57 protein-coding genes (1 of these 57 running past the window's edge) are annotated in these 57,671 nt (G+C 39.7%); 28 read left to right on the top strand and 29 right to left on the bottom strand.

What is annotated here, in order from left to right:
* The 4 genes in view from H5126_RS11380 to H5126_RS11365 are tightly spaced (at most 4 nt apart) and all read left to right on the top strand, a layout consistent with a single transcriptional unit that may run on beyond the window.
* Positions 1-170: the 3' end of a PTS glucose transporter subunit IIA gene (locus H5126_RS11380; RefSeq protein ID WP_002959694.1), read on the top strand. The gene continues 328 nt to the left of window position 1, outside the view; only the last 170 of its 498 coding nucleotides appear in the window; the start codon falls outside the window, past its left edge; the stop codon is at positions 168-170.
* 4 nt (positions 171-174) lie between these two features.
* Positions 175-522: an ArsC family reductase gene (locus H5126_RS11375; RefSeq protein WP_165742933.1), complete on the top strand. Its 348-nt coding sequence runs from the start codon at positions 175-177 to the stop codon at positions 520-522.
* Positions 519-1,649 (top strand): succinyl-diaminopimelate desuccinylase, encoded by a 1,131-nt coding sequence (dapE, locus tag H5126_RS11370; RefSeq protein WP_154903259.1) that lies wholly within the window; start codon positions 519-521, stop codon positions 1,647-1,649. The genes H5126_RS11375 and dapE overlap by 4 nt, the downstream gene beginning before the upstream one ends.
* Positions 1,649-2,347 (top strand): M15 family metallopeptidase, encoded by a 699-nt coding sequence (locus H5126_RS11365; RefSeq protein ID WP_024595106.1) that lies wholly within the window; start codon positions 1,649-1,651, stop codon positions 2,345-2,347. The genes dapE and H5126_RS11365 overlap by 1 nt, the downstream gene beginning before the upstream one ends.
* A gap of 6 nt (positions 2,348-2,353) precedes the next feature.
* Here H5126_RS11365 and H5126_RS11360 read toward each other — a convergent pair whose 3' ends face one another.
* The 4 genes from H5126_RS11360 to H5126_RS11345 all read right to left on the bottom strand — a co-directional run bounded on the left by H5126_RS11360 (position 2,354) and on the right by H5126_RS11345 (position 5,394).
* On the bottom strand, positions 2,354-3,223 hold the full coding sequence (locus H5126_RS11360; RefSeq protein WP_024595107.1) for a DMT family transporter: 870 nt from the start codon (positions 3,221-3,223) through the stop codon (positions 2,354-2,356).
* A 41-nt stretch (positions 3,224-3,264) separates the two neighbouring features.
* Entirely contained in the window at positions 3,265-4,038 is a 774-nt protein-coding gene (locus H5126_RS11355) for a DNA-binding domain-containing protein (RefSeq protein WP_024595108.1), read from the bottom strand.
* Positions 4,035-4,865 carry a DUF692 domain-containing protein gene (locus H5126_RS11350; protein ID WP_182720376.1) on the bottom strand — a complete coding sequence of 277 codons (831 nt, stop codon included), beginning with the start codon at positions 4,863-4,865 and terminating at the stop codon, positions 4,035-4,037. Before H5126_RS11350 ends, H5126_RS11355 begins: the two co-directional genes overlap by 4 nt.
* Before the next feature lie 70 nt (positions 4,866-4,935).
* Positions 4,936-5,394 (bottom strand): hypothetical protein, encoded by a 459-nt coding sequence (locus H5126_RS11345; RefSeq protein WP_024595110.1) that lies wholly within the window; start codon positions 5,392-5,394, stop codon positions 4,936-4,938.
* A gap of 224 nt (positions 5,395-5,618) precedes the next feature.
* Here H5126_RS11345 and H5126_RS11340 point away from each other — a divergent pair, with 224 nt between their 5' ends.
* Genes H5126_RS11340 through H5126_RS11325 form a run of 4 tightly spaced genes read left to right on the top strand, consistent with a single transcriptional unit; the run spans position 5,619 to position 8,572 of the window.
* Positions 5,619-6,983, top strand: coding sequence for a COG3014 family protein (locus tag H5126_RS11340; RefSeq protein ID WP_024595111.1), 1,365 nt, complete (start codon positions 5,619-5,621; stop codon positions 6,981-6,983).
* A gap of 8 nt (positions 6,984-6,991) precedes the next feature.
* On the top strand, positions 6,992-7,417 hold the full coding sequence (locus H5126_RS11335) for a YcfL family protein (RefSeq protein WP_002959678.1): 426 nt from the start codon (positions 6,992-6,994) through the stop codon (positions 7,415-7,417).
* 11 nt (positions 7,418-7,428) lie between these two features.
* Positions 7,429-8,049, top strand: coding sequence for a penicillin-binding protein activator LpoB (gene lpoB / locus H5126_RS11330; protein ID WP_002959677.1), 621 nt, complete (start codon positions 7,429-7,431; stop codon positions 8,047-8,049).
* 55 nt (positions 8,050-8,104) lie between these two features.
* Positions 8,105-8,572: a glycine zipper 2TM domain-containing protein gene (locus H5126_RS11325; protein WP_002959676.1), complete on the top strand. Its 468-nt coding sequence runs from the start codon at positions 8,105-8,107 to the stop codon at positions 8,570-8,572.
* A 66-nt stretch (positions 8,573-8,638) separates the two neighbouring features.
* Here the strand turns inward: H5126_RS11325 and H5126_RS11320 are convergent, their stop codons facing one another.
* Positions 8,639-9,856 carry a pyridoxal phosphate-dependent aminotransferase gene (locus H5126_RS11320; RefSeq protein ID WP_024597609.1) on the bottom strand — a complete coding sequence of 406 codons (1,218 nt, stop codon included), beginning with the start codon at positions 9,854-9,856 and terminating at the stop codon, positions 8,639-8,641.
* A gap of 367 nt (positions 9,857-10,223) precedes the next feature.
* Positions 10,224-10,568, bottom strand: a complete 345-nt coding sequence (locus tag H5126_RS11315) for an Hpt domain-containing protein (RefSeq protein WP_002959674.1) — start codon at positions 10,566-10,568, stop codon at positions 10,224-10,226.
* A gap of 137 nt (positions 10,569-10,705) precedes the next feature.
* On the opposite strand from H5126_RS11315, the gene H5126_RS11310 reads away from it, so the two are divergent.
* Positions 10,706-11,302 (top strand): tRNA-uridine aminocarboxypropyltransferase, encoded by a 597-nt coding sequence (locus tag H5126_RS11310; RefSeq protein WP_024597610.1) that lies wholly within the window; start codon positions 10,706-10,708, stop codon positions 11,300-11,302.
* 24 nt (positions 11,303-11,326) lie between these two features.
* A complete protein-coding gene (locus tag H5126_RS11305; protein ID WP_182720399.1) occupies positions 11,327-12,112 on the top strand; it encodes a CLCA_X family protein in 786 nt (261 codons plus the stop codon).
* A gap of 16 nt (positions 12,113-12,128) precedes the next feature.
* On the opposite strand, the gene dcd is transcribed toward H5126_RS11305, so the two are convergent.
* Both dcd and apbC read right to left on the bottom strand, forming a co-directional pair.
* Positions 12,129-12,713, bottom strand: coding sequence for a dCTP deaminase (gene dcd, locus H5126_RS11300; RefSeq protein WP_182720377.1), 585 nt, complete (start codon positions 12,711-12,713; stop codon positions 12,129-12,131).
* A 6-nt stretch (positions 12,714-12,719) separates the two neighbouring features.
* A complete protein-coding gene (gene apbC / locus H5126_RS11295; RefSeq protein ID WP_182720378.1) occupies positions 12,720-13,796 on the bottom strand; it encodes an iron-sulfur cluster carrier protein ApbC in 1,077 nt (358 codons plus the stop codon).
* 187 nt (positions 13,797-13,983) lie between these two features.
* On the opposite strand from apbC, the gene metG reads away from it, so the two are divergent.
* Complete coding sequence (gene metG / locus H5126_RS11290) at positions 13,984-16,005, top strand: methionine--tRNA ligase (protein WP_182720379.1); 2,022 nt, start codon at positions 13,984-13,986, stop codon at positions 16,003-16,005.
* Between the two features lie 181 nt (positions 16,006-16,186).
* Here the strand turns inward: metG and lepB are convergent, their stop codons facing one another.
* Positions 16,187-16,837: a signal peptidase I gene (gene lepB / locus H5126_RS11285; protein WP_024597614.1), complete on the bottom strand. Its 651-nt coding sequence runs from the start codon at positions 16,835-16,837 to the stop codon at positions 16,187-16,189.
* A gap of 184 nt (positions 16,838-17,021) precedes the next feature.
* Here lepB and H5126_RS11280 point away from each other — a divergent pair, with 184 nt between their 5' ends.
* Positions 17,022-17,522 carry a fasciclin domain-containing protein gene (locus H5126_RS11280; protein ID WP_007582534.1) on the top strand — a complete coding sequence of 167 codons (501 nt, stop codon included), beginning with the start codon at positions 17,022-17,024 and terminating at the stop codon, positions 17,520-17,522.
* A gap of 81 nt (positions 17,523-17,603) precedes the next feature.
* Here H5126_RS11280 and H5126_RS11275 read toward each other — a convergent pair whose 3' ends face one another.
* From H5126_RS11275 to aceK, 3 genes are all read right to left on the bottom strand, one after another.
* Positions 17,604-17,855, bottom strand: coding sequence for a DUF2999 family protein (locus tag H5126_RS11275; protein WP_182720380.1), 252 nt, complete (start codon positions 17,853-17,855; stop codon positions 17,604-17,606).
* Positions 17,856-17,917: 62 nt separating this feature from the next.
* The gene (locus tag H5126_RS11270) at positions 17,918-18,880 is read right to left on the bottom strand and encodes a zinc-binding dehydrogenase (protein WP_024595341.1); all 963 of its coding nucleotides are present in this window, start codon (positions 18,878-18,880) and stop codon (positions 17,918-17,920) included.
* 64 nt (positions 18,881-18,944) lie between these two features.
* Positions 18,945-20,717, bottom strand: coding sequence for a bifunctional isocitrate dehydrogenase kinase/phosphatase (gene aceK / locus H5126_RS11265; RefSeq protein WP_182695153.1), 1,773 nt, complete (start codon positions 20,715-20,717; stop codon positions 18,945-18,947).
* Between the two features lie 380 nt (positions 20,718-21,097).
* On the opposite strand from aceK, the gene H5126_RS11260 reads away from it, so the two are divergent.
* The 4 genes from H5126_RS11260 (at position 21,098) to H5126_RS11245 (ending at position 23,670) form a co-directional block, all read left to right on the top strand.
* Entirely contained in the window at positions 21,098-22,045 is a 948-nt protein-coding gene (locus H5126_RS11260) for a LysR family transcriptional regulator (RefSeq protein ID WP_010554227.1), read from the top strand.
* Between the two features lie 82 nt (positions 22,046-22,127).
* Positions 22,128-22,577 (top strand): N-acetyltransferase, encoded by a 450-nt coding sequence (locus H5126_RS11255; RefSeq protein WP_182720381.1) that lies wholly within the window; start codon positions 22,128-22,130, stop codon positions 22,575-22,577.
* A gap of 29 nt (positions 22,578-22,606) precedes the next feature.
* Positions 22,607-22,813 carry a hypothetical protein gene (locus tag H5126_RS11250; protein ID WP_007375422.1) on the top strand — a complete coding sequence of 69 codons (207 nt, stop codon included), beginning with the start codon at positions 22,607-22,609 and terminating at the stop codon, positions 22,811-22,813.
* 425 nt (positions 22,814-23,238) lie between these two features.
* Positions 23,239-23,670 (top strand): hypothetical protein, encoded by a 432-nt coding sequence (locus tag H5126_RS11245; RefSeq protein ID WP_002961558.1) that lies wholly within the window; start codon positions 23,239-23,241, stop codon positions 23,668-23,670.
* Positions 23,671-23,682: 12 nt separating this feature from the next.
* On the opposite strand, the gene icd is transcribed toward H5126_RS11245, so the two are convergent.
* Positions 23,683-24,951 carry an NADP-dependent isocitrate dehydrogenase gene (gene icd, locus H5126_RS11240; RefSeq protein WP_182720382.1) on the bottom strand — a complete coding sequence of 423 codons (1,269 nt, stop codon included), beginning with the start codon at positions 24,949-24,951 and terminating at the stop codon, positions 23,683-23,685.
* 188 nt (positions 24,952-25,139) lie between these two features.
* On the opposite strand from icd, the gene H5126_RS11235 reads away from it, so the two are divergent.
* Positions 25,140-25,943 carry a hypothetical protein gene (locus tag H5126_RS11235; RefSeq protein WP_039490175.1) on the top strand — a complete coding sequence of 268 codons (804 nt, stop codon included), beginning with the start codon at positions 25,140-25,142 and terminating at the stop codon, positions 25,941-25,943.
* Here H5126_RS11235 and H5126_RS11230 read toward each other — a convergent pair.
* Positions 25,940-26,491, bottom strand: a complete 552-nt coding sequence (locus H5126_RS11230) for a hypothetical protein (protein ID WP_182720383.1) — start codon at positions 26,489-26,491, stop codon at positions 25,940-25,942. The genes H5126_RS11235 and H5126_RS11230 overlap by 4 nt on opposite strands.
* Before the next feature lie 371 nt (positions 26,492-26,862).
* Between H5126_RS11230 and H5126_RS11225 the strand changes: the two genes are divergently transcribed.
* Together H5126_RS11225 and H5126_RS11220 are read left to right on the top strand one after the other, a co-directional pair.
* Positions 26,863-27,030, top strand: a complete 168-nt coding sequence (locus H5126_RS11225) for a hypothetical protein (RefSeq protein ID WP_002961566.1) — start codon at positions 26,863-26,865, stop codon at positions 27,028-27,030.
* A gap of 139 nt (positions 27,031-27,169) precedes the next feature.
* The gene (locus H5126_RS11220) at positions 27,170-28,012 is read left to right on the top strand and encodes a transporter substrate-binding domain-containing protein (protein ID WP_154903278.1); all 843 of its coding nucleotides are present in this window, start codon (positions 27,170-27,172) and stop codon (positions 28,010-28,012) included.
* A gap of 84 nt (positions 28,013-28,096) precedes the next feature.
* Here H5126_RS11220 and H5126_RS11215 read toward each other — a convergent pair whose 3' ends face one another.
* The 5 genes from H5126_RS11215 to H5126_RS11195 form a co-directional block, all read right to left on the bottom strand.
* Positions 28,097-28,678 (bottom strand): YceI family protein, encoded by a 582-nt coding sequence (locus H5126_RS11215; RefSeq protein ID WP_039489966.1) that lies wholly within the window; start codon positions 28,676-28,678, stop codon positions 28,097-28,099.
* A 1-nt stretch (position 28,679) separates the two neighbouring features.
* Positions 28,680-29,231, bottom strand: a complete 552-nt coding sequence (locus H5126_RS11210) for a cytochrome b (protein ID WP_182720384.1) — start codon at positions 29,229-29,231, stop codon at positions 28,680-28,682.
* A gap of 145 nt (positions 29,232-29,376) precedes the next feature.
* The gene (locus H5126_RS11205; RefSeq protein WP_039489969.1) at positions 29,377-30,213 is read right to left on the bottom strand and encodes a ScpA family protein; all 837 of its coding nucleotides are present in this window, start codon (positions 30,211-30,213) and stop codon (positions 29,377-29,379) included.
* Between the two features lie 6 nt (positions 30,214-30,219).
* Positions 30,220-30,840 (bottom strand): L-threonylcarbamoyladenylate synthase, encoded by a 621-nt coding sequence (locus H5126_RS11200; protein ID WP_002961576.1) that lies wholly within the window; start codon positions 30,838-30,840, stop codon positions 30,220-30,222.
* Entirely contained in the window at positions 30,837-31,691 is an 855-nt protein-coding gene (locus H5126_RS11195; protein ID WP_002961577.1) for an RNase RNM, read from the bottom strand. The genes H5126_RS11200 and H5126_RS11195 overlap by 4 nt, the downstream gene beginning before the upstream one ends.
* A gap of 464 nt (positions 31,692-32,155) precedes the next feature.
* On the opposite strand from H5126_RS11195, the gene H5126_RS11190 reads away from it, so the two are divergent.
* Genes H5126_RS11190 through trpA form a run of 6 tightly spaced genes read left to right on the top strand, consistent with a single transcriptional unit; the run spans position 32,156 to position 38,744 of the window.
* Positions 32,156-33,724 carry an anthranilate synthase component 1 gene (locus H5126_RS11190; protein WP_165724016.1) on the top strand — a complete coding sequence of 523 codons (1,569 nt, stop codon included), beginning with the start codon at positions 32,156-32,158 and terminating at the stop codon, positions 33,722-33,724.
* Between the two features lies 1 nt (position 33,725).
* Positions 33,726-34,328, top strand: coding sequence for an aminodeoxychorismate/anthranilate synthase component II (locus tag H5126_RS11185; RefSeq protein ID WP_149592564.1), 603 nt, complete (start codon positions 33,726-33,728; stop codon positions 34,326-34,328).
* 11 nt (positions 34,329-34,339) lie between these two features.
* Positions 34,340-35,377, top strand: coding sequence for an anthranilate phosphoribosyltransferase (trpD, locus tag H5126_RS11180; protein WP_182711350.1), 1,038 nt, complete (start codon positions 34,340-34,342; stop codon positions 35,375-35,377).
* On the top strand, positions 35,370-36,734 hold the full coding sequence (trpCF, locus tag H5126_RS11175) for a bifunctional indole-3-glycerol-phosphate synthase TrpC/phosphoribosylanthranilate isomerase TrpF (RefSeq protein WP_002961581.1): 1,365 nt from the start codon (positions 35,370-35,372) through the stop codon (positions 36,732-36,734). Before trpD ends, trpCF begins: the two co-directional genes overlap by 8 nt.
* Before the next feature lie 7 nt (positions 36,735-36,741).
* A complete protein-coding gene (gene trpB / locus H5126_RS11170) occupies positions 36,742-37,926 on the top strand; it encodes a tryptophan synthase subunit beta (protein WP_182720385.1) in 1,185 nt (394 codons plus the stop codon).
* Positions 37,923-38,744 carry a tryptophan synthase subunit alpha gene (gene trpA, locus H5126_RS11165; protein ID WP_024595006.1) on the top strand — a complete coding sequence of 274 codons (822 nt, stop codon included), beginning with the start codon at positions 37,923-37,925 and terminating at the stop codon, positions 38,742-38,744. The genes trpB and trpA overlap by 4 nt, the downstream gene beginning before the upstream one ends.
* A 64-nt stretch (positions 38,745-38,808) precedes the next feature.
* Here trpA and H5126_RS11160 read toward each other — a convergent pair whose 3' ends face one another.
* On the bottom strand, positions 38,809-39,387 hold the full coding sequence (locus H5126_RS11160; protein WP_024595007.1) for a type 1 glutamine amidotransferase domain-containing protein: 579 nt from the start codon (positions 39,385-39,387) through the stop codon (positions 38,809-38,811).
* Between the two features lie 364 nt (positions 39,388-39,751).
* Complete coding sequence (locus H5126_RS11155) at positions 39,752-40,021, bottom strand: HU family DNA-binding protein (RefSeq protein WP_007375441.1); 270 nt, start codon at positions 40,019-40,021, stop codon at positions 39,752-39,754.
* Positions 40,022-40,212: 191 nt separating this feature from the next.
* Here H5126_RS11155 and H5126_RS11150 point away from each other — a divergent pair, with 191 nt between their 5' ends.
* Both H5126_RS11150 and H5126_RS11145 read left to right on the top strand, forming a co-directional pair.
* Complete coding sequence (locus H5126_RS11150; protein ID WP_033028426.1) at positions 40,213-40,788, top strand: inner membrane-spanning protein YciB; 576 nt, start codon at positions 40,213-40,215, stop codon at positions 40,786-40,788.
* Between the two features lie 66 nt (positions 40,789-40,854).
* Positions 40,855-41,496: a CPBP family intramembrane glutamic endopeptidase gene (locus H5126_RS11145; protein WP_002961594.1), complete on the top strand. Its 642-nt coding sequence runs from the start codon at positions 40,855-40,857 to the stop codon at positions 41,494-41,496.
* A 133-nt stretch (positions 41,497-41,629) separates the two neighbouring features.
* On the opposite strand, the gene H5126_RS11140 is transcribed toward H5126_RS11145, so the two are convergent.
* The 8 genes from H5126_RS11140 to H5126_RS11105 all read right to left on the bottom strand — a co-directional run bounded on the left by H5126_RS11140 (position 41,630) and on the right by H5126_RS11105 (position 55,144).
* Entirely contained in the window at positions 41,630-43,510 is a 1,881-nt protein-coding gene (locus H5126_RS11140) for a hypothetical protein (RefSeq protein ID WP_182720386.1), read from the bottom strand.
* A 9-nt stretch (positions 43,511-43,519) separates the two neighbouring features.
* Positions 43,520-44,611: a hypothetical protein gene (locus H5126_RS11135; RefSeq protein ID WP_182720387.1), complete on the bottom strand. Its 1,092-nt coding sequence runs from the start codon at positions 44,609-44,611 to the stop codon at positions 43,520-43,522.
* Positions 44,612-44,673: 62 nt separating this feature from the next.
* A complete protein-coding gene (locus H5126_RS11130; protein ID WP_182720388.1) occupies positions 44,674-47,712 on the bottom strand; it encodes a hypothetical protein in 3,039 nt (1,012 codons plus the stop codon).
* A 501-nt stretch (positions 47,713-48,213) separates the two neighbouring features.
* On the bottom strand, positions 48,214-49,380 hold the full coding sequence (gene prpF / locus H5126_RS11125) for a 2-methylaconitate cis-trans isomerase PrpF (RefSeq protein ID WP_182720389.1): 1,167 nt from the start codon (positions 49,378-49,380) through the stop codon (positions 48,214-48,216).
* A gap of 11 nt (positions 49,381-49,391) precedes the next feature.
* A complete protein-coding gene (gene acnD, locus H5126_RS11120) occupies positions 49,392-52,001 on the bottom strand; it encodes a Fe/S-dependent 2-methylisocitrate dehydratase AcnD (RefSeq protein ID WP_182720390.1) in 2,610 nt (869 codons plus the stop codon).
* A gap of 129 nt (positions 52,002-52,130) precedes the next feature.
* Positions 52,131-53,255, bottom strand: coding sequence for a 2-methylcitrate synthase (gene prpC / locus H5126_RS11115; RefSeq protein WP_182720391.1), 1,125 nt, complete (start codon positions 53,253-53,255; stop codon positions 52,131-52,133).
* Between the two features lie 49 nt (positions 53,256-53,304).
* The gene (gene prpB / locus H5126_RS11110) at positions 53,305-54,183 is read right to left on the bottom strand and encodes a methylisocitrate lyase (RefSeq protein ID WP_182720392.1); all 879 of its coding nucleotides are present in this window, start codon (positions 54,181-54,183) and stop codon (positions 53,305-53,307) included.
* Positions 54,184-54,457: 274 nt separating this feature from the next.
* Positions 54,458-55,144 carry a GntR family transcriptional regulator gene (locus H5126_RS11105; protein ID WP_007582477.1) on the bottom strand — a complete coding sequence of 229 codons (687 nt, stop codon included), beginning with the start codon at positions 55,142-55,144 and terminating at the stop codon, positions 54,458-54,460.
* A 265-nt stretch (positions 55,145-55,409) separates the two neighbouring features.
* On the opposite strand from H5126_RS11105, the gene rsmF reads away from it, so the two are divergent.
* Entirely contained in the window at positions 55,410-56,861 is a 1,452-nt protein-coding gene (gene rsmF, locus H5126_RS11100) for a 16S rRNA (cytosine(1407)-C(5))-methyltransferase RsmF (RefSeq protein ID WP_182720393.1), read from the top strand.
* Positions 56,862-57,671: the final 810 nt, after the last annotated feature.

Here is a 57,671-nt window from a genome sequence, read left to right as displayed (position 1 = left end):
AAATAAGTAAAGGCCAGCGCCTCGCTTATTTTGATTTACGCGAACTAGAAACGCCTATGCTGGCCAGTTTAATCTTACTTAACGGCCATAATCTCGGCACATTTCATTACTCACATTCGCATGTAAATGCGGATGTAGATACCTTATTAACTATTATTAAGAAGAACTAAATTTATGATCACTCTATACGGTATTAGCAATTGCGACACGATAAAAAAAGCTAAAAAATACTTAGCCGACAACAACATCGAATTTACGTTTCATGATTACCGCAAAGATGGCGTAGATGAGCAAATGGTAAGCGATTTTGCAGATAAACTCGATTGGGAACAGCTTGTTAATAAACGTGGCACAACTTATCGCGCACTAACTGATGAGCAAAAACAGAGTTTGACTAAAGAAAGTGCTATCCCATTGTTAGTTGACCAACCTGCCATGATCAAACGCCCAGTACTTATTAACAATGGCAGTTACCACTTAGGTTTTAAAGCAGCCCAATACGATGAGATATTTAAATCATGAAAGATGATGTAATTGCACTCGCTCAAGCACTAATACAACGTGAGTCAGTAACGCCCGAGGATGCTGGCTGCCAACAGATGATGAACGATCGCCTTGCTGCGGTTGGTTTTAATATTGAGTCATTATTTTTTACCGACACATTAAATACATGGGCTCGAAAAGGCACACAATCACCGCATTTTTGTTTTGCAGGCCACACTGATGTTGTGCCAACAGGCCCAGAGAAAAATTGGCAACACCCGCCGTTTTCAGGATTAATAAAAGACGGTTTATTACATGGGCGCGGCGCTGCCGATATGAAAGGCTCGTTAGCTGCAATGCTTGTTGCAACCGAGCGGTTTGTTACTAAACATCCAGATCATAAAGGCTCAATTTCTTTTTTAATAACCTCTGACGAAGAAGGCCCGTTTATAAACGGGACTACCCGTGTAATTGATACGCTAGAGGCGCGCGGTGAAAAAATTGATATGTGCCTAGTAGGCGAGCCTTCATCACGAGATGTATTAGGTGATGTTGTTAAAAATGGCCGCAGAGGTTCACTTACCGCTTTTTTAACCGTTAAGGGTGTACAAGGGCATGTCGCCTATCCACATTTAGCACAAAACCCAATTCACCTAGCAACCCCTGCCCTTACTGAGCTTAGCCAAACGGTGTGGGATAACGGAAATGAATACTTCCCTGCTACCAGCTTTCAAATTTCAAATATTAATGGCGGCACAGGTGCAGGCAACGTGATCCCGGGTGAGCTAGAAGTACAGTTTAACTTTAGATTTAGCACGCAAGTAACACATGAGCAATTACAACAACGTGTAAATGACATACTACAAAAGCATAACTTAAATTATGAATTAAGCTGGATAGTAAATGGCTTACCTTTTATTACCGAGCACGGCCCACTTGTTGATGCCACAGTAAAAGCGATTAAATCAGTAACCGGTTTAACCACAAACCTAGAAACTACCGGCGGCACATCAGATGGTCGCTTTATTGCACAAACAGGTGCTAAAGTAATTGAACTTGGCCCACGTAACGAAACTATTCATAAAGTAGATGAATGCGTAAGTACCGATGATTTAATAGCCCTTACCGACATTTACGAGCAAATACTAGAGCAACTTTTAGCATAATGGATGTAACTAAACCAACATCGATAATGTGTATCACAGGGCAAAGTGATACACATTTAACTGACATACAAAATCATCGCTTGCACAGCGCTATTATTAGCGACTTTTTAGCGCTGCAAAGTGCAGCTCAAAAAGCGGGATTTGATCTTACTATTGCCTCAAGTTTTCGCGACTTTGAACGCCAGTCAATTATTTGGAATAATAAGTTTTTAGGTATTCGACCTGTTTATAATAAACAGCAAAAGGTTGTAAATTTAACTAAATTAAATGATGTAGATAAATGCATAGCAATAATGCTCTACTCTGCACTACCTGGCGCAAGCAGACACCATTTAGGGACTGACTTAGATGTGTTTGATAAAGCTGCGGTCAGTGATGATTATAAGCTACAGCTAACACCTGATGAATACCTGCAAGGTGGGCCGTTTGCACCTTTAAGTAATTGGCTTGATACTAACTTAGTTAAATTTGGTTTTTATCGCCCTTACCAGCATGATTTAGGTGGCGTAGCACCTGAGCTTTGGCATATAAGCCATATTAAGCAATCACAATTATTAGTGAATAAACTTAGCGAGCAAGTACTTTTTGAATGCATAAAAAACAGTGAACTACAGGGTAAGCAGGCAATACTTGATAACTTACCTGCTATTTATAAACGCTTTGTAACAAACGTAAGCCCACACCTAAAAGAAGGTTAGGTTTTATTAAGCCTTCTTTTTATTTAAAATAAACACCAGCACGGCCCCTAATATTAACGAGCTTGCTACTATAAACTCAATTGTTACCTGCTCTGATAAAAACATAACACCAGCAATGGCAGCAAGTACCGGCACACAAAGTTGCACAACCGCAGCTTGGGTACTTTTAAGTAGTGGCATTGCTACATACCAAACACTATAACCAACTCCAGACGCTATTGCCCCCGAGGCACACGCAAGTAATACCCCTTCAATACTCATATTTTTTAAATAACTCATACCTACAAGTAATAAAACAGGGATAGCAACTAAGCTTCTTATAAAGTTAAACCCAGTAGTACGCAGTGGCGATACGCACACTTTACCGCGAATACTGTAAATACCCCATGCCACACCACTGAGTGCCATAAGTGATGCACCTAATAATGAAGGCACCGCTGCAGATGGCAGCATTAAATATACAAAACCAGATAACGCCACTATAAATGCACACCACTGGAGTACGCTTAATTGCTCTTTTTGATAAATACCCCAGCCAATCATAGTAAGTTGCACAGCAGAAAATAAAATTAGTGCACCGGTACCGGTATCTAGCTCTACGTAGGCAATCGAAAAACAAAGCGCGTAAACAAGCAGGCTAATACTGCTTCGCCAGCTTCCTCTGTCACTTAAAATAGCGGGATTGAATGTGCCTTTACGTTTTAAATTATGGGTATAAATAGCCATTATAATGCCCAAACATGCAGCCCCGCTAAGTAAGCGAATAACAGTAAAGTTCCAAGCATCTATATAACCTTCTGCTAAGGCCATTCTGCAAAAAAGAGAATTTGCGGCAAACGCAATTAAAGCAATTAATGTGTATATGGTGGCTTTCAAAAAAATTCCTTCGCAACGAAAAATAACTATATTGTTTTAACTCACTCGCTAATTAACCAACCACGTTCAAGCCATTGATTAATTTTAGTAATTAAAAACCCAGCGATTTTCTCGCCTGGGAGTTCATTTAAACAGGATTGACATAACTGTGCAAAGGGTGTGTTTTGTTTTAATAAACTCAGTAAGCGGTATTCTTGTGCATCAACGCTTAAATATTGTGTACGCCTTTGAGCATCACGTGCTACAACCCAAAAGCGAGGTTCTGAGACTCTTGGCTCTGGCGGTGTTTGCTTTTGTTTTATTGCCTGCCAACTTTCAACCGCCAACGTATTAAACACAACTAACTGAACACTTGGATGTAATTTTAATAGTAAAGTTGGCCATTGCTGAGGTTCAATACTTTCAAGCTCTGATACATTAAGTAATGTTTTATCGCTTGCATCAAAAGTACTTAGTAATAGTCGTTCAAATTTTGCTATATCTGCAAGTATGGGGTAATCACTAAAAGGAGTATTAGCGGCTAAATAATCTGGTAGCTTCTCTGCAAAAATTCGTAGTGACGTATGAGTTGAAGGATATAAAGCTAAATAACCATCAACCATCATCTCAAATAAATCATCACCTAAGTAAATGCCCAACTGTTCGTGATCTTGCTCAATCACGGCTCTTAAGCGAATTTTATAAGCGCTTTGATAAATAGAGAGTCGCTGTTGTGTATTTAACTGCCCTTGCTGCGCAATTTGCTCGCTAATATCCGAACTTTCTCCTTGCAGTAAATCCATAAACTGTTGTTGCAGCTTTGCTAAACCACTCATGACCTTATATCCCAAAACGGTTTCACTAGCGCTTTGGCATGCTCAAGCTCAGTAATTAAATCATCAAGGGAGCCAATATTATCATCGCGTTCAATCATGGTACTTACCGGATTTAATGTTTTTGCATACTGAGCATATAAGTCCCATACCGCATCGGGAACATCTTCATCGTGCGTATCTATAATATGCGTACCAAAGTCTTGATGTCCTGCTAAGTGAATTTGTGCAATAGCTGTACTCGGAATAGCTGATAAATAATCCATTGCATTAAAGTCGTGATTACGCGCACTTACATAAACATTATTTACATCCATTAAAAACTTACAGCCTGTTTGCTTATGTAATTGCGCTAAGAATTCCCACTCACTCATTTGTGAATCGTTATAGGTTAAATAGCTCGATACATTTTCAAAAATCATTTCGCGCCCTAGGTAGTCCTGAACTTGCGAAATTTTATTTGCTAAATGATCAAGCGCCTCTGAGGTGTAAGGCATTGGTAGTAAATCGTGGCTATTAATACCGCCCACTTGGGTAAAACATAAATGATCAGACACCCAATGCGGCTCAACCCTCGCAATTGTGTTATTTAACTGATTTAAGTAGTCCTTATCAATAGGGTCAATACTACCAATCGACATTGATACCCCATGCATAACAATCGGATAATCTGCTCTTATTTTATTTAAATAATGCCAAGGTTTTCCACCGGCTACAAAATAGTTTTCTGAAATAATTTCAAACCAATCTACAGCTGGTTTATCTGCAATAATTTGCTCAAAATGCGGGGCTCTTAGTCCTAAACCAAAACCTAAAAAACGATTTGTCATAAACTTCCTTAATAAGCCTGAATAATAAACACATCGTTCAAGCTTATTTTATGCGTTCGATAAATTGGTATTAGCTACCTACAGAACCACCAATATCACCACATGCTTTTGCAGGCATTGATACAAAACCGGTGCCTTTACATGATGCATGTCCAGCACAAGCATTATTAGCAGTCTTACAATCGTTATGACCGCCACACACATTTACATCGTTACAATGTACTAAATCTGCTTTAGCTACACTGCCAACCCATTTATCTTTTACTGTACCGCCAACGTCAGCACATGATTTTGCAGGCATTGCTACAAAACCAGTCCCTTTACATGACGCTTGACCTGCACATGCATTCTCAGCTGTTTTACAATCGTTATGGCCACCACATACATTCGCATCATAACAATGAACTAAATCAGTTGTTGCGCCATTACTAGCAACTGCACTTGATGTTGCCGTTTCTGCCTCTGTTGCATTACAACCAACTAAACCTGCTACCATTACAGCCATTGCTGCACCTGTAAACTTTTTCATTTTTTAATTCCTCTAAGTGATATAACTCTTAGCAAGACCGCTAAAGCGAAAATACTATTTCAGTGGAGTGATAATAAACCAAAAAAATTCACACTTTGTTCACTAATGTCACTTTATATTTCTTTATTAGCAGGCAGTTTTACTCTACGATTTTTTACAATATTTCACACATTTAGCTAAAAATAGTATGTTAATGTATACAGGTAAATTAAGAGGAGTGCTCAGTGCGCCGCAGTATAATTTTAAGCTTTTGTTTTATTTTAAGTGGGTGTAGCACAATGGGTTTTAATGACCTATTTAATGACTATGCCACACAAATGACACCAATAAGAAATGCGATCGAGAAAAACAACATCGAAGAAGCGCAATCCCTTATTGCTAATAATAGCACCCTGCACAGCAGCTACTTACTCAACCAACTTGAGCAAGCTCGTTTAAACGACTTAGCAAATACACCAGATGATGCACAAAGTAAATTTGAGAACGTGTATACGCAAATGCAAAAAAAGCGTGAAGCCGCCAAAATACAAGTTAGTGCGGGCCTTGAACAAAGTAACGCTTTATTTACCAACGACTCAGCAATAACTTATGTGCCACCCGCTTACGAAATGAGCATGCTTCATAGTTATAAAGCACTTAACTACGTGTATAAAAATGATGTTGAAGGCGCATTGGTCGAAATTCGCCGAGCTAATAAAGTACAAGTTGATGCGCTTAGCGAGAATGAAGCAGAAGTAGACTCAACCGTTAAAGAAGCTCAGCAACACTACCCAAGCATGAGCAATGTAACCAGAAACATAAAAAATGGCTTTCAAAATGCCTACACATTTTACTTATCTGCTTTGCTTTACCAAAGTGCTAAACAATACGACGACGCCTATATCGATTATAAAAAAGCATTGGCTATACAACCTAACAATATTTATTTACAGCAAGATGTGATGCGCCTTGCTAAAAAACAAGGGTTTGACCAAGATCTAAATGAATTTAAAAAACGCTTTGGCGATACGCCCACTATTTCTTCATCACAAGGCGAAGTAATTGTTTTATTTGAACAAGGATTAGTACCAAAACAAGATGAATTTAAACTGCGCTTGCCAATTTATTCATCACGTGGCGATGCACGCTTTTACAGCTTGGCGATGCCGGTATATAAAGATAATGCCTATGTGCGCCGCCTTAACAATATAAATATAGATGCACAAAGCTTGGCGCTTAGCCCACTGGTACACATTGAGGCACTTGCAGCTAAAACTCTAGAAGATCAAATACCTGCAAAAGTCGCTCGCCAAGTACTCAGATTAGTAGCCAAAGAGAAAGTACGGGCAGAACTTGCTCGCAGTGCCGGTGATGTAGGTAACATACTTGCTAATATTTATAATTTGGCGTCTGAGCAAGCTGATACACGCAGCTGGCTTACACTTCCAAATCAAATAAGTGTCGCAAGGCAAAGCCTAAATACAGGTGAGCATTCTGTGCATATAGGCACACAAGCACCCATAAATTTTACCATTAGTAAGCAAGGGTTAACGTTAATTTACTTAACCTCTATTAATAACTACTTTAATTACCACGTAGTTCAACTTTAGGAGCCATCATGAAATACATAGCGCCATTATTAGCAGCCTTAATGCTCAGTGCATGTTCCAGCCAACCGGTTACATCGGGTATTTCTGTTGAACAAAATAAAAACCAGTTTAATGAGCAATTACGTGTAGATAACCCAGAGCTTGGTAAAAAGCTGGCCATTACTGATGTGAAAACACGTCAAACCAACCAGTTAACCGATGTAGTAGTGACACTTTCGAGCCAGTATAAAAAATCACAGTATTTACAGTATCAGTTTAATTGGTTTGATAAAGACGGCTTTGTAATTAAAGGCAACCATTCACCTTGGCAAGCACTCACCTTATTTGGTTTTGCAAAAACACAATTACCGGGCTTAGCACCGAGCTCTGATGCGGTTACCTTTTCTTTAGCAGTAAGAGAAGTGTCTACCGAATCACAAGAATTTAAAGATTAAAGGAAACAACCATGATCATCAGTAACAAATTTAAAACAGTATCAACTTACGCTTTAGTTGGCTTGAGCGCTTTAGTATTAAGTGGCTGTGCTAATAAAGCCGTAGTAAGTTATGGCGATGCACAAGCAGTAGAAACAACCGATATTAATTTTGGCTCTACCGATTTACAAAAAGTAGCTAGCCAAATGACCGATTCATTACTCAGCTCACCCGTTGTTGGCACAATGACCGCTAATAAACGCCCTGTAGTATTTGTTGAGCGTATTAAAAACAAAACTAGTGAGCACATTGATACTGAATCAATCACCGATTCAATCTCAACGCAAATGCTACGCAGTGGTAAATTCCGTTTTGTAGATATGACGCGTGTTGAGTCAGTGCGTGAGCAATTAACGTTTCAAAACGAAGATGCCCTTGTTAACCCTGCAACAGCCGTTGCATTTGGTAAACAAATTGGCGCGCAATATATGTTATACGGAAATTTATCGAGCATAGTTAAATCAAATGCCGATAAATCAGACGTATACTATAAATTTACGATGCGTTTAATGGATATGGAAAGCGGCCTAGTTGAATGGGCTGACGAAACTGAAATTCGTAAAACTAAAGAAAAATCGACATTTGGTTGGTAGTTACTAAGCCTTTACGGGCTAATAAGCCCATAAAGGCTACCAATAGGAGATTATTATGAAAGCTATAATATTAATAATGTGTGCCCTACTTAGTGTGAGCGCGCCAACTTTTGCTCAATACGAGCGCAATAAAGCAGTCCCTGTGCAGCAAGTTTTATTTGGTGACGTAAAATCGGTACGCAATATTACCGAACAAGAAATCATTCAAGACAAAAACAACGGCTGGAAAACCTTCGGCGGTGCATTACTCGGTGGTGTTGTAGGCAACCAGTTTGGTGGCGGTAGCGGCCGCACAGTAGCAACAATATTAGGCTCGGTAATTGGCGGCAGTGTTGCACATAATAGGCAGCAGCAAAGTCATTATCAGCAAAATCATTTTGTAGAGTTATTAATACAAGTTGAAAACGGCGACCAGTTTATGGTTGTTCAAGATCAAGACCAATCAATGCGCTTTAGCAAAGGCGATAATGTAAGATTAGTGTACTTGAACGACAACACGGTGCGTGTAGATAAAGCGTATTAGCCAATATATTCATGACTAATGTAAAAAACGAGCCAAATTTGGCTCGTTTTTTTATTTTTTAAATAACTATACTTGGCGATAGTCTTTAAAAAAGCGCTTCATTTTTAACATCGCATCAGATAAATCATCTTTGCTTGGTAAAAATACCAATCTAAAATGATCCGGCTCGGGCCAATTAAACGCCCTGCCATGTACAAGTAATATTTTTTCGGCTTTTAGCAAATCGTACATCATCTTTTCATCATCTTTAACGTTAAAAAGTGCTGTATCTACTTTGGCAAACGCATAAAGCGCGCCTTTAGGTTTTTTACAACTAATGCCTTCAATAGCGTTTAACCCGCGCCATGCTATATCGCGCTGCTCGTATAAGCGCCCACCTGGGTTAATTAAATTATCAATTGATTGCACGCCGCCCAACGCTTGTTGAATTGCATATTGCGCAGGTACATTGGCGCACAAACGCATAGATGAAAGTATTTCAAGGCCTTTGCGTAAATCATCCATTACCGAGGTACGACCGCTTAGAACCATCCACCCCATTCTTAGCCCCGCTGCACGGTAGGTTTTTGCTAAACCATTGAAAGTAATGATTGGTACATCATCACACAGTGAGCCGATTGAAGTATGCGTTATACCATCGTATAAAATCTTTTCGTAAATCTCATCGCTCAATAACAGCAGTTTATGTTCACGCGCTATATCAATTAATTGCATTAACAAATCATCACTGTAAACCGCACCTGTCGGATTATTAGGATTAATTAATACCAAAGCTTTAGTTTTAGACGTTATTTTGCTTTTTATATCTGCAATATCCGGAAACCAATCTTGCTCTTCATCACATAAATAATGCACCGGATTACCACCCGATAATGTTACAGAAGCAGTCCAAAGTGGATAATCTGGAGCTGGAATAAGCACTTCATCGCCATTATTTAATAGCGCTTGGGTGATCATCTGAATAAGTTCGCTTACGCCATTACCAATATATATGCTATCTACATCTAAATTATGTAATCCACGTTGTTGATAGTGCTGATAAATAGCCACGCGGGCTGAATAGAGGCCTTTAGAGTCACAGTAACCTTGGGCTGAATATAAGTTGCGGATAATATCGCGGTGCATATCTTCTGGCATATCAAAACCAAAAGCAGCTGGATTACCTATATTCAATTTTAATACTTTTTGACCTTCGTCTTCCATTTTTTTAGCTTGTGCTAAAACCGGCCCACGAATGTCATAACATACACCTTCTAATTTGTGACTCTTTTTAATATCAGACATTTTTACCTCTTTAGGGCGTATTGACTTTATGGATTAAATTTGTTCAACCTAGGGGCGATTTAATCGCGGCGCGAGATTTGTAACCTAGTGGGCTAAGTAAAAATTGAGTAACAAAGAGAAAATAGCCCCTAGGAAGAACCCTCTGGGCAATGCGTGTTTGGATTTTATGTGTTGTTCTCGCCTATTTATGTGGAAAAACCACACTGCATAGGCTCTGCCTAACCTAAAAACCAGACACTCGTTGCAAATTCAATCCCGAAAGATCAACACGCCCTAGTGAGTCTTTAGACTAACCTAGTAAAGGCGTAAAATGCCAGTCAATTTAGGTGCTTAATATTGAAATAAATTCACGTTTCAGCGTCAATAATTAACGAGATGCTAACCATTCATTTAGCTTAGCTTGAGAGCCTGTTACTTGAGCCATTAAGCTATTAGATGCGTCGATAGCTTCAGCTAAGTTATCTAGGTTTAAATTTTGTTCAATAACACGCGATACTTCAGCAAGGCTTGAAGCACCAAACTGCGCCGCATTCGATTTTAAGCTATGAGAGTGGCGAATAGCTGCTTCTTTATCTTTACCAATGGTTGCTAACACTTCTGAGCCTAAACGTTCAAACTCTGAGCAGCAAAAATCAAGTGTATCAGCAAACTGCTCACCCAATAACGATTCCATACTCTCTAATGCTGATGTATCAATATTTATTTCTGTCATATTTTAAGCCCTTAAAACAATCCATGTAAGTTACAGTTTAATAGTACTACTTTATATTGATGCGTAAAAAAAACCAACTTAATTACCTTATAAATGTATAATTGCGAGGAACATACTGGCAACAAAAAGTTTATTAAATGGCACGCACACTTTGTAATCATTGTAACTTTTCAATAAACACCTGTATTTGCAACGCAATTACAAATATAAACAACAAAGTTACGGTTATTATTCTACAGCACCCGAGTGAGGAAAAAATAGCAAAAAATACCGCTAAACTACTCAATTTATGCCTAACTGATTGCCAAATAATCAAAGGCGAAAATAATGATGACTTTTCCATACTAAAAACACTGCCAGTAAGCTCAACTGTTTTACTCTACCCTAACGAACACGCTGTAAATTTAGACGATAACACTGAGCAGCCAAATGTAAAAAACATCACCCATTTAATCGTGGTTGATGGTACATGGAAAAAAGTCTACAAAATTTTGCAGCTCACCACATTACTAAATCAATTTAAAACGGTCAGTTTTAAACAGCTACCTAAAAATCGTTATGCTATTCGTAAAGCTCCTCGGGCCGACAGCCTATCCACACTTGAAGCTGTAGCGCATAGTTTGTTTTTAATAGAGCAGCTAAATCCCGCACCACTTTATAATGCGCTAAATGAATTAATACAAAAACAAACCCAACACATGCCTGAGCACGTAAAAGCACGTTACTTAGATTAAATTCGTTACTATATGAAACTTGCAATGCGTAACTACCCTAACAGACTAAAACGTGGCTTTACTCGCCAAGGACCCGACTATCGCTTTGACGACCAAGTCGACTTTAGCGATATAAGAGATACCTTCGGCTTTAGGTCAATGGTCATTGGTAAATGGGTAACTAAAGAAGAGCGCTACATTAGCGCCAATTTAATTTACGATGCACTGGCCGACCTTGCGCAAATACTGCATTTACCGCCCAAAGCTATTGGCCTGCGCGGGAAGCTTAACTTTGCATTTGGCCATGGTGGTCAAAAAGGCGTGCAAGCGCATTATAATGCAGCCTCTCAAACACTTGCTCTTGCAAAAAATGCAGGCGGTGGTGCACTTGCTCACGAATGGTTCCATGCGTTTGACCATCATATAAGCGAGCACTTATTTGCAACAAAACCACGCTTTGGCTTTGCCTCAAAATTGTGGCTTTCAAACACGCCTAATTTATCACATCCACTTAATAATGCTTTGAACAGTTTTTATAAACATGTGTTTTTAGATGAAGATGGTATTGATGCAAATAACTTTGTACAAACGTGTATAGAACACGATAAAGCCCACAATATGAATTATATGAGCATGCCCGAAGAGCTTGCAGCACGGTGTTTTGAAGCCTGTATTGAAGGCCACACATATATAAAAAATAGCTTTTTGGTGGGAGGCTTAAAAAGTAGTAATTTAATATACCCAAATAGTGAGCATATTAATAAAGCAAATGAAGCGCTTAACCAGTATTTTGAGCTACTGGGTTATGCGCTTCATAAAATGGACGAGTAATGCCTATATTTGGTGATTATTTATCGTCACTAATACGACTTGCTACTGCGCTGCTTTGATCTTTATATTTTGCATCTTTACGAATATTGTATGGGTTTTCACACGGGCCCGATAACATTTCAAAGCTCATAGCACCAATTTTCATCAGTGGACGTAGTGCCAGTGGTAATTTACCTGAGTTGTAAAACTCTAAAACAATATTACCGCTCCAGCCTGGGTCTATTCGGTGCGCGGTTACATGCACCATTAAACCCAAACGCGCAAGCGATGAGCGTCCATCTAACCAACCTACTATATCTGCTGGTAGAGTTACTTTTTCATGGGTAATAGCTAGTGCAAGTTCACCTGGGTGTAAAAAGAATGCTTCACCTTCATCAAGCACTATTTCTTCACTCATGATCGATTCCATGGCCTTATTTAACTGATCTTTTGGACCACTTAAATCGACGTATGCCGCGTTATGCGCATTAAACGTTCTAAATTTATTTCCCAAGCGTAAATCGGCAGTCACGCCTGAAATCATCTCGCTCGTTGGCGCAGGCTCAATAATAATGCGGCCATCGCTTAAGTATTCTTTAATATGTGTGTCTGAAAGTCTCATTATTTATTAATCTTCCGTAATCACAATTTCAATTGCATTGTGATGCTGTTGATAATAAAGCGTGCTGGCTATTAGCCTTGCTGCTGCGCTGTATGTTTTGCTTATTGTAGTGTCCTTATCGCTTGCAATAAGTTTACCTTGCTCAGAATACTCGCGTATATCTATTGCAAGTGGAATATGGCTAAGTACAGGCACGCCGTGCTTATGCGCCAGTTTTTGTGCACCGTCTTTACCAAAAACGTGGTTAGCTTCACCACAGTGAGTACAAATGTAGTGGCTCATATTTTCTATTAAGCCAAGCACCGGTACGTTTACTTTATTAAACATAGCAATGCCTTTTTGCGCATCGGCTAGCGCTAAATCTTGCGGTGTAGTGACAATAACAGAGCCGCTAGCGGGTACTTTTTGACTCATTGTAAGCTGAATATCACCGGTGCCCGGTGGCATATCAACAATTAAGTAGTCAAGCTCGCCCCAATCGGTTTCGTTAAGTAACTGGCTCAGCGCGCCTGACGCCATTGGCCCGCGCCATACCGTGGCATCATCGCTTGGAACTAAAAAGCCAATTGACTGCGCTTTAATGCCATTTGCATCAAAAGGCTGTAGCTGTTTGTTATCTTTAGTGACGGGCTCTGCGCCCACTAATCCTAAAAGCATTGGGATAGATGGGCCATAAATGTCAGCATCTAAAATACCCACCTTTGCGCCTTCATTTTTAAGCGCGCCTGCCAAGTTAACAGCAGTAGTCGACTTACCTACCCCACCTTTGCCTGAGGCAATAAGTACAATATGTTTAATCGTCTTAAACTTAGCCGCCTCTCTAATGATAACCTTGGCGCTAATTGTTACAGGCACATTTAAGCTTTCACTTACGTGTTGCTCAACTAAAGGCATTTCTGATTGCCCAGCAAATGGCAGAGTTAATTTAATGTGTAGTGATTTATCGTCATTTTGAGTAATAGTATCAATGAAGCTTTCGTCAATACCGACGGCAAAAGCCGCACTACGATATGCCGCTAAGGCAGTTATAATCGGTTGTTTTTGCACCGATTTAGAAGAGAATAGTTTCGACAGTCCAAACATAGCAATTAAATAGCGTTTCTTTGATGAAAAGTGCCACGGAATTATGTAACATTCAGGGCATTAACACCAGTCAATTAATAAAAATCCATAAGCTGTGCGCACTCTAAGCAGATAGCTTGTAGATAAATTAATGATAATTGCCGTTTGTATAATAAAAACGGCGTTTTATCCTCAATTCGGAATGATTATGACGCAGCGAAAGATCCTGATTACCAGCGCATTACCTTATGCAAATGGCCCTACTCACCTAGGTCATTTATTGGAATATATTCAAACTGATATTTGGTCACGTTTTCAAAAACTACAAGGCCACGAAGCTTATTATGTTTGCGCAGACGATGCCCACGGCACGCCAATTATGCTTAATGCGCAAAAGCAAGGGATCACGCCTGAAGAAATGGTAAAACAAGTGAGCATAGAGCGCCAACGCGACTTTGCTGACTTTAATATCAAATTTGATAACTACCACAGCACCCACAGCCAAGAAAACAAAGAATTAAGCGAACTTATTTATAACCGCCTAAACGATGCCGGTCATATTAAAAAGCACACTATTTCGCAATTATTTGATCCAGAAAAAGGTATTTTCTTACCAGACCGCTTTGTAACAGGTACTTGCCCGACGTGTAAGTCTGAAAACCAAAACGGCGATAGCTGTGATTCGTGTGGTGCTACATACAGCCCTACCGAACTTATTAACCCGCGTTCTGTAATGTCAGGTGCTGAGCCTGTACTTAAAGATTCTGAGCATTACTTTTTTGACCTGCCAGCATTTGAAGGCATGCTAAAAGAGTGGTTACACTCGGGAACTATTCAACAAGAAATGGCTAACAAGCTAGACGAATGGTTTACCGATGGCTTGCAACAGTGGGATATTAGCCGTGACGCACCTTATTTTGGTTTTGAAATCCCAAATGCACCAGGCAAATATTTTTACGTTTGGTTAGATGCACCTATTGGTTACATGGCGAGTTTTAAAAACCTATGTGACGAAAAAGGCCTCGACTTTGATGCGTTTTGGGCTGAAGGTTCAGACGCAGAGCTTTATCACTTTATTGGTAAAGACATTATCTACTTCCACAGCTTATTTTGGCCAGCAATGCTAGAAGGCGCTAATTTTAGAAAGCCAACTAACGTATTCGCTCATGGTTTTGTAACTGTGAATGGCGAAAAAATGTCTAAATCAAAGGGTACGTTTATTAAAGCGCGTACTTATTTAGATAACTTAAACCCAGAATACTTACGTTACTACTACGCAGCAAAATTAAGTAGCGGTATTGTTGATCTGGATTTAAACCTAGAAGACTTTGCACAGCGCGTAAATTCAGACCTAGTAGGTAAAGTAGTCAACATAGCGAGCCGTTGTGCTGGCTTTATTACTAAAAAGTTTGATGGCAAGCTAAGCAACACTATTATGCAACCAGAGCTGTTAGCAGAGTTTCAAGCTGCTGCACCTAGCATTACAACACACTACGAGAACCGCGATTACAGCCGCGCAATTCGCGAAATAATGGCGCTTGCCGACAAAGCAAACCAATTTATTGATGGCGCAGCACCTTGGGTATTAATTAAAGACGAAACTAAGCAACAAGAAGCACACGAAGTGTGTTCTCTTGGTCTTAACTTGTTCCGCGTTTTAATTACTTACTTAAAACCCGTGCTACCAGGAATGGCAGACAACGTACAAGCGTTTTTAAATGACGACCTTGCATGGGACGGCGTTCGAAATGCACTAGTAAGCCACCCTATCAATAAATTTAAACCGTTAATGCAACGTGTTGAAATGGATAAAGTGAACAAAATGGTTGAAGAATCTAAAGAAAGCTTAGCACCAAAAGTAACGATTGACCCTAACAGCCCGCTTGCAAAAGAGCCAATTAGCGACGAGATTGAGTTCGATGATTTTGCAAAAGTAGACCTACGCGTAGCTAAAATTGCTAAAGCAGAGCACGTAGAAGGCGCAGATAAACTACTTAAGCTAACACTTGATTTAGGCGGCGAAACTCGCCAAGTGTTTGCGGGTATTAAATCAGCTTACGCACCTGAGGATATCGAAGGCAAGCTAACCGTTATGGTTGCTAACCTTAAGCCTCGTAAAATGCGCTTTGGTATGTCTGAAGGCATGGTATTAGCAGCAGGCCCTGGCGGAAAAGAAATTTATATTCTTAACCCAGATGACGGCTCAGAGCCTGGTATGCGCGTAATGTAATATTACTCATACTATAAAAACCGCTGATATGTCAGCGGTTTTTTTATGGGCAAAATTAATGTTTAGTCGTATATTAAATACCGAACAAGAACGTAGTGTTCTTACCACGCTTGTAAAAAAAAATATAAGTAGACTGCCTAAATAGGCAGTTATATTTTAACTATAAAATTAATCATCTTTTTTAATTGAGCTTTTTCAATACGCGGTCTTTTCTTGGTAGGTAATAGTTATCGTAATCAAGTGAGACTATAACGCGCTCTGCTTTTCCTAATAACTCATTACGCGGAATTAAACCTATTACACGCGAGTCAGCGCTATTGTCGCGGTTATCGCCCATTGCTAAATAATAATCATCAGGAATTGTAATTGCGTCAAAGCCCGATAAACGTGAAGGAATATTTGCCACTCTTATCGAATGCGCTAATCCGTTTAAATCTTCGATTTTATCAAGCGAGTCTATGTTGCTTTGCTGATCTGCATAATTAAGTTTTTTACCATTAATAATGAGCTCATTATTTTCAAGCGCAACGGTGTCTCCTGGCACACCAATTACACGTTTAATTAAACGGTTATCGGCAGCTTGTGAGTCAAAAACAATAATATCACCGGTTTGTGGGTCCGCTAGTTTAAGTAGTTTTATATGCGTAAATGGGACACGAATATCGTAGGCCATTTTATCGGTAAGTATTCTGTCACCTTCTTGAATTGTTGGTTTCATTGAGCCTGTTGGCACTTCGTACCAATCGGCTACAGCGCTTCTAAATACGCTCATCAGTGCAATAAATACGATAAGAGAGCGGTTATTTTTCCAAAACTTATAAACTAATTTCATGCCTATTCCCTTCAATTGAACAAGTCTTTAATTAAGTAACTGTTTATATGACTTTGCTATTTAGCTGCAGTTCAATCAATGATGTAACAAAACATGTTGACTACTAATTTTAATTGATCGATTAAATTTAGAGCGTCGTAACATTTAACGAAACCAACGGGTATTAACTTAAAGGAAAAATAAAATGTTTAAGAAAATTACTACTGCATTATTGTTTACAACTGCAAGCCTTGGATTTACTACAATGGCTTATGCTGATCATCATGGTATGAAAAAAGACGTTGTTGAAGTAGCCGTTGAAAATGGTTCGTTCACTACTCTTGTTGCTGCTGTTAAAGCCGCAGGTTTAGTTGAAACACTGCAAGGTAAAGGACCCTTTACTATTTTTGCACCAACAGATGCTGCATTTTCTAAATTACCTGAAGGCACTGTAGAAATGTTACTCAAGCCTGAAAACAAAGATAAGCTAACGGCGGTATTAACTTATCACGTAGTGTCTGGAAAAGTGATGGCAGCCGATGTAATGAAGGTAGATAGTGCGAAAACACTACAAGGCCAATCAGTTATGGTTAAAGCCGACAGCATGGGCGTAATGATAAATGACGCTAAAGTTGTAAAAGCTGATGTAAAAGCAAGCAACGGCGTAATTCATGTTATCGACACAGTACTACTTCCAAAAGAGTAGTCATAAAAGAATAAGCCAACTAAAAAAGCATAAGTAAATACTTATGCTTTTTTATTTATTTTTGTTTCATGACATAACAAATTATTGATTTAGTTTTTCTTTCGCTTCTTTTACTTTTTCAAAATCTAAACCAAGTTCGTCAGTCGCTTCTTTAATAAGATGCGGTTGAGTCATCACGACTGCCATTAGTTGCTGTAGCTTTTCTGGCGGAATACCAAGCTCTTGAACAAGCGCCATTGCCATCATTGGGTTTTGAGTAAACGCTTCAAACAATGCTTTAACTTTTTCGTCGCTTACATTGTGCTCTTTAAGTATTTCTAGTATTGGATTCATTATTAAACCTTAAGTGTTTTTTATAGGGCTTAGTATATGGGCTAAACCCTAAAATTAAAGAGTTACTCTACAAGTAAAACCACTTTTCCTGCGTTTTCATTACGCTCTAAAATAGCATGGGCTTCGTTTGCGTCGCTCCAAGGCAATGTTTTATACAAGTTAAAGTCGTACTTTTTAGTGGCAATATCATTGTAAAAACGCGCTACAAAGTCGTCGCGCACCTGACGTTTAAACTCAATACTACGATTTCTAAGCGTTGAGGCATGAAACGAAATACGCTTTTGTAAAAGCGCCGCAAAATCAACCTCTGCAAAACGTCCATCTAAAAATGCAAGCATCACAATTTGGCAATCCATGGCTGCAATAGCGGCATTTTTATTTAAGTAACTACCCGAAACAGGATCTACAATTGCATTTGCTGTTAACTCATTTGCTTTCATATATTCTACAAAGTCGGTGGTTTTGTAGTTAATTGCATGATCGGCACCGAGTTCTTTTGCGTGTTGGCATTTATCATCCGTACCAGCGGTAATAACTACGGTAGCACCTGCGCTTTTAGCCATTTGAATTGCTGCACCGCCCACACCACTAGCACCTGCATGAATAAGCGCTGTTTGCCCTTTTTGTAATTTACCAAGCTCAAATAACGCGCCAAATGCCGTTAAATACACTTCGCTTATTGCAGCGCCTTCAGCCATTGTTACATCATCGGGTAATTCCATAAGCTGTTTTGCATCAACTGCTACATATTCGCTATAAGCACCACCAGAGCACAATGTAAAAATACGCTTGTTTAGCCAGCTTTTATCTACATCTTTTCCAAGCTCAGTAACTGTACCCGCACATTCTAAACCTAAAATAGGGCTATCTCCCGCAGGGGCCGGGTATTTACCTTGGCGCTGCATACTGTCTGCACGGTTTACACCTATTGCTGCAACTTTAACAAGTACTTCATGGCTCTTTAAAACCGGCTTTTCGGTTTCACTAAATGCAAGGTTGCCATCTTCATGAGAAATATATTTCATTGTTGCTCCAAGTTTAAAAACTGTAATAACATATAGATGGGGATGAACACAGATTCAAACAACCTCAAAAGCGCCAACTTTGTTTATAAGGATAAACATCGGGTAGATAACCATTATGTACTTGTTGCTGACAATCCTGCCAGAACGTCGCTAAAAACAAGTTACTGTGCTCATTATTAAAATAATTAAACGCAACCTCGTTGGCACTAAAAAACACCTTAAATTGGCTCGGAAATATATCGTTTTCAGCTATATCAAAATACGAGTTACTACTTAGCTCTTCAAGTGCATTTTGGGTTTGTGGAACCTCTCTAAAGTTGCAATCGGTAAGCGGGCAAATTTCGTCAAAGTCGTAAAACACCACTCGCCCCCATCGCGTTACGCCAAAGTTTTTCATTAGCATGTCGCCCGGAAATATATTAGCGCCCGCTAACTCTTTAATTGCTTTACCGTAGTCATGCATTACTCGTTCTAGGGTTTTGTTATCGCATTGGTTAATATATAAATTAAGCGGGGTCATTTTACGCTCAACATAAACGTGCTTTAAAATGAGTGCCTTGCCAGATATAACTATGCTGCTGCCAATTTGGCTTTTCATCTGCTCAAGCAATTCATCGCTAAAACGGCTTAAATCAAACGCTAAATATCTAAATTCGTGTGTGTCTACCAAACGCCCAACCCTATCGGCTTGTTTTACAAAGTTATACTTGTCTATCACTTGTGCTTTGGTGGCTGTTTTTGGCGCACTAAATTTGTCTTTAATTACTTTATAAACGTAATCTAGCCCTTCAATAGTAAATACCAGCATTACCATACCTGGCGTCCCTGGTGCTGTGACATACTTGAAGTTGGCTGGGCTATTTTTAGTCGTATCGACCTTATACCGATAAAACTCAGTTTTGGCGTGCTTTATAAAACCAATGGCGTTAAATAACTCAAAGCGTTGTTTGTGTGGCATTAACACACTTAAGTAATCTACATAACGAGCGGGCTTATCGGTATCAACCATAAAATAGGTGCGTGCAAAGCCAAATAATAAACTTAATTGATCGGCGCCCATCATTACAGCATCAAGCTTTAGTCCCTCATCGGTATTTAAAATAGCGATAGCAAAAGGCATATTGTCGCCATTTTTAGCAATGCAGCGCCCAATTAAATAACAGGCTTTGTTTCTAAAAAATAATGAGTTGGCGTATTCAATATAACCGTCGTTTAAATTTATAAGTTCGTACACCTGTTTGCATTGCTGCTTAGCGCCTTGCATTAACGTACTTTGTAATGTGGCTACATCAAGTTCTAAATGACTAAACGGCACTCTAAATACTTGATTAGTGATAAGCGTTTTAACGGCGTTATTAAACCCATTATGTAGCGATACCCTGCTCACTAAGCTTTCATAAGAGCGCGGCTCACTACGATACTTTGCTTTTAATACAAACAAATGCACAGTACGAATTTTTTTATCGTCCCAAATTGCGCCAAACGTTGAATTAAAAAAAGTATGCGCAATAGGTTTGTTTTCGTGATTTTGTACCATATCGCCGTAAATATTTTTAGCTAACTGCCACGTTTGCGGGCAAGTAAGCTCAGCATAAGCAATAACTCTCACGGCTTCACTCACGTTTTTCACTTCGCGCTCATACACTTGTAAACGTTCACGCATAGCACTTTGCACACTATGGTACTGTCGTTGTTCAAAACGGCTTTGTGCACCCAGTGTAATATTTAAAAATTGCGAAAACATCGCCTCAAATCCAGCAAAAACAGATCGTGCAAGCTTACTGGCAATAACGTTTTGCAGCGTATTATTAGATTGATGTGTTAGCCTATTTTGCATAAATACAGCACTTATATTGATGCCAGTTATGGCGGTTATTTTTATTAATTGTTTACACCTTAGCAAGCAGGCTTTAATTTAGATAATTAATAAACCATATAAATAGAATTTATTGGGCGTATTGACCTTTCGAGGTTAATTTTGCAGCCGTGTATTTGGTTTATAAGCAAGGCAAAGTACATGTAGTGTGGTGGCTCCCCATAAATGTACTTTAACGCTGCATAAAGGCCAAATACACACTGCCCATAGGGTTCTTTCTAGGGACGATTAACTCTTTGTTGCTCGATTTTTACTTAGCCCACTAGGTGGCAAACCTCGCGCCGCGATTAAATCGCCCCTAGATTGAACAAATTTCAACCCTGAAAGGCCAACACGCCCATATGAATATAAGAAATGTCGATCTTAACCTTCTTGTTTATTTAAATGTGTTAATAGATGAAAAAAGTGTGTCGAAAGCTGCAAATAAACTCGCGCTTACGCAACCGGCTATGAGTAACGCATTAAAACGTTTGCGCGATTTATTTGACGACCCGCTACTTGTGCGTGCCGCAGGCTCTATGACGCCAACGGCAAAGGCACTTGCGTTAAAGCCTGAAGTTGAGGCGCTCTTAAAAATGGCCGAAGCTATTACGCAGCCTAGTGAGCAATTTAACCCTGCGACCGCTGAAGTTACGTTTAGAATAATGGCAAACGACTATATAGAGTCGACCTTAATAGCCCCTTTTATAACGGCGCAGCTTAGTAAAAACCCCGGTATTAATTTTGATGTATTGAGCCCAAGCGACGTAAACCTGCAAGACATGGAAAAAGGCACTATTGATTTAGCTATAAACCGCTTTAACGGTCTCCCTCGCTCGTTTCATCAGGCCAGTGTTTGGCGCGATAACTACTGTTGTTTAACGCATCCTAAAAATACATTTTTACAACATTCAGGGTTAGACGACTACTTACAAAAAGAACATATTTGGGTAAACCGTGCAGGCTGGGGACCAGAGGCCGCTGTTACTAATAAATCAGGAAAGCAAAAATTAGGCTGGGTAGATGAAGCGCTTTGGCAACTAGAACAAACCCGTAAAATACGAGTTTTCACTCGCCACTATATGGTTGCAAGCCTGCTTTGCCAATCAGAGCAACTTATTGCCACCCTACCGCGCAGGCAAGCTAAGTTATTAACCTCTCATACTGATTTGGTAATCAGCCCGGTGCCATTCCAAATAGTGCCTATTGAGGTAAAAATGATATGGAGCCCACTGCTACACCATGCGCCAGCGCACCAATGGTTAAGGCGTGAGTTATTAGCGTTTGCTAAAACGATTGCAGATAGATAAATTATTATTTTCATCACATCAAACACCAAGTATTTTACTATCGCGCATACTGTCCAAGCTTTACTTTCATTAGAAGAATATAATGATAAACAAACTTAATAATAAGAATAACGATACTGCAAATATAATTTTTGCTGTCTTTCAAAAGTCCTATGCTATAGAGGCTAAACTGATCGGCGCGCATAACTTTCCTCCTTTAGCGCGTAATATTAGAGGTATAAAAAAATCAGAAACAACCTTTTATGGCTACAGCGAAAATGAATGTTTAGCAGCCGTTATTGAAGTAGATACAAACAACGAGTGTTTAGATATTTGTAGTTTAACCGTTGATCCTAGTCATTTTAAAAAAGGTATCGCAAGTAAGCTAATAAGTTATGTTTTAGCGATGGATGATTTTTCTCATGCAATAGTGGAGACTGCGGTTGCTAATACTCCTGCAATAAATCTATATAAAAAGCATGGCTTCGTGGAATTTAAAAGATGGACTCCTTCACATGGTATTGAAAAGCTGGCTATGTCGGTCGTAATTTAAATCAGTATTTCAAAATAGGTAATTTACAAATGGATAGTGCATCAATAATTGCGTGGAGTGTTTTGTTTGGCGGCATTGGTATTGGCTACCTTACTTACGGGCGAAGAAAAAAAGCCGTAGTGCCACTTTGCATTGGTTTATCGCTATTGGTATTTCCGTATTTTATGAGCAGTGTGAGCATGCTGTTGATTGTAGGCGCTATTTTAGTGGCTATTCCCTACTTTATTAAAATTTAACATTACTATTGTTATTGCTACTGTAACGACTAAATAAAATAAATGCTCAAAATAAAAAAGCGCCGTGGTATTCAACTTTGGGAAAATACCATGGCGCTTTTGGAAATCGTCGATATAGGAGTCTACCTACAGTGTATGATTAGCAAGCTTAGTACCAACTTCATAAAACAATTAAAACTCAATAAAAACAATTAACTAAGCATCCACCTTAACTCATCAACTAATCCCCTTGTTCCAGTTTTGTGCACGTTTTTACCGCTCTGCACCAAATTAATTAGTATAATTTAGGTATGTTTTCTATTTTTTTATTTAGTCTTAAAACTTACTATTGATGAAATCAATGTCAGTTATTGAAAACAACAATTTCATTAATAATACACTTAGCGCTAGAGTGAAGTTAAGCCAACAAACTAAGAGTAATAATTATGACAACATCAAGCTTCACACAACAAGACGGGTTATTTATTGATGCTAACTTACATCAGTTTATTGAAGAGCAGTTATGCGCAAAAACTAACACCACTGAAACTTACCAAGCATTAGCTACTTTAGTTGATGAGTTTGGTTGTAAATGCCGTAAAACAAAGCACCAACCAAATGATGTATTAGAAGTGGATACATTGCTAAACGCATACCAACTTAAAAACCACCCACTTTGCCATGTTGATGCACAAACGACAGAAGCCGTTTTAGACGAATATTGCTGCCAGGTTCCTGCAATTATTGTTGTTGCGTTAATGGATACGCTTAGTGGTACGCAGTGCGATGAACCTCAAGCACATGAGATTTACCATCGTGCAGCGCAGTTAACCAACCGCCCTTGCATGCACAGAGTAAAAACTGCCTCAGCAGCTTAATAATGAATGTGTTTAAAAGTGCTCGATAACCTTCTTTGCAAAGCCAGTACAAGTTAAGGTTGTCGAGTTATGAATACTTGAGTTATCGCTCTGCTCTTGCGCTAAATCAAAGGTTACTTCACCGCTTTTAAATGTTTGCTCTAACGCATTTTCTATTAGTAATGCGGCCTCGTCCCATCCCATAAATTTAAGCATTAATACCGCACTTAAAATACTACTGCTGGGGTTTGCTTTATTTTGCCCTGCTATACGTTCAAACGTGCCGTGTGTAGGCTCAAAAAATGCGACATCGTTATTTAAATTTGCAGCAGGCATTATGCCAACACCGCCAACTTGTGCGCTCAGCATATCCGCTAAAAAGTCACCATTTTGATTAGTCGTCACCACTACATCAAATTGCTCTGGGTGCATTAAACATTGCTGCAGCATGTTGTCGGCTATAACTTCTTTAATAATTAGAGGTGCTTGATTTACTCGCTCTATTTGCAGCCAACGCCCATTTTCATGTGCAGTGGCATTAAATTCGCTTTGTGCAAGTGCATACCCCCAACGCTTAAATGCCCCATCGGTAAATTTAAGTACATTGCCTTTATGCACTAGCGTTAATGATTCACTATCGTTTTTAAGTGCATAGTTAATGGCAAAGCGCATTAGTCGCTCAGAGCCTTCTTTAGATATATTTTTAATACCAATACCGCATTCTTGTGAAAACCTTAAGCGGGTTACGCCCATTTCCTCACATAAAAAATCGAGCATTTTTTCACTTTCTACACTGCCTGCTTGCCACTCAATACCTGAGTACACGTCTTCGCTGCTATCACGAAGCACTGTTATGTTTGTTAAAAAAGGATTTTTTAAAGGAGAAGGAAGTGCGCTAAAGCCTTTTATAGTTCGCATATTTACAAACAAATCCATTTCTTGCCTGAGTGCAACATTAAGCGATCGAAAGCCACCACCCAGTGGTGTGGTTAACGGCCCTTTTATGGCAATTTTGCAAGCACGTACCGCGTTAATTGTTTCTTGCGGGAACCAGTCACCGTCATACAGCTTTGCGGCCTGCTCGCCATTATAAACTCGCATCCAATGAATTTTCCGTGCACTTTTATAACAATGCTCAATTGCACTATCAACAACGTGGCGCATCACCGGCATAACATCCAGCCCCACGCCATCGCCATCAATAAAAGCAATGATAGGTTCTAACGGTATTTGCCAATGTCCTTGTGCATCAATAGTGATATTTTGGCCGTGCTCAGGAACTTGAATATGCTGATACGTCATGGCTAAAACCTAACTTAAAATAACGATTAATTGATTAAACCATGCTTAGCTAGAAGTGTCTGTATTTGTACTTTTATAGTTACTATCATTTTAAAAAATAAAGAATTAGGCGTGATTATTTATCCATTTAGTTGGTCTTGTATGTTAACCCTAGCGTACCAGTTATTAAATTACAGTGGAGCATTTTAATGAAATACTTTTTTGTACTGCTACTATCAATCAGCTCTTTTAACGTATTAGCCGCTGAAGTAGTCATACATAACCTTAGCTCGCTCTCAAGTAATGCTCAAAACACAGTATCTACATGGGTTAATCAAAGTGTTGAAAAAACACAAAATACACTGGGGCCTTTAAAACAAACCACATTGCCTATTTATTTAAAACCGCAATACTTTGCTTTTGAGCCTGTACCTTGGGCTACAGTTAAGCGCAATAACCCCGATGGGATTGAACTACATATAGATCGCTACGCCAGTTTAAATGCATTCACTAAAGATTGGACGCTATACCATGAACTTTCGCATTTATATTTGCCGCTACTTCCCTACTCCGGTTTTTGGCTAAGCGAGGGTTTTGCCAGTTATATGCAAAACGTAATAATGCGTGACAGCGGTATAATCACCCAGCCACAGTTTGTACAACGTTTAAATGCAGGATTTGATCGTGCCCGCCTGCAAACCAAAACTAAAACACAGCCACTTAATAAGCTCTCTGCCGATATGTGGAAACAACGCGCCCAGCAACGTGTTTATTGGACGGGTGCGGCTTTTTTTGCACAGGCCGACCTTAAGCTACAAAAACAAGGTTTATCTGTCGCGGGTATAATAAAACAGTATCAAACATGCTGTAGACCCGCTCGTTCTAGTGCTAAAACCTTTATAAAAGAGTTAGATAAGTTATCCGGCAGCAGCATTTTTACAACGCTGTATGCAAAATATAATACCCGTACTGATTTTCCTGATATTAATAAAAAGCAGCTAAACACGCTTTAACGGCTGCTCTGTTTTATATAGCTACTATATTCAACCAGCCCTTGCGCATTAAAATTGGTTGAGTACTCGTTCATAAAACCATGCAAAAAATTGGTTTTATAGCACTTAACACCCGCTTTGGTGCTTAAAGCTTTAATAACTTCATCAACATTAAAGTGACTCTCACTTTCTGGGAATATGAATTCACAGGGTACATTTGCATCTAACGCTAAATAATTACGAATTTGCGACGGATAAAAGCCAATTAACTTTTTAAGGTGTGTATTGCCTGTTAATAACTGTGCCCGCCATGCTGCACTTGCCCCTGCGCTAAACGCAATACATGTGGTCGGCACTTTTAAACTCTCAAAGCATTCTAGAAGTTTGTCCGTATATTTGTCATGGCCACACTGCTGTATAAAATTATTATAACTATCTTGTTCATTTTCAATAGCTTGAATCTTGTTATTGTATGGGTCAACAATCACTAAATTTGAACTAATTGCCTGTGATAACTTACTTAAAGCAGGGGTTAAACCATAAATATCACTCACTATTAGGTAATTCATACTTATCCTTTGGTAACTAAAAATGGGCTTTGTAAGCAGTTGATAAGATTTATTATAAATATTTTTATAATAAATAGCTTGCGCACAATTTATATATAAGTTACCTTCCCTCTCTGGTTTAAAGAAACCGCCGCGGTTAACCATTTACCCTGATCCAGTAAGCCCCGCAAAACGTATATTTGAAAGCTAAGTTATTGTACGGCGAGAACCCCTTGAATAATACCGAGATGATTTTTTACTATCATCGCAAAAGTGTCATAAAGATCGTCAACACTGTAATGAAGCTAAACACAACATCGTTAATTTATTGACTGCAATTTGCTATACAAATATAGCGCAGAATAAATAACAAGAATAAAGTGAGTTTTATTATGTCTTATAAATATAACGGGTCTATGATCCAAATAGCACATCCAGTGCAATCAATTTCAGTAAACAAACATCGTGTAATCTTCAGTGATACACAAGGTTTAAAAAATGCATTATTTCAAAAAGCGAGTGATGCACGCCAGTTTGTTAAGTGGCTAAAAGCTAACTAAGCAACATATAACTTTAATTGCCATTCTATTATTGCAATTATTGATAAGATATTATGCCAGCCTTGTTGCTGGCATTTTACTTTTTAGCCCTTTATTGGTTACAATAGTTTTACAATAATAATTACTGGTAGCTGTTGTAATGCTCCGTATATTTTTAACTTTCTTACTTTTTTTCTGTCTGAGCTCAATAAGCAATGCTAGAACCATAAACTGGCTAGCGCACGATTTTGCACCTTATTATATTTTAAATGGTCAATATCAACACCAAGGCCGTGACGAAAGCATAATTTCTTTACTTGAAAAACAACTTCCTAATATTACCTTTAACCGCATGCTTATCCCCTCAGGTAAAGTAATTCAAGAGCTGTCTAATACTTCAAATAATGTTTGTGCGTTATCGCTTTATAAAAATGATTACAGAAAAGAGCATATTTATTTCACAGACGAAAGCTCAACAACGGGCCTCTCGCCTTCAATAGCAATGCATAAAAAGCTGGCCAAAGCGCTAAATATAGCGGAATCAAAAGAAGTATCACTACTCAATTTAATACAAGATAAAAAACTAACTCTTGGAGTTTCTATGAGCCGCTCTTACGGCCAAGAAATAGATACTTTAATAAACAGTACACCCAACATTGATTTAGTAATTAGACCCACACGCGATAGCCTAGCGAGCCTTACATATATGCTTAACCTAAAACGAATTGATATTTTACTGGGTTACCCAAGCGAGCATTACTATTTAGCTAAATCAATGCACTTTGAAGAAAACTTAACGCAGCGTCCATTAACCGAATCTCCAGCGCTCAGTTATGGCTTTATTGGTTGTACTAAAAACGAGCAAGGCGCAAAAGACATCGCTATTCTTAATGAGCAGCTTAAAGTTATTAAAAAAACGCAGGCTTATAACGATTTACTTATGCGCTGGTTGCCTGAGGATTTAAGGCCTCTATTAAAGTCACGTATTAATAGCACAAAATAAACAAATTCAAAGTCGCTTAATTTGAGTTTCTGTTAAGCAAAAAAAACGCCACAGTAAGTGGCGTTTTTATATTCAATAACTGTATTACTTACGAACGCCTTCTATTGATAAAATAATATCAACATGAGTAGATGCAGGCCCTAAGTTGTAATCAATACCGTAGTCGGTAAGTTTAAGGCTGGTTTCGCCTTCAAAACCTACGCGGTATCCACCCCACGGATCTTTACCTTCACCCACTTTATCTATTTCAAAGGTAATAGTTTTAGTTACGCCATGCAGCGTAAATTCGCCGGTTACGTCGGCCTCTTCACCATCTTCATCAAATTTAATGCTGGTGCTTTTAAATGTCGCTTTTGGGTATTTATCCACATTTAAAAAATCTTTACCATGTAGGTGCTTATCACGCTCTGCATGGTTAGAATCAAGGCTTGTGGTGTCAATATTTACCATAATTTTTGACGCATCAGGATTTTTAGCATCGTAACTAAATGTGCCGTCAAAAGTATTAAAACGACCATATAACCAGCTGTAACCTAAGTGTTTAATTTTAAAGTTAACAGATGCGTGCCCGCCTTTCGTATCAATTACATAATCAGCTGCATTAGCGGCTGTTGCCGATAACATCATTGCAGCCGAAACGGCTGTGCTTACTAATAATTTTTTCATTTTAATCATCCTTTAATGGTTTGATCATTCTGATTAAGGTTTTATCTTTATCGATAAAGTGATGTTTTAACGCCCCTAGTGCATGAAGTACTGCAAACCCTATTAATGTGCATGCACCATAATAATGTACTTTTCCTGCAATATCGGCTTGGTCATCAAAAGCAAAATCAAGGGCTGATACGTTAAATAAGGTAAACACTTCTATTGGACGTCCGTCTGCGGTTGATATCAAATACCCTGCAACAACAATAACGCCCAAAATAATATACATAACAATATGCGCCGTATGCGCTAATTGGTTCATGCCTTTACTTTCAGCTAATGGTTTAGGTTGTGTAGATAAAGCACGCCATAAAATTCTAAATAAAAATACGGCCACCAGCGTAATACCTATGCTTTTATGTAAATCGAGCGAGCCTTTATACCAGCTATCGTAATAAGTAAGCTCAACCATATATAAACCTAAACCAAACAGGCCAAAAATAGTCAACGCCATGAGCCAATGTAAAATAATGGCGACAAGTCCGTAAGATGAAGGTGTATTTTTAAACATGTGTAAAGTCCTATAATGCTATGACGTTACAATATAGTGCATAGCCGTAAATGAAAATAGCATTTACAAACACTTTACGTGCGTATACGCACAGAACTTTGATAATTAAAGTCAGTTTTAGAAGTTGAGGATTAAACAGATAAGTTTATAGGGTTGATTGCTCGCTCAAGCTGACATAAATTAAGCTCTCTGGGCTTACTTGCAAACAAGTAACAAGTCCTTCTTTAATGAGCTCTAGCATGGCTATAAAACTAACCACAACACCACTACGCCCTTCATCAGGCGTAAAAAGCGCATTAAATACCACTGCTGAATTTGCTTTCGATAGCTGTTGTAATATTTGGCTCATTCTCTCTCGGGTTGAGAGTACTTCAGCAGTAATTTGATGATGTTCAAACGTTTTTGCTCGCGCCATAACATCACTCAACGCCAGCATTAAGTCTTTAAGTTCAATATCAGGGAGGTTATGACTTGTGTCTTCATTTATTGGCATAGCGGCATGCGCTATAAAAATATCACGCCCAACACGGGGGATATCATCGAGGTTTTCGGCGGCTTTTTTAAATAACTCATATTCTTGCAGGCGTTTAATAAGCTCAGCGCGAGGGTCTTCTTCCTCTTCAAGTTCTTCGTGAACAGGGAGTAATAAGCGCGACTTAATTTGTGCAAGTAACGCAGCCATTACTAAATATTCACCGGCAAGTTCGAGTTGAAACTCGGTCATCATTTCAACATAACTTACATACTGCTCTGTAATACTAAAAATAGAAAGATCGAGCACATCAAGCTTATGCTTTTTAATTAAATAAAGCAGTAAATCGAGCGGGCCTTCAAAGGTTTCTAATATTATTTCGAGCGCATCGGGCGGGATATATAAGTCTTCTGGTTTATCTACAACCGCTTTACCATGCAAAAAAGCCAGTGGCAGCTTCTGCTGCACTGGCTTTTCACTACTTTTTGTATCAGCAGTACTTTCGCTCACTTGTTATTACTCAAACGGGCTTGTATCACCACAGCCAACACGCAATATTTTAACTTCATCTTCCGACAAGTCGATTACTGTGGTTGCTTGCTCGGCTAAATGGCCACCGTGAATAATTAAATCAACGTGTTTATCTAATCGCTCTAATATTTCATCCGGATCAGATTCAGTAAACTGCTGCCCGGGTAAAATTAAAGAACACGACATTAATGGCTCGCCAAGTTCGGCAAGTAACGCACAAGCAATTGGGTGTTCAATTACACGCATGCCAATGGTTTTTTTCTTGTCGTTTAATAAACGCTTAGGGACTTCTTTTGTGCCTTTAAAAATAAAGGTATAAGGCCCTGGCGTATTATTTTTAATTAATCTAAATAGCTGGTTATCTACACGTGCATAAGTAGATAGCTCCGATAAATCACGGCAAACTAGCGTAAAATTATCGTTTTTTTCAATACCACGAATACGCTCTATGCGCTCTTTGGCTTGCTTATTACCAATGTTACAGCCAATGGCATAGCCCGAATCTGTTGGGTAAACAACAACACCGCCTTGTTTAATAATATCAACGGCTTGACTAATCAGTCTTGGTTGCGGGTTATCAGGATGAATATGGAATAATTGACTCATGTTAATGCCCCTTCTTGTCCTTCCCAAACTTGCCAAACACCTTGGCAGTCTTTCGGTAAGTATAAATTTTTGCCAAGCTCTAAATAGCTTGTCGGAAAATGAAAATCAGACCCTTGCGAGCAAAGTAGTTCGTACTCACGGCTGAGTTCACCTAAAAATTGACGTTCGCTTGGCGCCTGTTGAGGTTGTGCAACTTCCATTGCGTCTCCTCCTACACTTTTAAATTCTACTAATAATTTGCGTAGCCACTTGTTTGACATTTGATAGCTACTTGGGTGAGCAAGTACAGCAACACCACCAGCGGCATGTATTGCCTCTACAGCGGTTTGCATGGTGCACCAGCAACTAGGTACGTAGCCTGTTTTGCCGCGCCCTAAGTACTTTTTAAAAACACCCGGGAAATTTTTAGCTACACCGCGCTCAATAAGGGCACGTGCAAAATGTGCGCGCGTAATTTGCGCGTCTTTTGCCAGCTCTTTAGCTTGCTCGTAAATGCCATCAAAACCATTTTTTGCAAGGCGTGCGCCAATTTCTAGTGCACGCTCTTCTCGCTTTTGCTGCTGAGCCGATAATAAAGAGGTAAGGTCAATATTATTAATATCAATATTTAAACCTACAATATGAATTTCGAAGCTTTCCCATTTGGTAGACACTTCGGTACCCGTTATTAATGAAAGCGGTAAGTTTTCTGCTTCAATAAATTGCTGAGCAGGCTTAATAGCCGCCACAGTGTCATGATCGGTAATAGCAAACACATCAATATTTTTATCAACAGCGCGATGCAATAATTCTTCAACCGTCAAACGCCCGTCTGAATGTGTAGTATGGCTATGTAAATCGTATTTTATCAAAAGAAAACTGCTTAAAATTAAGGGTTACTGGTGTTTATGTAAGTATAACAACTTTTTTGACTAAATTGTTTTAAATAAACACTTGACACAAAAGCATAAGATACGTTTTACTGTAACCACTTTCAGACACATTAAGAATTAACAATAATGATCAATTCAAACTTAAACACTATTTGGTGGTGGCACTCGTAATTTTCGGGTGATGAATTGTCGTGTCTAGCAAAAATTCAAAACCCGCAACTATGCGGGTTTTTTTATAACTAAATTTTACGAAACGTATACGTTAAAAATATTTAATAAATTTTGAGGCAGAAAAACATGAATAACGGTCTTACTCTTACACATCGTTGGTGGTGGCGCCTGATATAGCGGGACGGTAATGATCTGTTTGTAATTTAGATATCGTTATTCAAACCCCGCATTGCAAAAGCACTGCGGGGTTTAATTTTTTGAGGGAATGAGGTTTGATTTTTAGTCATATAACTACCACACCAGGCGAAGTAACAAGCATTACGCAAGTACGCGACTATATTAGTAGCCCTCTTGCATTATACGCGGCACTTGATAAGCCTAACTCACTACTGCTTGAATCGGCTGAGATTGATTCTAAAGACAGTGTAAAAAGCTTAATTTTAGTTGATAGCGCCCTGCGCATTGTATGTAAGGGTAAAACGGTAACTGTTAGCGCGCAATCTAATAACGGCAAGCAATTATTAAGCTACTTACAAGCAAATGTTAAGAGCTGTGATTCACAATTAAACGACACAACGCTTACACTTAACTACCAAGACACCAGCAGCGATATAGACGAAGCAAGTAAGCTTGTTGCCGATAACGCTTTCAGCGCTCTTCGTACCTGTATTAACAGTATTCAAAGCACTACCGAAAATCCGTTTTCGGTATTTTTAGGCGGTGTGTTTGCCTACGACATGGTGGCAAACTTTGAGCAATTAAGTGATGTACCTGATGGCGAAAACACCTGCCCAGATTACGTATTTTATTTAGCTGAAACGTTAGTTGTTATTGATCATCAAAAGCAAACAACCGAACTCATTGGTAATGTATTTAATGGCCCAGACGTACACGCTAACTGCTTTGAAGTAGGTAAAGAGCTTGAGCGCTTAAATACGCTTTGCGATAACGCAGCAGAATTTAGTGCGGATATGCAAAGTGGCGAATGTGAAGTAAGCGTTGATATAAGCGACGAAACGTATTGCGAGCAAGTTGTTAAGCTTAAAAAGAATATTGTTGATGGTGATATTTTTCAGGTAGTGCCGTCGCGTACATTTTCACTACCTTGCCCTGATTCTTTACATGCGTATAGCCAGCTTAAAAAGCAAAACCCAAGCCCTTACATGTTTTATATGCGCGATGAAGACTTTGCATTATTTGGCGCGTCTCCTGAGTCGGCCCTTAAGTACGACGTAAGTAATCAGCAAGTAGAAGTCTACCCAATTGCTGGCACTCGCCCACGTGGCAAATTTGCTAATGGGCAAATAAACCCCGACTTAGACAGCCGCATTGAGCTGGAACTAAGAAACGATCAAAAAGAGCGCGCCGAGCATTTAATGCTTGTCGATTTAGCCCGTAACGACGTAGCCCGCATTAGTGTTGCAGGTACTCGTTTTGCCAAAGAGTTATTAAAAGTAGACCGCTATTCACAGGTAATGCATTTAGTTTCACGCGTTGTTGGCACACTAAAACCAGAACTTGATGCACTGCATGCTTACCAAGCGTGTATGAACATGGGCACCCTTGTTGGTGCACCAAAAGTACGTGCTGCTGAGCTTGTTCGTCAAACTGAAGGTAAGCGCCGTGGCAGTTATGGCGGCGCTGTAGGTTACTTAACCGGTGATGGCGCAATGGATAGCTGTATTGTTATTCGCTCTGCTTTTGTTAAAAATAACATAGCCTACGTGCAAGCAGGTGCAGGTGTAGTGTTTGACTCAGATCCTATTTCAGAAGCAAACGAAACTCGCGCTAAAGCACAAGCGGTTATCACCGCCATAAAATCTACGTATAAGGCGGTATAAAATGAGTAAAGCGAATCCTATTAAAATCTATTTTTTAGATAACTTTGACTCATTTACATATAACTTAGTTGATGAGCTTACGATGCTTGGCTGCGAACTTGTTGTTTACAGAAACAACATTAGCGCTGAGGTTATTTTTAATAAAATGCGCCAAGAGCAAGGACAAGTACTCTTAGTACTTTCCCCAGGTCCTGGCACACCAAGCGATGCAGGCTGTTTAATGGAGCTTATTGAGCTCTCTAAAGGCCACTTCCCAATGCTAGGCATTTGTTTAGGCCAACAAGCATTAACACAAAGCTATGGCGGAGTAATCGGTCACGCAGGTGAAACCGTACATGGTAAGTCTTCAATTATTAATTTAGGCGAACATCCTGTATTTGATGGTATGGGCAATACAATGCCTGTAGCACGTTACCATTCATTAATGGCAACAAAAGTGCCTGATAATATAAAGGTTATTGCCCAGTACGAAGATATCCCAATGGCTATTTATCATCATGATGACAACGCATTGGGCTATCAATTTCATCCAGAATCAATACTGACGCCAAACGGCGCAATGCTACTTCAGCAAAGTGTCGCTTACTTAACACGTGCCAAATAATAGAGGACATTATGAGTACACAACCAGAACAACCCATAAATGTTCAACACGCTATTGAACAACTAATTACAGGGCAATCATTAAGCTACGCAGACGCCAAAGCACTGTTTGATGAAATAATGCAAGGTAACATGAGCGAGATTGAGCTAACCGCCCTACTAATAAGCCTTAAAATTAAAGGCGAAGTAAGCGATGAAATAGCAGGTGCTGCAGCCTCAATGCGCGAAAACGCTGTTGCTTTTACTACCAGCAGTACACAACTTGCTGATAGCTGTGGCACTGGCGGCGATGGCTCAAACACAATTAATATAAGCACAACAGCAGCCATAGTTGCCGCTGCTGCCGGCATCAACATGGTAAAACATGGTAATCGCAGTGTATCGAGTAATTCAGGCTCTGCCGACTTACTAAAAGCGTTGGGCATTAATATAGATATGAGCCCAGAGCAGGCAGCAAAATGCCTTGAGCAAACCAATTTTACCTTTTTGTTTGCACCGCACTATCACAGTGGCGTACGCCATGCGATGGGCGTGCGTACAGCGCTTAAAACACGCACTATTTTTAATATTTTAGGCCCGCTTGCTAACCCAGCAGCACCTGATGTGCAATTGTTAGGTGTGTACAATGAAGCGTTATGTATGCCAATGGCACAAACACTTAAAACCCTTGGCACAAAGCGCGCTATGATTGTTCACGGCTCGGGCACTGACGAAATAGCTCTACACGGTCCAACAACGGTAGTTGAGCTGAATAATGGCGAGCTTACACAGTACACACTAAACCCAAGCGACTTTGACCTTGCAAACTATTCACTTGAACAACTCGCTGGTGAAGGCCCACAATACAACGCAAATGCTAGCCTTGCCATCTTACAAGGCAAAGGCACAGATGCACATAATGCTGCCATTGTGGTTAACGTAACTGCCCTTTTATACCTAACAGGTAAAGCAGAAACGTTAAAAGAAGGGGCAAAGCAAGTACAAACATTATTAAGTTCAGGGCAAGCCATGAACACACTAAATGCAATTATTGAGGTAAGTAATGGCTAATGTATTAGACAAAATTGTTGCTGATAAAAAATTAGAACTAATTGAGCGTAAAGCCGCACGCCCGCTTGAAAGCTTTAAACACCTTGCAGTGCCTACAAGCCGTAGTTTTTACAAAGCATTAGCCGCCCCAGGCACACAGTTTATTTTAGAGTGTAAAAAAGCATCGCCTTCAAAAGGGCTAATTAGAGAGCCATTTGATTTAACCGAAATCACATCGGTTTATAAAAAATACGCTACCTGCATGAGCGTGTTAACTGATGCTAAATATTTTCAAGGCAGTTTTGACTATCTTGAATTTGTGCGCAGCCAAGTAGAACAACCGCTTATCTGTAAAGACTTTTTTATAGATGAGTACCAAGTATATATGGCGCGTATTTATGGCGGTGACGCTATATTACTGATGCTTTCAGTACTCGATGACGAAAGCTATAAAGCACTGCACGCAGTTGCCGATTCTCTGAATATGTCGGTATTAACCGAAGTAAGTAATGAAGAAGAAGTACACCGTGCACTTGCGCTTGATGCACAAATTATTGGTATTAATAACCGTGATTTACGCGATTTAAGCACCGATTTAGCCACTACCGAAAAGCTACGCAAACTTATTCCGGCTGATAAAGTGGTTATTTCGGAATCGGGTATTTACACCCATCAAGACGTAAAACGTTTAGCTCCATTATGCGATGGTTTTTTAATTGGCAGCTCACTTATGGGCGAGCGTGATTTAGAGCAAGCATGTCGCCGCGTTATTTTAGGTGACAATAAAGTATGTGGTTTAACACGTACCAAAGATGCACAAGCGGCATATCAAAACGGTGCTATTTACGGGGGTTTAATTTTTCATCCTAAATCGCCACGCTATGTTGATTTAGATTGCGCAAAAGAGCTTAGCCAAAGTGCCCCGCTTAATTTTGTGGGTGTGTTTGTAGATGCCCCAATTGATCAAGTTGCTCAATACGCAAGTGTGCTAAAATTGGCGGCAGTTCAATTACATGGTCAAGAAAGTGACGATTACATCGCTCAGTTGCGTACACAGTTACCTACCGGCTGCGAGATTTGGAAAGCCCAAGCAATAAAAGATGCATTGCCAACGCCTGTAAATGGCGTTGACCGACACCTTTACGATACACACAGCGATACACAAGCTGGCGGTACTGGTAAAGCATTTGATTGGTCGGTGCTTCATGATGCAACCACTCCGTTTATGCTCGCTGGAGGCTTAAATCCAGACAATATTAAAGATGCGCTTTTTAAAGGTGCCTTAGGCCTTGATTTAAACTCAGGCGTTGAAGAATCTGCGGGTAAAAAGTGCCCTAACAAATTACATAATGCTTTTACAAGCATCAGAAATTATTGAGGTTAAAATGCAAAATCCAGCTTATTTTGGCGAGTTTGGCGGTATGTTTGTACCCGAGTTACTTGTCCCTGCGCTTAAGCAGTTAGAAAACGAATTTAACAAAGCACAAAAAGATCCTGAGTTTCAGGCTGAGCTAAGTAAATTATTAAACGAGTATGCGGGTCGTCCTACCCCACTTACTTTAACGCGCAATTTAGTTAAAAACCCAAAAGTAAAACTGTATCTAAAGCGTGAAGACTTATTACACGGCGGCGCACATAAAACCAACCAAGTACTTGGCCAAGCGTTACTTACTAAGCGCATGGGTAAAATACAAGTAATAGCTGAAACAGGTGCTGGTCAACACGGTGTTGCAACCGCGCTTGCATGTGCACTACTGGGTTTAAAATGTCGAATTTATATGGGCGCAAAAGACGTTGAACGTCAGCAACCAAACGTATTTAGAATGAAGTTAATGGGCGCAGAGGTTATTCCGGTAACAGCGGGTTCTGGCACATTAAAAGATGCAGTAAATGAAGCCCTGCGTGACTGGTCAGCTAATTATCAAGACGCGCACTACCTACTAGGCACAGCTGCTGGTCCTCACCCATTCCCAACAATTGTACGTGAGTATCAAAAAGTTATTGGTGAAGAAGCTAAACAACAAGTACTTAAAGCCGAAGGTCGTTTACCTGACGCTGTAATTGCCTGTGTTGGTGGTGGTTCAAACGCAATTGGTATGTTCACCGACTTTATTGACGAGCCAGGCGTTAAATTAATTGGTGTTGAGCCTGCTGGGAAAGGGCTTGATACAAATGAGCACGGTGCAACAATTTGTAAAGGCACTAAAGGTATATTACACGGTACTTACACGTACATTATGCAAAACGACGATGGCCAAATTGAAGAGTCTTACTCTGTATCAGCGGGTCTTGATTACCCTGCGGTTGGTCCTCAGCACGCATTTTTACACGAAACCGGTCGAGCGCAATACGTGGGTATCACAGATACAGAAGCGCTTGATGCGTTTCAATCACTTGCTAAAAACGAAGGGATCATTCCGGCGCTTGAATCAAGCCATGCGCTTGCTTATGCACTTAAGTATGCAGAAGAGCAAACCGAGGAAAGCGTTTTAGTTATTAATTTAAGTGGTCGTGGCGATAAAGATTTAGCACACGTTCACAATGTACTATCTGAAAGAGGTCAGCTATGAGCCAAGTAAAAACGGATCGTTACGGCAAAATGTTTGCAGCGCTTAACGAGAAAAAACAAGGTGCATTTGTACCATTTGTAACAATTGGCGACCCAGGTAAAGAGCAAAGTGTTGCGATTATAAAAAGCCTAATTGACGGCGGCGCTGATGCACTTGAGCTTGGTATTCCGTTTTCTGATCCGATTGCGGATGGTCCTGTAATTCAAAAAGCCAATATTCGCGCACTTGATGTGCACATTAACACGCAAGATTGCTTTGATGTTATTAAAGAGATACGCGAGTATAACGCCGATATTCCAATTGGATTATTGCTTTACTCAAACCTTGTTTTTAAGCGCGGCATAGAAGCATTTTATAAAGATGCAAAAGCGGTAGGTGTAGACTCTATTTTAGTGGCTGACGTGCCTCTGCATGAATCTAAAATATTTAGAAAGTCAGCAATGGATAACGGTGTAGACCCAATTTTTATTGCCACACCTAATGCAGATGACGACACTCTTCGCCAATGCGCCTCTTACGGTCGTGGTTATACGTATTTACTATCGCGCGCTGGTGTTACCGGTACCGATACAAAAGCACAAATGCCAGCGGGTAATATTGTTACTAAATTAAAAGAATACCATGCAGCTCCTGCTCTTTTAGGATTTGGTATTTCAACACCAGATGATGTAAAAGCGGCACTTAATGCAGGCGCAGCAGGTGCTATTTCAGGCTCTGCTGTAGTTAAAATTATTGAAGCTAACCTTAACGATTTAGACGCAATGACAACGCAGTTAAAAGCATTTGTTAGTGAAATGAAAGCGGCAACCGCATTATAAAAAGTGTAAATTTAGGCATTAAAAAAGGGCATTTAAATGCCCTTTTTTGTTTTTGAAAAGCAAATTAGTGAGCTTGGTGTTTACCCTCTAAAATCTCTTCAATAAACTTAGCATTAAATGCTTCTAAATCAGCTGGGCTTCGGCTTGTTACCAAACCTTGGTCTACACATACTTCTTGATCAACCCAATTAGCACCTGCATTAATTAAATCGCTTTTAATACTAGGAAAAGAAGTAATGGTACGGTCGCGCAATTTATTAATTTCAGCTAACAACCACGGTGCGTGGCAAATAGCAGCAACGGGTTTGTTTTTTTCTGCACCAAAAAATCCATCAATAAATGCTTTAGCATCTTTATCTTGGCGTAAACTGTCTGGATTAAATAAACCACCAGGAAGCATAAGCGCGTCGTAATCAGCAGGATCCGCGTTTGTAACTAGTTTATCTACTGTTACTTTATCGCCCCACTTGTCTTCATCCCAGCCAGTAATTTGGCCTTCTTTAATTGATACTATTTCGATGTTCGCACCAGCATCAAGTAATGCGCTGCGTGGAGATAAAAGCTCACTTTGCTCAAACCCATCAGTGGCTAAAATTGCGATTTTTTTGCCTTGTAAACGTGTGCTTGTTTGTAATGTACTCATTGAGATCTCCTTATTTTCTTAAAAGGTATATTTAAAATACACAATCAAAAAAGCACGATGCGTGCCGATAACAAGCAATTGAAAATAAAGGATTTAATTTAAGTAGGATTTATAATGCCATGTAAATTATTTAGAGATTATGAATAATGTACATAGAGGAGATATAAACACGGCTTTGATACTCGGTGATTTAAATACAGAAGCTTCGCTTCTCGCGTGAGCAAGCTCAACGCCTACAACTAACGCTCGGCATTATGTTTATTTTGTAGACGCACAACTTGTTGGCGTGATGGGCAAAGCCCATAATTTTATGTTTAATAACTCCACGCAAAGCTCAATCAACGACCAAGCTAAGTAATGCTATTTAAAGCAGATCTTTTAACGCCTTAGCTGGTTTAAAAACCGCTTTATTTGCGCCTTCTATTTCAATTGCAGCCCCTGTTTGTGGGTTACGCCCAGTACGCGCTGGGTAATAACTTAGCGCAAAGGTACCAAAGCCATTAATTTGAACTTGATCGCCCTCAGAAAGCGATTTAGTAATGACTTTTTGCAAGCTTGAAAGTGCCGCTTGAGAATCTTTTTTTGTTAATTCACTTTTGTGTGCAATGGCAGCAACGAGTTCTGCTTTATTCATTTTAGGCTCCTAAATACACGCCAAATCAGTGTTGGTTAAGCGTGGGAATATGATGATATGAAAAATACCAAACCAAATTGGTAATAAAGCCACGCAGGCTAAGGGTTACAGGGCAACAAGTCAACCTTGTAGTTGCTAAGCTTTATGTGGTAAAAAGCCTTTGACTCTTTTTTGTATAATTTAGGTAGTATATGCACGCATTAATTGAATACATTCCACTCATACTGTTTTTTGCAGTGTTTAAACTCGTCGATATTTATTGGGCTACCGGTTTATTGATGGCCACTACGCTTATTCAAGTTGCTTATAGCTACTTTAAACATGGCAATGTACCTACTCGTCATTGGATATTTTTTGGCATTGCTGCCGTGTTTGGTACGCTAACGCTGGTACTTCATGATGAGCAATACATTAAATGGAAAGCAACACTGATATATGCAGGTTTAAGTTTAACGTTACTTGTTAGCCGTTATGTACTTAATAAAAATCTCGTTAAAAAAGCGCTTAGCTCAATCCTCGAAAACGCTAATGATACAAAACAAGCCATTGTTGTCCCAGAACCATTATGGGATAAGCTTAACTTAATGTGGGTTGTTATAACTGCTGGTATAGCGGCACTAAACATTTATATTGCATACAATTTTTCGCTCGATTTTTGGGTTAACTTTAAAGTGTTTGGTTTAATGGGTATTACTTTTGTAAGCATTTTTGCCACCATTATTGCCTTGTACAAATACCTCCCTGATGAAGAGGAAACAGCAAAGTAAGCCCCCTCGTCATAAAAGTGTCGTCTTAGCTTGTTAGCTTATTAAAAAAAGCAAGTTGAGACGACCTTGAACGCTAATCAATACCGCTGGTTTGAATTTACCCTCATTTTTATATTGCTGCCCTTGTTGGGTTTTGGATTACGCGAGCATTTAGCTAATTGGCTTATCCCTGCGCTTATTATACTTATGAGTGTGTGTTGTATGTTGCTACTAGGCGATCCCCATTTTAAACGGTTTAGACTCACAAGCCTTGGGCAATTTTCTGCTGTTAAAAGGCGTGTGTTTAGCTTCTTTTTTTTAGGTGCGCTGTTCTCAGGCATGTTTTATGGGATTATTCATCAAGGCAACTGGTTTACCCTTCCCCGTAACTCGTTTAATGATTGGCTTTTACTGCTGGTGCTGTATCCAATACTGTCGGTTATTCCTCAAGAATTAATATTCCGAACGTATTTTTTTCATCGTTATAAACGCATCATGCCAAAAAAAGCAGTGCGTATTGTAGTCAGTGCGAGTGTATTTGCGTTGGCGCATATTGTGTATGCAAATTGGATTGCAGTAGCCTTAGCCTTTTTGGGCGGTTTACTGTTTGCGTATACCTACGCACAAAGCCGCTCAACGGTCGTGTGTGTTATTGAACACAGCTTATGGGGGCTATGGATGTTTACACTCGGGATTGGCAGCTACCTCGATTCAGGCGCATTTAACTAATATAACAAACATTAAAAAATCCGATATCAGAAACTAATATCGGATTTCGAATAGTTATAAAAACACTTCACTCATCGCAAAAAGCGCTGAGCTGTAAGGCATATGCTGAGTTTTTAATTATTTAATCTAATGGTTAAAATAACGACTCAAACTCACCATTTGGAAATAAAACACCAGGAATACCACGTACCGCAGTAACATCAGCTAGTTTAGTATCACCAAAATATAAACCGCCACTGTAATTACGGCCCTTTTGCTTTACATCTAACCAACGTCCATTTTCGCCTTTCGCTATTAGATTAATGTTGCCACTAACATCACGAATACGTAAATCTAACGCGCGATTTTGAATGCTAACAAATATATCTGTAGAAGTAAGTTCTGATAAGTTTTCCACATCGCCTACGTACGCAAATTTAAAATCGCTTGCACCACTCAATGGAAAATCTAATTCAAAAGTAAATGCTAAATCGTCATTATCTTCACCAACAAAAGGCGAAGCCTCTACTGCTGTGATATGAAATGCAGTGTTTTGAATGTCGCTTACGTAATCACCATTAAAATCAAAAGTAGATAACGTGGTTGACTCCTCACCTAGTGAATTAACAAAACGATTTAAGTTTACTGATAAATCACCTTCGAGTTTACCCGCGGCTTTATTGATAATTACGTTGGTGGTTACCTGTGTAATACCCGTGTCGGCTTCTGGGTTTAATTCACTTTGAGCATCTATGCCATCAAACTCAATCAGCAACTCACTTACATCCACACTTAATACCGTAGTACCATTTGTGACCGTTGCGCTCATTACACCTTCGATTTTATTACCTAATACACCACTTACTCTGAAAGTTGGAATTGATAAATCAATGGTTATAGGTAACTCATCATATGTGCCAGTAATAGCCCAAGTATAAGGTGATTGGTTGTAATCAATATCTAAATCACGAAGCTTATATTGCCCTGATGGTGTAGAGCCATCAGCTAGTGGTGAATAATTTGTGATAACTTCGTTTAAAGCATTACTAAGTGCCTCAAGGGTTCTTTGTGTATCTTCATCAAACGCACCTTCAAGCTCAGTAAATTTTGCGTCTAATTCATCTGAATAGCTTTTTTCTTGAAGTCTTGCAACACCAATTATATTTCGCGTATCAACAAGTAACTCTCTTGAGTCTAAGCTTTGCACTTCTGCTGAGCGAGCCTGCCAATTTGCAAATGTAGTTACACTTGCAATCGTTTGCTTAACTTGACCAGCTACATTTTTCAGCAAAGCATTACCTTGGTCGCTAAATAAGTTGTCTGTAACATACTGCGCTGCTAAGTCGCTGTAATCTTGCCATGCTTGCTGGTCAGTCTCCAAGTTAGTAAATGCATTAAAAGCACTTTCAACACTAAACGAACTATCAGCAACACCAGCTAAAATTGCCGCGTAAGTAAATGCATTAGTAACCATTTCTGCTTCAACACTTGCATTTAAATTACTGTGCGTTAAATGATAAAAAGGCGTGGCTGATAAACTCGCCTGTGTAGCACTAAAGCCTTCTTCTGTAATTGCTTTACTCAATGGCGATAAATAAACCTTATTTACACCCGGTGCACTAAATGCATCCGCTTTGTAATTAAGGGTAACGGTTGTCAATTCTTGGTAGTCGATTAACCGGTTTGCGTTTAAGTCATTTATATCACCACGCACAGTTCTGCCACACCCTGTAAATCGCGGACAAGGTAGAGCTGTATCGCTAGGGATAAACTCAAAACTATTAAAAGTAAGTGGAGTTACACTTACACTCGCAGTATTGATGTTTTCGACTTCAATTGATTCTTGCACCACCCCATCGCTATCTAAAACATTAAGCGTGCCCTGTGGTGATTGCCAATTAGATACATAAAAACTCACAGAAGAAGATGTAGCAATTTCACTCACTGCAACAGATTCTGAACTGTCACTGTCTGATGAAGAGCCACAACCTGCCAATGCAATAGCGACCCCTAAAGGTATAATTTGTTTTAACATCTTCATTCCTTAAAACTTAATGTTCACGTACCAATTCACATTCGCATAATAGGCTTTATCTAAATCTAGGCTATCAGTTTGTAAATTAAGACCAAAATATTCGTTTTCTATACCAACTAAAAATGCTTCGCTTTTTGTTTCGTAGCCTGCTTGTACTCGCCAATGATCCCAAAAGTGAATACGGCCTTTTAATTGGCTAAACGTGTCTTTATCGTAACGTTTTAAAGTTAACTGAGTCGAAAATCGGTCGTTTATTCTGTAATCGGCAAATGCTTGTAGTCGCATTTTCATTTCGAAATCATGAGATACCGTATTTCCAAATGCAGATGTTTTTAATGAAACTGTTGGCTGAGTAATAATATCGCCGTTGTCATCTTCGCTAAATGGAATTTCAGTAGTTTGACCCTTTACAGAGCCACTGTCTTCGTACTGAGTTTTATAGAGCAAATCTTTTACGCTAAAACCAACTTTAAGCTCATCATTTACTTGCCAATCGGCAAAAATATCTAGGCTATAGCCTAGCCCTTCTGGCTTTTGTGAAGGTGTAAATTCTTTAAATAAAATATCTTTTGAAAAGTTGTAATCGACAGTTACAGCACCTTCAACTTCATCACTAAAAATTTCACCATTTACAGTGGCATCTTGATAGTGTGAGCTGGCAAAAACAGAAAGCTTAGGTGTTATTGTTAATGCATTTTTATCTAAAAATTTAAAATCATAAGATACAAATACACCATTAGACGTTGCTTGTTTAGCATCGAGGTAATAGGTATAAAATCTATCTTCAAACTCTAAATCATTCTTTTCGGTATGAGTATATTTAGCTGTATCAGGATCAAAGTTAAGAACATAGTCATAACGACTTTGTAAACCCACTTTAAAATTACCGTAGCCAACACCCACTTCAAAAATATTATAGGTAAATGCACTGTCACCCGATTTTAATGGTGCATCAAAATCATCTACAAAGGCTTGTACTGGTTGTGCTTCAGTATAAATTTCTGCGTCAAAATGAGTAAATATTTGAAATTGGTTATCTGCGGAAGCAAGAGGAGAAATAAAAGCTGTTGAAAATCCTAACAAGAGAATTTTTTTTTTCATAATTTAATCGCTTTCTATAAAAAAAGGGAAAAGCGCTGCTTTCCCCTTTTATAGTTTAAATATTACTTAGATGAATCAATTAAATCAACATCAGTGTAAGGCACTACATCACCATCGATGTAAGTGATAGATACACCGTTAGTAACTTTAGAAGCAGTACCAAATGACATCATTTCGCCATTGTACATAGCTTTAACATCACCAGTGTAACCTGTAGATTCCATACCAGTTAGAGATAATGTGTAACCCATTGCTGCGTCACCTTTAACCATAACTTCTAATGTACTTTCATCTTCATCACCACTACTGTCAACCATACCCATTACTTTAAAGTCTAAGTCGCCAGACATACCTTCAAGTGTGATGCTTGAAGAATCTGACTCTTCAGTTGCAGTAAGGTTTAGCATACCAGTGAAACCAGAATCACCGTCCATAATTTCAACGTGGTTCCAAGCTTCAGTGTTAACAATTTCAGCGTCATCAACTGTGTCAGCATTTACTGCACCATCAAATGTGAATATTAAACATGAATCAATTTGCGTAGGATCAATAATCGTACCGTCAGCAAACAGTTCACACTCTTCTAGAGCTGCAGTACGACTTTCACCCGTAACAAGTGACACAGTTGCGTCATTTTCACCCATTAATGTAGCGCCCCAAGCAACAACTAATTGCTCGCCTTGGTAAGAAGCTGAAGCACTGATCATTTCACCGGTAGTTTCGTTCTCTAATTCTAAAACTAGTGTATCTAAGTCATAGTTATATGACCAATCAGGTTGACGAGTAGAAGTACCTTCACCTGAGTTGCCCATTTCAGCTAGTTCATCAATTACGTCAGCAAGAACGTCTGCTGCATCGATAACCGCTTGACCGCCAGTGTTAGTAAGCACAGTCATAGTCGATAATGACTCTGATGTAGCTTTAACAGAAGTTAGTACTTCAAGTTTAGCAACCGCCGCTTCAGCAACAAGTTGTAGGTTATAAGCTGTTACAAATTGCTCGCTAGCTAGTTCACCTTGAGCTACAGCAGCTGTTTGCATAGCTGTAAGCGCATCAATCATTGCTTGTGCGCCTTCGCCTTCAAGGTCTAGGTAAGCATTAGCAGCAACAAGTGCTTGCTCAATAGCAATTTCAAGTGCATCAACAGCAGCAGCAAAATCAGACGCAGCAGTAACAGCAGTCATAGCAAGCTCAAGAGCTTCAGTTGCGTTTGCGGCTGTATCTACCATTGCACCTTCTGCGTTAGCAAGTGCGCTTGTAGAAGCTGCTTCAGCTGTGTCTGCTGCTGATTTTTTCTCATCAGCAACGTCTGCAGTGTCTTCAGCAACTAGTTTTGCTGCAGCAAGAGCAATATCAAACGTTTCAATCGCTGCTTCTGCTTCCGCTACTAGTGCAGCTAATGCAGCGTCGTATGCAACGGTGTCAGTTACAGCAACACCTGCGTCTGTTTGTAAAGACGTTGCAGAATCAAGAATCTGTTGGTAATCAGAGCTTTGAGTAACTAACGCTTTTGCAGCAGTTACATAACCTTGTGATTTAACAAAAATAGAACCCGCTTTAGCTGTTAAACCAGCAGTAGCAGCTTCATTTTTCAGTAATGTTACAGCGCTTACAAATGCAGCTGCGTTATCAGCTGTAAGAGCATCGCCACCCATTGCTTGAACATCAGCAAGTGAACTTTGAGCTGTTTCAATATCCATTTCTAATGCAGTAAGTGCAGTCTGTGAAGCTGTAACTTCTACTGTTAAAGCAGCTGCTAGAGCTGTATAAAAATCATCTCCAACTGTACACTCTGCACCAGTACAACCAATTACTTCTAGTGCTTTTTTAACTTTTACTGCAGCGGCTGCAAGGCCGGCATCAGTTGCTGCACCATTTTTAACAGCTTTGTCTTTAGCTGCTTTTGCTTTTTTAGCAATACCTACTGAATTAGCGGCAAACGCATCAATTTGTGCTTGTGTTGCATTAGGGTTGTTAATAGAGAATGCCGCTTTTAAAGCGTTTTCAATTGCAGTTTCATCACCCGTTGCTACAGCAACAAAAATGTTTGCAGTATTTGTAATTGCTGTTTGTAACATTGTAGCTATTGCAGCAATGCCAGCGTCAGTATTACCTTTAAACTGGCCTGATTTAATACCAGCTTTAATGCTGCTCATTACATCACCAATTGAAGGTAAACCTTGAATTGAAGATGAAAGCTGTGCAATTGCTAAAATACCGTCAGTAAGTTCTTCTTCGCCATCAACATTGCTTAAATCTACAGCGCCGCCGTTAGATAAATCGCCAATAATAGCAGAAAGTAAAAGTGCTGCGTCTTGACCCATTACTTGTACAACAGTGTTTAAGCTAGCTGTAGCAATAGCGTCTTCATCTACACTTGAACCTGAGTCAAGAAGAAGACCCGCCACTAACGATGTTAAAAAAGTAACATTAGCTTTATAAGAACCTATAACATTATCGTCGCCAGCTGCACCGCTCGCTCCAGATGTATCTGCTTCAACAGCTGGAATAAACTTAACAACAGAAAGCTCTAGGTCAGTTTTGTACCATTCGCCAAACTCAATATCAGTATCGCCATCATTTTCGTCGTCAACTTCTGGCGCTTCATCGTAAGTGCCACAACCTACGTAAGCATCACAACGTAAAAAGCTATCATCGCCTTCTTCAGACGTTTTAACTGTAATGTAAACAGGTCCAGTAAAATCATCATCTAGGTAGATGCTGTAACGACCGTTTTCATCAGTTAGCACTTCAGGGTTAGCGGCAATTTTACTTGCTTCTACCGCTGCATCTGCAGCATCTTGTGATAGTGCTTCTTCAGAAAAAGACTCAGCCTCTGCTGAAGCAGCTGAGCGAAATGCAACAGGAACGCTTTGACCAGATGCATCTAAAGTCATTACAGTTACTACTGCACTTTTCATTGAACCTTTAACTGCTTTACCTGTTACTTCAATGTTAAATTGTGCATCGCCCGTTGCAGTGAAAGATTCTACAGGTGTAACAGGAATATTTCTGTCGTTATCAGAACCACATGCTGTTAAGCCTAATGTAAGTGCAACTGAAGCTGCAATAGGTGTAAATTTGATCGTACGCTTTACCATTTATTTCTCCTTGATAGCCTGGAATGAGTATCAGAAATTAGTTTAGTTGATAGTGATTTATGTAAGCTTTTATATTCAAAAAGCATCAAAAAAGTACACAATCATAACTTTTGTTACTAGAACATTAAAAATACCATTAAGCTATATAGTTATGCTACATATTTATACGTTTTATAGAAGTATTTATCTTTATTCTATGAGCTACTTCTTTATCAGCATCTCTATTATTCAATAACCTATAGACACTCATAAAGAACCAGCACATATTGATACAATATATTCACTTTATTAAATGAATATTACATATAATCTAGTTTGTTAATTATATTCTTCAAGTAAATGCGGTGGATGAGAGCGAAAAAAGACGATAATTCGAAAAATTAATGAAAAAGGATTATTTCTAACGAGTGTGAGTAGGTTTTACTTTAGCTAAGCAAACGTTTATAAAATTTGTTTGCTTAACTAAAATAAATGTTTAGTTGCGCTTAACTTCACCAGTGATTAGTAAGGGACTCTTACAACCCCTTCCATTAATACACGTGCACTTCGGCTCATACTTGCTTTGGTAACTAGCCAGTTGCCAGCATTATTTTTAGCCTCAGCACCTACTTTTAGCGTGCCCGACGGGTGACCAAAGTTAACTTCACTCAATGCACCGCCACCAGCGGCTATATTTACGAGTGTGCCTTCAATTGCTGCGGCAGTGCCAATAGCTACAGCGGCTGTGCCCATCATGGCATGATGCAGTTTACCCATCGACATTGCTCGCACGAGTAAGTTAATGTTGGCAGCCTCAATAAATTTACCGCTAGATGCAGTGTAATCTAAAGGCGCTGCAACAAACGCAACCTTTGGTGTATGTTGGCGAGCTTGCGCTTCATTAATATCAGTGATTAAGCCCATTTTAACGGCGCCATAAGCGCGAATGGTTTCAAGCTTTTTAAGCGCTGCAACATCGTTATTTATATCGTCTTGCAGCTCTGTGCCGGTATAATTAATATCAGCGGCGTTAATAAATACAGTAGGAATACCTGCATTTATCATCGTGGCTTTTAAAGTACCAACACCTGGTACTTCTAAGTCATCAACTACGTTACCTGTTGGAAATAACGCGCCATCGCCATCAGCGGGGTCCATAAATTCAAGTTTTACTTCAGCTGCAGCAAATGTAACGCCATCGAGCTCAAAGTCGCCGGTTTCTTGTACTTCGCCATTGGTCATAGGGACATGCACTAATATGCTTTTATTAATATTAGCCTGCCACACACGCACAATAGCAACACCGTTATTAGGTACTCTGCTTTTATCGACCAAACCATTACTAATAGCAAAAGCCCCCACTGCTGACGTTAAGTTGCCGCAGTTACCGCTCCAATCTACAAAAGGTTTATCTATCGCCACTTGACCAAACAAGTAATCAACATCGTGGTCTGCTTGCTCACTTTTACTTAGGATTACGGTTTTACTGGTGCTTGATGTAGCGCCGCCCATTCCATCCGTTTGTTTGCCGTACGGATCTGGGCTGCCAATAACACGCAGTAATAAATTGTCGCGCGCCTCGCCTGCTACTTGAGCAGGCTTTGGCAAATCAGTTAAATTAAAAAACACACCTTTACTGGTGCCGCCACGCATATAGGTTGCAGGCACTTTAATTTGCGGTTTAAACATAGTGTTTGCCCTTATGCAGATTGCGTTGCTTCTAAAAAGTCTTGAGCAAAGCGTTGTAACACACCACCAGCTGCGTAAATAGAAAGCTCTTCTTGGGTATCTATACGACATTTCATAGGCACAGTAAGTACTTCACCGTCTTTGCGGGTAATGCTTAAATTAACTGTAGCGCCTGGTTTTAAATCGCCCGTTACATCGTACGTTTCACTGCCATCCAGCTTTAGGGTTTTACGCGTTGTGCCAGCTTTAAATTCAAGCGGTAAAACCCCCATACCAATTAAGTTAGTACGGTGAATACGCTCAAAGCCCTCAGCTGCGATTACTTCAACGCCTGCAAGTCTTACGCCTTTTGCAGCCCAATCGCGCGACGAACCTTGACCGTAATCGGCACCGGCTACGATAATAAGCGGCTGTTTACGCTCCATGTAGGCTTCGATTGCTTCCCACATACGGGTATTAGTGCCTTGTGGCTCTAGGCGAGCGTAAGAACCTTGCTTAACGTCGCCGTTTTCATCAAGCACCATTTCATTAAGTAGTTTTGGGTTTGCAAAGGTTGCGCGCTGCGCTGTTAAATGATCGCCCCGGTGCGTTGCGTACGAGTTGTAATCTTCTTCTGGCACATTCATTTTGGTCAGGTATTCGCCAGCAGCACTACTTGCCATAATTGCGTTTGATGGCGATAAATGATCCGTTGTAATATTATCGCCAAGTACAGCAAGCGCGCGCATACCGGTCATAGTGCGCTCACCCGCAAGTGCACCTTCCCAATAAGGAGGGCGACGAATGTAGGTGCTTTCTGGGCGCCAATCGTAAAGAGGATCGTTATCTTCACCGTAATCTACGGTTAAATTAAACATAGGCTCGTATACTTTTCTAAATTGCTCAGGCTTAACACTTTGCTTAATAACCGCATCAATCTCTTCATCTGATGGCCATAAATCTTTAAGCGTAATATCGTTGCCTTGTTGATCTTGTCCAAGTATCCCTTTTTCAATATCAAAGCGAATAGTACCTGCAATAGCGTATGCAACAACCAAAGGAGGTGACGCTAAAAATGCTTGCTTAGCATAAGGATGGATGCGCCCATCAAAGTTACGATTACCTGAAAGTACAGCCGTTGCGTATAAATCACGTTCAATTACTTCTTTTTGAATCACAGGGTCAAGCGCTCCGCTCATACCGTTACACGTTGTACACGCAAAACCAACAATGCCAAAGCCAAGTTGCTCAAGCTCTGTTAGTAGGTTTGCATCTTCAAGGTATGATTGCACTGCTTTTGAGCCCGGTGCTAATGAAGTTTTAACCCAAGGTTTGCGCATTAAACCCTTAGCATTTGCATTACGGGCAAGGAGTGCTGCAGCAATTACATTGCGTGGATTACTGGTATTGGTACAACTAGTAATAGCGGCAATAATACATGCGCCGTCTGGCATTAAGCCTTCTTCATTTTCAACAACGCCCGAAATACCTTCTTTAGCTAAATCGCTTGTCGATACACGGCGGTGCGGATTAGATGGACCTGCAATATTGCGCCCCACGCTTGATAAATCAAACTTAAGTACACGTTCGTATTTTGCGGTTTTTAAGCTATCGCTCCAAAGGCCTGCTGTTTTTGCGTAGTTTTCTACAAGGGCAATTTGTTCTTCTTCACGCCCTGTTAAACGCAAATAATCTATTGTTTTATCATCGATATAAAACATGGCGGCAGTTGCGCCAAATTCAGGCGTCATGTTTGAAATGGTTGCTCTGTCGCCAAGTGTAAGCGCGTCGGCACCTTCACCGTAAAACTCTAAATAAGTAGATACAACACGTTGTTCGCGTAAAAATTCAGTAATGGCCAACACAATATCGGTAGCGGTAATACCGGGTTGGCGCTTACCTGTTAGCTCAACACCAACAATATCAGGCAAGCGAATATATGAAGCACGGCCAAGCATAACGCTTTCAGCTTCAAGCCCGCCTACACCCACAGCAATAACACCCAGCGCATCAACATGAGGCGTGTGGCTGTCGGTACCAACTAGTGTATCTGGAAATGCAATGCCATCTCGGTTTTGAATAACCGGCGACATTTTTTCAAGATTAATTTGATGCATAATGCCGTTACCCGGTGGAATAACATCAATATTTTTAAACGCAGTTTTAGTCCAGTTTATAAAATGAAAACGGTCATCATTGCGTCTGTCTTCGATGGCGCGGTTTTTTTCAAATGCGTCAGGATCAAAACCGGCATGCTCTACCGCCAGTGAATGATCCACTATTAACTGCGTAGGTACTACCGGATTCACTTTAGCCGGATCGCCGCCTTTAGCTGCAATTGCATCACGAAGCCCAGCTAAATCAACAAGTGCTGTTTGGCCTAAAATATCGTGGCACACTACGCGCGCCGGATACCACGGAAAATCCAAGTCTTGCTTTCGCTCAATTAGCTGGTTAAGTGCATCGGTTAACATAGCAGGGTCGCATCGGCGTACTAGGTTTTCGGCAAATACACGCGATGTATAAGGTAGTGTGGCGTATGCATCTGGCTTAATTGCATCTACGGCTTCTTGCGTATCGTAATAGTCGACGTTTGAGCCAGGTAAAGGTTTACGGTATTGCGTGTTATTAATTATGGTCATGGTAAGGGTTCGCTAATTTGGTGACGGTGTTTGCTCACAGCTAGCGTGTTTAATAAAAAGTTTGAGAAAAACTGCTCGCTAGTGGCTATGTGCAATAAAAAAGTGAGCACATGCGTGCTCACCCATTTTTTAACGTGACTCTATTGGTGTGTAACTGCGTGCGTCAGGCCCTGTGTAATCGGCACTTGGGCGAATAATACGGTTGTTAGCGCGCTGCTCTTTTACATGGGCAGTCCAGCCCGTAACACGGCTCATTACAAATATTGGCGTAAATAATTTAGTTGGAATATCCATAAAGTGATAAGCAGATGCATGGAAAAAATCGGCATTACAAAACAGTTTTTTCTCGCGCCACATAATCTCTTCACAACGAACAGACACAGGGTAAAGCACCGTATCGCCTACCTCAGCCGCTAGTTTTTCAGACCACTTTTTAATAATTACATTACGCGGATCAGACTCGCGATAAATAGCATGACCAAAACCCATAATTTTGTCTTTACGTTCAAGCATGCCCATAATTTCTTTCTCAGCATGTTCAGGACTTGTAAAACCTTGAATCATATCCATTGCCGCTTCGTTAGCACCACCATGTAATGGACCACGTAGCGTACCAATCGCACCAGTTACACAAGAGTGAATATCAGATAAAGTTGAAGCACATACACGGCCTGTAAAGGTAGAGGCGTTAAACTCGTGCTCTGCGTATAAAATTAGTGATACATTCATTACCTGTGCAAACAATTCACTAGGTGCTTTGTCGTGTAATAAATTTAAAAAATGTGCGCCAACTGAGTCGTCATCAGTTTGTGTTTCAATGCGTACGCCATCGTGTGTAAAGCGGTACCAGTAACAAATAATACTTGGGAACACAGCAACCATACGGTCGATTGCATCATTGGCTTGGCTAAAATCAAGCTCCATTTCAAGGTTACCCAACATTGAGCAACCCGTGCGCATTACATCCATTGGGTGCGCGTCTTTAGGAATGTTTTCAAGCACGGTTTTAAGCGCATCAGGTAAGCCGCGTAAACTTTTTAGTTTTGCTTTATACTCAGCCAATTCGCTTGTGGTTGGTAACTCACCACGTGAAAGTAAAAAAGACACTTCTTCAAACTGCGCTTTTTCGGCAAGTTCGCTAATATCGTAACCACAATACGTTAAACCAGAACCACTTTGTCCAACAGTACACAATGCTGTTTGACCAGCCACTTGTCCGCGTAAACCCGCGCCGCCTAATGCTTTATCTACCATGATCTTCTCCTATCTTAAATTTGTGTGTGATTTTATTTTTTAATAATTATTATTTGTCAGATTTTGATGAAAAAAGGTTATCGAGTGTGTTCTCGTACGTGTGGTAATCTAAAAAGTCGTAAAGCTCAGAGCGCGTTTGCATATTTTCAATTTGGCTTTGTTGCGAGCCTTCATTTAAAATTGCTGAATACACGTTTAATGCTGCTTTGTTCATGGCTCTAAATGCACTGAGTGGGTAAAGCACCATTTCAACACCTACATCGCTTAACTGCTCTTTTGTGTAAATAGGTGTTTGGCCAAACTCAGTAATGTTTGCCAAAATTGGAACGTTAATCGCTTTTGCAAATGCTTGGTAATCAGCAAGGTCGTGTACGGCTTCTGCAAAAATAGCGTCAGCACCCGCTTCAACACAGGCTGCTGCACGGTCTATCGCGGCGTTTAAACCTTCTTTTTGAAATGCATCGGTACGCGCCATAATATAAAAATCGCTATCGGTTTTTGCATCAACCGCCGCTTTAATGCGGTCAACCATTTCACCTTGGCTTACAATTTCTTTATTAGGGCGATGACCACAGCGTTTTTGCGCTACTTGGTCTTCTATATGAAAACCCGCCGCACCCGCTTTAGTCATTTCTTTTACTGTTCGTGCAATGTTAAACGCCCCACCCCAACCGGTATCGGCATCAACAAGTAGTGGTAAATCGCTAGCACCAGTAATACGGCGAATATCTTCAAGCACGTTATCAAGGCTCGTCATACCTAAGTCAGGCATACCAAACGAGGCGTTTGCAACACCGGCACCTGAGAGGTAAATAGCTTGGTGACCCATTTTTTCTGCCATCATCGCTGTGTAGGCGTTAATAGTACCTACCACTTGTAACGGGCTGTTATTGGCAATAGCGTGTTTAAATTTTAATCCTGCTGACATTACTTTCTCCTCACTTTGAACGGTTGCTACGTGGAGTAACTTATAGTTTTAATATGTAATTGTGACTCTTTAACTGCTCTGCTTAGCTTTTAGCTTTTAGCTTTTAACTGCTTCTGTTTTTTGCGACTAATATCAATCTGTATGCGTATGAGGTCTATTTAACGATAAGAAAATCGTTCTGTAACTAGGCAATAATTTTTATGTTTAGTGGTTCTAAATAAAAAATTTTTAACGACGTTACGGAGCGATTTAATCCGTTAAATTGTTCGAATACTCATATTGATTGGTATACATCAAATTTGGTTTGGATATTTGCTTGCGATGCGCTTATATGGCGCTTCATAAGCATTTCGGCCAATTCACCGTCGTGGTTTTCAATGGCGTTAATAATAGCTAAATGCTCATCAAATGCTTTTGATACACGCGGCCCCACCATGCCCATTTGTACACGATACATGCGTATTAATTGATAAAGCTCATTACACAGTAAATGAATTAAATGCGCGTTTTTACTGCCTTGAATAATACGATAATGAAAATCTAAATCGCCGGCTTCTTGGTAATAAGATTCACCCTCTTTAACACGTTGTGTTTGTAGGTGCTGATTAAGTAATTGCTTTAAGCCTTTTACTTCTTCGGGTTCCATATTGTCGGCAGCAAGCCTACATGCCAAACCTTCAAGTGAGCTGCGAACTTGGTACACTTCAATCAAACGCTCAGCAGTAAGGGCAACTACTCGGCAACCTACGTTAGCTTTACGCTCAACAAGGTAGCAACTTTCTAGGCGATTTAACGCCTCTCTAAGCGTTGCACGGCTTACACCATAACGTTTGGCAAGCTCAGGCTCTGATATTTTACTGCCTTGAACTATACTACCTTCAACAATCTCACGGCGCATATCTACAAATACTTGATCTGATGCGGTAGTTATAGGCGCTTCGTTTAAAAATGTGTGTGTCATAATTTATTTTTTAGATTGTCGACAATTAATGTGGTTACTATGGGCTTATTAAAAAATCATGTCAACCCTTAAACCTATCAAAATGGCTAAAAAACACACTCATTGTCGACACTATTAACCTAAAGTCGCATAAAAATGGTTTTAAAATGGACTAAAACAATGAAGTGTCGACAGCATAATAAATCAGATGTTACGTCTTTAAGCGCTGAAAATGCATTATATAAATGCTATTATCGCGCTTTATTTTTATAGTATGAGCTAACGCGTGAACGCCAACACTTTTATTCCTGAGCACTTTATTGATGACGTAAAAACCTATTTACCAGCGCATCTAAACTTAGATGACTTTTTAAATGCGTGTCGCAGGCCGCTCAGAAAATCTATCCGCGTTAATACATTAAAAATTAGCATTGAAGAATTTGTAAAACGTGCCAATGAAAAAAATTGGCTGCTAACCCCAATCCCATGGTGCAGTGAAGGCTTTTGGTTAGAGCGCCCAAGCGATGAAGAGCAAAACCTAGCCCTAGGTAATACCGACTTGCATTTAAGCGGGGCTATGTACGTGCAAGAAGCAAGCTCAATGCTGCCCCCTATAGCATTAAAGCAAAACATTGAACTCGCTGACTCTCAAAATAACACCATGCTTGATATGGCATCAGCACCAGGCTCTAAAACATCGCAACTAGCTGCACTTATGAATAACCAAGGTGTACTTGTTGCAAACGAGCTTTCGTCGTCTCGTTTAAAAGTACTTAGCGCAACACTCAAACGTATGGGCGTTGGTAACTGTGCACTCTCGCATTTTGATGGCGTTATATTTGGCAACTACATGTTTGAATGCTTTGATAGCATATTGCTAGACGCGCCATGCTCTGGCGAAGGCACGGTACGTAAAGACGCCGATGCACTAAAAAATTGGTCAATAGAATCAAACATTCAAATAGCCCAAGTACAAAAAGACTTAATTAAAAGCGCTTTTTATGCATTAAAGCCAGGTGGCACATTAGTGTATTCAACCTGCACACTTACCCCGCTCGAAAACCAACAAGTGTGTGATTATTTACTGAGTGAGTTTGGTGACTATATTGCCCCACAATCGCTAAGTGATTTATTTGAAGGTGCAAGTAAAGCAACAACAAGTGAAGGCTATTTGCATGTATGGCCGCAAACATTCGACAGCGAAGGCTTTTTTATTGCTAAATTTAAAAAGCACACAAGCTGTAATAATCCAAATCAAACAGTTAAAAAAGGCGCATTCCCGTTTAACGAGTTTGATAAAAAGCAAAGTGCCGCGTTTATGCAATCACTTAAAAAGCATTTTGGGTTAACTAACCTGCCTGGCAGCCTAATGCAGCGCGATAAAGAACTATGGCTATTTCCTGAGGGGTTTGAAGCCGTGAAAAATAAAATTAAGTACGCACGTTTAGGTATTCAAATTGGCATTATTCATAAAAATGGCGTAAGGCTAACGCACGAATTTGCAACCGTATTTGGCAATGAGTGTAAAACTAATATTTACGCGTTAAATAACGAGCAAGCAAATGATTATTTTCAAGGTAAAGATATACGCTTAGTTGAGGCAACTCAAACAATAGGTGAAGTAGTATTAACGCTGTGTGGTTGCCCTATCGGGCTGGGTAAATGGCAAAAAAATAAGATCAAAAACTCACTACCACGCGATCTAGTACAAAACACGCAGTTAATAAGCTGGGGTTAAACTAAAGTACAAATTACGCATAATTAATCTAATCCTTTGTTACCAAATGTAACCAGATGGCAAAATTAGTTATGCTTTATTGAACAGCTTTACTATAGTTTTAAGTACTTTCTTCTTCTCCCTAACGAACCAGAAAGTTTTTAGTTAACGCTAGACTCAATTTAGAGTCAATTTATAGCCCAGAGGTTTTTAACCTCTGGGCAATTTTTTACGCCGTATAATAACAGTTCAGCTTTTACCAATAAAACAAGTATTCACAAAGAGGTTATGAGACGCTGCGCTTTTAGAGAAGTTATCTATCGATTCGTGAATAGCTTATTTGTTGTCTTCTCATTTACTCCTCATTCACTTCTCTTTGTGCAATTGGTTTATCACATTTAACTTTAACGTAATCAAGCTAAACGATTACAAGTAAGCACAAAACTCTTGTAGGGATACAATACGAGCTGCTTGCTGCCGTTTAAAGCAACGCTTTTACCAATAAAACAAGTATTCACAAAGAGGTTTTGAGACGCTGCGCTTTTAGAAAAGTGATAAATCAGTTAGTTGAATAGATCACTTGGTGTCTTCTCATTTACTCCTCATTCTCTTCTCTTTGTGCAATTGGTTTATCACATTTAACTTTAACGTGAACCCGCTTCACGATTATAAGTAAGCACAATTCTCTTCTAGAGATACAAGACGTGCTGCTTGCTGCCGTTTAAAGCAACGCTTTTACCAATAAAACAAGTATTCACAAAGAGGTTTTGAGACGCTGCGCTTTTAGAAAAGTGATAAATCAGTTAGTTGAATAGATCACTTGGTGTCTTC

Origin of the sequence: Pseudoalteromonas sp. SG45-3 (assembly GCF_014164075.1) — a bacterium.
Taxonomy (GTDB): Bacteria; Pseudomonadota; Gammaproteobacteria; order Enterobacterales; family Alteromonadaceae; genus Pseudoalteromonas; species Pseudoalteromonas distincta.
This window is presented reverse-complemented; position numbering and strand designations above follow the sequence as displayed.

Coding starts and splice junctions, on each gene's coding strand:
- H5126_RS11155 (WP_007375441.1), bottom strand. CDS start 40,021: ATGAATAAAGCAGAACTCGTTGCTGCCATTGCACACAAAAGTGAATTA.
- H5126_RS11135 (WP_182720387.1), bottom strand. CDS start 44,611: ATGAAAAAAAAAATTCTCTTGTTAGGATTTTCAACAGCTTTTATTTCT.
- H5126_RS11310 (WP_024597610.1), top strand. CDS start 10,706: ATGGCACGCACACTTTGTAATCATTGTAACTTTTCAATAAACACCTGT.
- lpoB (WP_002959677.1), top strand. CDS start 7,429: ATGATCATCAGTAACAAATTTAAAACAGTATCAACTTACGCTTTAGTT.
- prpC (WP_182720391.1), bottom strand. CDS start 53,255: ATGGTAGATAAAGCATTAGGCGGCGCGGGTTTACGCGGACAAGTGGCT.
- H5126_RS11140 (WP_182720386.1), bottom strand. CDS start 43,510: ATGTTAAAACAAATTATACCTTTAGGGGTCGCTATTGCATTGGCAGGT.
- H5126_RS11270 (WP_024595341.1), bottom strand. CDS start 18,880: ATGAAATATATTTCTCATGAAGATGGCAACCTTGCATTTAGTGAAACC.
- H5126_RS11250 (WP_007375422.1), top strand. CDS start 22,607: ATGGATAGTGCATCAATAATTGCGTGGAGTGTTTTGTTTGGCGGCATT.
- H5126_RS11200 (WP_002961576.1), bottom strand. CDS start 30,840: ATGAGTCAATTATTCCATATTCATCCTGATAACCCGCAACCAAGACTG.
- H5126_RS11320 (WP_024597609.1), bottom strand. CDS start 9,856: ATGTCTGATATTAAAAAGAGTCACAAATTAGAAGGTGTATGTTATGAC.
- H5126_RS11185 (WP_149592564.1), top strand. CDS start 33,726: ATGAGTAAAGCGAATCCTATTAAAATCTATTTTTTAGATAACTTTGAC.
- dcd (WP_182720377.1), bottom strand. CDS start 12,713: ATGAGACTTTCAGACACACATATTAAAGAATACTTAAGCGATGGCCGC.
- H5126_RS11355 (WP_024595108.1), bottom strand. CDS start 4,038: ATGAGTGGTTTAGCAAAGCTGCAACAACAGTTTATGGATTTACTGCAA.
- H5126_RS11350 (WP_182720376.1), bottom strand. CDS start 4,865: ATGACAAATCGTTTTTTAGGTTTTGGTTTAGGACTAAGAGCCCCGCAT.
- H5126_RS11105 (WP_007582477.1), bottom strand. CDS start 55,144: ATGACACACACATTTTTAAACGAAGCGCCTATAACTACCGCATCAGAT.
- H5126_RS11365 (WP_024595106.1), top strand. CDS start 1,649: ATGGATGTAACTAAACCAACATCGATAATGTGTATCACAGGGCAAAGT.
- H5126_RS11235 (WP_039490175.1), top strand. CDS start 25,140: ATGAAATACTTTTTTGTACTGCTACTATCAATCAGCTCTTTTAACGTA.
- prpF (WP_182720389.1), bottom strand. CDS start 49,380: ATGTTTAAACCGCAAATTAAAGTGCCTGCAACCTATATGCGTGGCGGC.
- trpCF (WP_002961581.1), top strand. CDS start 35,370: ATGGCTAATGTATTAGACAAAATTGTTGCTGATAAAAAATTAGAACTA.
- H5126_RS11275 (WP_182720380.1), bottom strand. CDS start 17,855: ATGAATCCAATACTAGAAATACTTAAAGAGCACAATGTAAGCGACGAA.
- trpA (WP_024595006.1), top strand. CDS start 37,923: ATGAGCCAAGTAAAAACGGATCGTTACGGCAAAATGTTTGCAGCGCTT.
- H5126_RS11255 (WP_182720381.1), top strand. CDS start 22,128: ATGATAAACAAACTTAATAATAAGAATAACGATACTGCAAATATAATT.
- H5126_RS11130 (WP_182720388.1), bottom strand. CDS start 47,712: ATGGTAAAGCGTACGATCAAATTTACACCTATTGCAGCTTCAGTTGCA.
- H5126_RS11315 (WP_002959674.1), bottom strand. CDS start 10,568: ATGACAGAAATAAATATTGATACATCAGCATTAGAGAGTATGGAATCG.
- H5126_RS11220 (WP_154903278.1), top strand. CDS start 27,170: ATGCTCCGTATATTTTTAACTTTCTTACTTTTTTTCTGTCTGAGCTCA.
- H5126_RS11150 (WP_033028426.1), top strand. CDS start 40,213: ATGCACGCATTAATTGAATACATTCCACTCATACTGTTTTTTGCAGTG.
- aceK (WP_182695153.1), bottom strand. CDS start 20,717: ATGCAAAATAGGCTAACACATCAATCTAATAATACGCTGCAAAACGTT.
- H5126_RS11245 (WP_002961558.1), top strand. CDS start 23,239: ATGACAACATCAAGCTTCACACAACAAGACGGGTTATTTATTGATGCT.
- H5126_RS11230 (WP_182720383.1), bottom strand. CDS start 26,491: ATGAATTACCTAATAGTGAGTGATATTTATGGTTTAACCCCTGCTTTA.
- H5126_RS11305 (WP_182720399.1), top strand. CDS start 11,327: ATGCGTAACTACCCTAACAGACTAAAACGTGGCTTTACTCGCCAAGGA.
- trpD (WP_182711350.1), top strand. CDS start 34,340: ATGAGTACACAACCAGAACAACCCATAAATGTTCAACACGCTATTGAA.
- H5126_RS11335 (WP_002959678.1), top strand. CDS start 6,992: ATGAAATACATAGCGCCATTATTAGCAGCCTTAATGCTCAGTGCATGT.
- H5126_RS11260 (WP_010554227.1), top strand. CDS start 21,098: ATGAATATAAGAAATGTCGATCTTAACCTTCTTGTTTATTTAAATGTG.
- H5126_RS11215 (WP_039489966.1), bottom strand. CDS start 28,678: ATGAAAAAATTATTAGTAAGCACAGCCGTTTCGGCTGCAATGATGTTA.
- acnD (WP_182720390.1), bottom strand. CDS start 52,001: ATGACCATAATTAATAACACGCAATACCGTAAACCTTTACCTGGCTCA.
- trpB (WP_182720385.1), top strand. CDS start 36,742: ATGCAAAATCCAGCTTATTTTGGCGAGTTTGGCGGTATGTTTGTACCC.
- icd (WP_182720382.1), bottom strand. CDS start 24,951: ATGACGTATCAGCATATTCAAGTTCCTGAGCACGGCCAAAATATCACT.
- apbC (WP_182720378.1), bottom strand. CDS start 13,796: ATGTTTGGACTGTCGAAACTATTCTCTTCTAAATCGGTGCAAAAACAA.
- metG (WP_182720379.1), top strand. CDS start 13,984: ATGACGCAGCGAAAGATCCTGATTACCAGCGCATTACCTTATGCAAAT.
- H5126_RS11225 (WP_002961566.1), top strand. CDS start 26,863: ATGTCTTATAAATATAACGGGTCTATGATCCAAATAGCACATCCAGTG.
- H5126_RS11375 (WP_165742933.1), top strand. CDS start 175: ATGATCACTCTATACGGTATTAGCAATTGCGACACGATAAAAAAAGCT.
- H5126_RS11210 (WP_182720384.1), bottom strand. CDS start 29,231: ATGTTTAAAAATACACCTTCATCTTACGGACTTGTCGCCATTATTTTA.
- prpB (WP_182720392.1), bottom strand. CDS start 54,183: ATGTCAGCAGGATTAAAATTTAAACACGCTATTGCCAATAACAGCCCG.
- H5126_RS11160 (WP_024595007.1), bottom strand. CDS start 39,387: ATGAGTACATTACAAACAAGCACACGTTTACAAGGCAAAAAAATCGCA.
- H5126_RS11345 (WP_024595110.1), bottom strand. CDS start 5,394: ATGAAAAAGTTTACAGGTGCAGCAATGGCTGTAATGGTAGCAGGTTTA.
- H5126_RS11280 (WP_007582534.1), top strand. CDS start 17,022: ATGTTTAAGAAAATTACTACTGCATTATTGTTTACAACTGCAAGCCTT.
- dapE (WP_154903259.1), top strand. CDS start 519: ATGAAAGATGATGTAATTGCACTCGCTCAAGCACTAATACAACGTGAG.
- H5126_RS11325 (WP_002959676.1), top strand. CDS start 8,105: ATGAAAGCTATAATATTAATAATGTGTGCCCTACTTAGTGTGAGCGCG.
- lepB (WP_024597614.1), bottom strand. CDS start 16,837: ATGAAATTAGTTTATAAGTTTTGGAAAAATAACCGCTCTCTTATCGTA.